Annotated in this window: 37 protein-coding genes and 1 pseudogene; 18 read left to right on the top strand and 20 right to left on the bottom strand. The window is 66.8% G+C overall.

The annotated features are described in order from the left end of the window. Positions 1 to 98 precede the first annotated feature (98 nt). The 4 genes from XcodCFBP4690_RS19740 (at position 99) to XcodCFBP4690_RS19725 (ending at position 5,465) form a co-directional block, all read left to right on the top strand. The gene (locus XcodCFBP4690_RS19740) at positions 99 to 755 is read left to right on the top strand and encodes a HamA C-terminal domain-containing protein (protein WP_488174560.1); all 657 of its coding nucleotides are present in this window, start codon (positions 99 to 101) and stop codon (positions 753 to 755) included. Continuing rightward, positions 752 to 2,842, top strand: a complete 2,091-nt coding sequence (locus tag XcodCFBP4690_RS19735) for a DEAD/DEAH box helicase (RefSeq protein ID WP_104543709.1) — start codon at positions 752 to 754, stop codon at positions 2,840 to 2,842. The genes XcodCFBP4690_RS19740 and XcodCFBP4690_RS19735 overlap by 4 nt, the downstream gene beginning before the upstream one ends. Positions 2,843 to 2,922: 80 nt before the next feature. Further along, positions 2,923 to 3,255, top strand: a complete 333-nt coding sequence (locus tag XcodCFBP4690_RS19730) for a hypothetical protein (RefSeq protein WP_104543707.1) — start codon at positions 2,923 to 2,925, stop codon at positions 3,253 to 3,255. A 296-nt stretch (positions 3,256 to 3,551) separates the two neighbouring features. After that, positions 3,552 to 5,465, top strand: a complete 1,914-nt coding sequence (locus XcodCFBP4690_RS19725) for a M61 family metallopeptidase (protein WP_104543705.1) — start codon at positions 3,552 to 3,554, stop codon at positions 5,463 to 5,465. A gap of 519 nt (positions 5,466 to 5,984) precedes the next feature. Here XcodCFBP4690_RS19725 and XcodCFBP4690_RS22560 read toward each other — a convergent pair. From XcodCFBP4690_RS22560 to XcodCFBP4690_RS19675, 10 genes and pseudogenes are all read right to left on the bottom strand, one after another. Further along, complete coding sequence (locus XcodCFBP4690_RS22560) at positions 5,985 to 6,182, bottom strand: hypothetical protein (protein WP_146091982.1); 198 nt, start codon at positions 6,180 to 6,182, stop codon at positions 5,985 to 5,987. 191 nt (positions 6,183 to 6,373) lie between these two features. Beyond that, positions 6,374 to 6,850, bottom strand: coding sequence for a hypothetical protein (locus XcodCFBP4690_RS19710; RefSeq protein ID WP_244183737.1), 477 nt, complete (start codon positions 6,848 to 6,850; stop codon positions 6,374 to 6,376). 101 nt (positions 6,851 to 6,951) lie between these two features. After that, the gene (locus XcodCFBP4690_RS19705) at positions 6,952 to 7,569 is read right to left on the bottom strand and encodes a hypothetical protein (protein WP_146091980.1); all 618 of its coding nucleotides are present in this window, start codon (positions 7,567 to 7,569) and stop codon (positions 6,952 to 6,954) included. A 208-nt stretch (positions 7,570 to 7,777) separates the two neighbouring features. Continuing rightward, positions 7,778 to 8,068, bottom strand: coding sequence for a HigA family addiction module antitoxin (locus tag XcodCFBP4690_RS19700; protein ID WP_104543699.1), 291 nt, complete (start codon positions 8,066 to 8,068; stop codon positions 7,778 to 7,780). 16 nt (positions 8,069 to 8,084) lie between these two features. Continuing rightward, the gene (locus tag XcodCFBP4690_RS19695; protein ID WP_104543697.1) at positions 8,085 to 8,366 is read right to left on the bottom strand and encodes a type II toxin-antitoxin system RelE/ParE family toxin; all 282 of its coding nucleotides are present in this window, start codon (positions 8,364 to 8,366) and stop codon (positions 8,085 to 8,087) included. Positions 8,367 to 8,504: 138 nt separating this feature from the next. Then, the gene (locus XcodCFBP4690_RS19690) at positions 8,505 to 10,712 is read right to left on the bottom strand and encodes an AAA family ATPase (protein WP_430523617.1); all 2,208 of its coding nucleotides are present in this window, start codon (positions 10,710 to 10,712) and stop codon (positions 8,505 to 8,507) included. Beyond that, positions 10,701 to 11,030 (bottom strand): annotated as a pseudogene (locus XcodCFBP4690_RS23480) (exodeoxyribonuclease V subunit alpha); the annotation flags it as partial. The pseudogene XcodCFBP4690_RS23480 and the gene XcodCFBP4690_RS19690, both read right to left, overlap by 12 nt. After that, complete coding sequence (gene recB / locus XcodCFBP4690_RS19685; protein ID WP_104543693.1) at positions 11,027 to 15,001, bottom strand: exodeoxyribonuclease V subunit beta; 3,975 nt, start codon at positions 14,999 to 15,001, stop codon at positions 11,027 to 11,029. The gene recB and the pseudogene XcodCFBP4690_RS23480, both read right to left, overlap by 4 nt. Further along, complete coding sequence (gene recC, locus XcodCFBP4690_RS19680; protein ID WP_104543691.1) at positions 14,998 to 18,399, bottom strand: exodeoxyribonuclease V subunit gamma; 3,402 nt, start codon at positions 18,397 to 18,399, stop codon at positions 14,998 to 15,000. The genes recB and recC overlap by 4 nt, the downstream gene beginning before the upstream one ends. A 288-nt stretch (positions 18,400 to 18,687) precedes the next feature. Further along, on the bottom strand, positions 18,688 to 23,430 hold the full coding sequence (locus XcodCFBP4690_RS19675) for a putative Ig domain-containing protein (protein WP_208622774.1): 4,743 nt from the start codon (positions 23,428 to 23,430) through the stop codon (positions 18,688 to 18,690). A 297-nt stretch (positions 23,431 to 23,727) separates the two neighbouring features. Here XcodCFBP4690_RS19675 and XcodCFBP4690_RS19670 point away from each other — a divergent pair, with 297 nt between their 5' ends. The 4 genes from XcodCFBP4690_RS19670 (at position 23,728) to XcodCFBP4690_RS19655 (ending at position 26,029) form a co-directional block, all read left to right on the top strand. Continuing rightward, positions 23,728 to 24,279 (top strand): phage tail protein, encoded by a 552-nt coding sequence (locus tag XcodCFBP4690_RS19670; protein ID WP_104543687.1) that lies wholly within the window; start codon positions 23,728 to 23,730, stop codon positions 24,277 to 24,279. A 67-nt stretch (positions 24,280 to 24,346) separates the two neighbouring features. Then, positions 24,347 to 24,874, top strand: a complete 528-nt coding sequence (locus tag XcodCFBP4690_RS19665; RefSeq protein WP_104543685.1) for a phage tail protein — start codon at positions 24,347 to 24,349, stop codon at positions 24,872 to 24,874. Between the two features lie 60 nt (positions 24,875 to 24,934). Further along, positions 24,935 to 25,471, top strand: coding sequence for a phage tail protein (locus XcodCFBP4690_RS19660; protein WP_104543683.1), 537 nt, complete (start codon positions 24,935 to 24,937; stop codon positions 25,469 to 25,471). A gap of 9 nt (positions 25,472 to 25,480) precedes the next feature. Then, on the top strand, positions 25,481 to 26,029 hold the full coding sequence (locus tag XcodCFBP4690_RS19655; protein ID WP_104543681.1) for a GNAT family N-acetyltransferase: 549 nt from the start codon (positions 25,481 to 25,483) through the stop codon (positions 26,027 to 26,029). Between the two features lie 170 nt (positions 26,030 to 26,199). On the opposite strand, the gene XcodCFBP4690_RS19650 is transcribed toward XcodCFBP4690_RS19655, so the two are convergent. Then, positions 26,200 to 26,487: a DUF6916 family protein gene (locus tag XcodCFBP4690_RS19650; protein WP_104543679.1), complete on the bottom strand. Its 288-nt coding sequence runs from the start codon at positions 26,485 to 26,487 to the stop codon at positions 26,200 to 26,202. A gap of 378 nt (positions 26,488 to 26,865) precedes the next feature. Between XcodCFBP4690_RS19650 and XcodCFBP4690_RS19645 the strand changes: the two genes are divergently transcribed. Genes XcodCFBP4690_RS19645 through XcodCFBP4690_RS19620 form a run of 6 tightly spaced genes read left to right on the top strand, consistent with a single transcriptional unit; the run spans position 26,866 to position 30,984 of the window. Further along, positions 26,866 to 27,660 carry an ABC transporter ATP-binding protein gene (locus XcodCFBP4690_RS19645; RefSeq protein WP_104543677.1) on the top strand — a complete coding sequence of 265 codons (795 nt, stop codon included), beginning with the start codon at positions 26,866 to 26,868 and terminating at the stop codon, positions 27,658 to 27,660. Next, the gene (locus XcodCFBP4690_RS19640; RefSeq protein WP_104543675.1) at positions 27,660 to 28,409 is read left to right on the top strand and encodes an MlaE family lipid ABC transporter permease subunit; all 750 of its coding nucleotides are present in this window, start codon (positions 27,660 to 27,662) and stop codon (positions 28,407 to 28,409) included. The genes XcodCFBP4690_RS19645 and XcodCFBP4690_RS19640 overlap by 1 nt, the downstream gene beginning before the upstream one ends. Before the next feature lie 8 nt (positions 28,410 to 28,417). Next, positions 28,418 to 28,951 carry an outer membrane lipid asymmetry maintenance protein MlaD gene (gene mlaD / locus XcodCFBP4690_RS19635; protein ID WP_064507882.1) on the top strand — a complete coding sequence of 178 codons (534 nt, stop codon included), beginning with the start codon at positions 28,418 to 28,420 and terminating at the stop codon, positions 28,949 to 28,951. Further along, positions 28,948 to 29,631 (top strand): MlaC/ttg2D family ABC transporter substrate-binding protein, encoded by a 684-nt coding sequence (locus XcodCFBP4690_RS19630; RefSeq protein ID WP_104543673.1) that lies wholly within the window; start codon positions 28,948 to 28,950, stop codon positions 29,629 to 29,631. The genes mlaD and XcodCFBP4690_RS19630 overlap by 4 nt, the downstream gene beginning before the upstream one ends. Further along, entirely contained in the window at positions 29,621 to 29,914 is a 294-nt protein-coding gene (locus XcodCFBP4690_RS19625) for an STAS domain-containing protein (protein ID WP_104543671.1), read from the top strand. Before XcodCFBP4690_RS19630 ends, XcodCFBP4690_RS19625 begins: the two co-directional genes overlap by 11 nt. Before the next feature lie 11 nt (positions 29,915 to 29,925). After that, positions 29,926 to 30,984: an MlaA family lipoprotein gene (locus XcodCFBP4690_RS19620; protein ID WP_104543669.1), complete on the top strand. Its 1,059-nt coding sequence runs from the start codon at positions 29,926 to 29,928 to the stop codon at positions 30,982 to 30,984. Positions 30,985 to 31,105: 121 nt separating this feature from the next. On the opposite strand, the gene XcodCFBP4690_RS19615 is transcribed toward XcodCFBP4690_RS19620, so the two are convergent. The 4 genes from XcodCFBP4690_RS19615 to XcodCFBP4690_RS19595 all read right to left on the bottom strand — a co-directional run bounded on the left by XcodCFBP4690_RS19615 (position 31,106) and on the right by XcodCFBP4690_RS19595 (position 34,501). Continuing rightward, a complete protein-coding gene (locus tag XcodCFBP4690_RS19615; protein WP_104543667.1) occupies positions 31,106 to 31,384 on the bottom strand; it encodes a hypothetical protein in 279 nt (92 codons plus the stop codon). 10 nt (positions 31,385 to 31,394) lie between these two features. After that, on the bottom strand, positions 31,395 to 31,946 hold the full coding sequence (locus XcodCFBP4690_RS19610) for a glutathione peroxidase (RefSeq protein WP_104543665.1): 552 nt from the start codon (positions 31,944 to 31,946) through the stop codon (positions 31,395 to 31,397). A 155-nt stretch (positions 31,947 to 32,101) separates the two neighbouring features. After that, on the bottom strand, positions 32,102 to 32,491 hold the full coding sequence (locus XcodCFBP4690_RS19605) for a hypothetical protein (RefSeq protein ID WP_167394718.1): 390 nt from the start codon (positions 32,489 to 32,491) through the stop codon (positions 32,102 to 32,104). A 477-nt stretch (positions 32,492 to 32,968) separates the two neighbouring features. Then, positions 32,969 to 34,501 (bottom strand): DNA recombination protein RmuC, encoded by a 1,533-nt coding sequence (locus tag XcodCFBP4690_RS19595; RefSeq protein WP_208622773.1) that lies wholly within the window; start codon positions 34,499 to 34,501, stop codon positions 32,969 to 32,971. A gap of 321 nt (positions 34,502 to 34,822) precedes the next feature. Between XcodCFBP4690_RS19595 and XcodCFBP4690_RS19590 the strand changes: the two genes are divergently transcribed. After that, on the top strand, positions 34,823 to 36,238 hold the full coding sequence (locus tag XcodCFBP4690_RS19590) for an amino acid permease (RefSeq protein WP_104543659.1): 1,416 nt from the start codon (positions 34,823 to 34,825) through the stop codon (positions 36,236 to 36,238). Between the two features lie 416 nt (positions 36,239 to 36,654). On the opposite strand, the gene XcodCFBP4690_RS19585 is transcribed toward XcodCFBP4690_RS19590, so the two are convergent. The 3 genes from XcodCFBP4690_RS19585 to XcodCFBP4690_RS19575 all read right to left on the bottom strand — a co-directional run bounded on the left by XcodCFBP4690_RS19585 (position 36,655) and on the right by XcodCFBP4690_RS19575 (position 42,734). Continuing rightward, the gene (locus tag XcodCFBP4690_RS19585) at positions 36,655 to 39,132 is read right to left on the bottom strand and encodes a GH92 family glycosyl hydrolase (protein WP_104543711.1); all 2,478 of its coding nucleotides are present in this window, start codon (positions 39,130 to 39,132) and stop codon (positions 36,655 to 36,657) included. Positions 39,133 to 39,602: 470 nt separating this feature from the next. Further along, positions 39,603 to 41,414: a sensor domain-containing diguanylate cyclase gene (locus tag XcodCFBP4690_RS19580; protein ID WP_244183742.1), complete on the bottom strand. Its 1,812-nt coding sequence runs from the start codon at positions 41,412 to 41,414 to the stop codon at positions 39,603 to 39,605. 153 nt (positions 41,415 to 41,567) lie between these two features. After that, on the bottom strand, positions 41,568 to 42,734 hold the full coding sequence (locus tag XcodCFBP4690_RS19575) for a glycerate kinase (protein WP_104543655.1): 1,167 nt from the start codon (positions 42,732 to 42,734) through the stop codon (positions 41,568 to 41,570). Between the two features lie 398 nt (positions 42,735 to 43,132). On the opposite strand from XcodCFBP4690_RS19575, the gene XcodCFBP4690_RS19570 reads away from it, so the two are divergent. Then, on the top strand, positions 43,133 to 44,986 hold the full coding sequence (locus tag XcodCFBP4690_RS19570; protein ID WP_104543653.1) for an Svx/AvrXca family virulence/avirulence protein: 1,854 nt from the start codon (positions 43,133 to 43,135) through the stop codon (positions 44,984 to 44,986). A gap of 112 nt (positions 44,987 to 45,098) precedes the next feature. Here the strand turns inward: XcodCFBP4690_RS19570 and XcodCFBP4690_RS19565 are convergent, their stop codons facing one another. Both XcodCFBP4690_RS19565 and XcodCFBP4690_RS19560 read right to left on the bottom strand, forming a co-directional pair. Next, positions 45,099 to 45,419, bottom strand: a complete 321-nt coding sequence (locus tag XcodCFBP4690_RS19565; RefSeq protein ID WP_104543651.1) for a hypothetical protein — start codon at positions 45,417 to 45,419, stop codon at positions 45,099 to 45,101. A 304-nt stretch (positions 45,420 to 45,723) separates the two neighbouring features. Continuing rightward, positions 45,724 to 46,890 (bottom strand): class I SAM-dependent rRNA methyltransferase, encoded by a 1,167-nt coding sequence (locus XcodCFBP4690_RS19560; protein WP_104543649.1) that lies wholly within the window; start codon positions 46,888 to 46,890, stop codon positions 45,724 to 45,726. Positions 46,891 to 47,152: 262 nt separating this feature from the next. Here XcodCFBP4690_RS19560 and XcodCFBP4690_RS19550 point away from each other — a divergent pair, with 262 nt between their 5' ends. Further along, on the top strand, positions 47,153 to 48,109 hold the full coding sequence (locus tag XcodCFBP4690_RS19550; protein ID WP_104543647.1) for a TerC family protein: 957 nt from the start codon (positions 47,153 to 47,155) through the stop codon (positions 48,107 to 48,109). Between the two features lie 338 nt (positions 48,110 to 48,447). Further along, positions 48,448 to 49,233: a rhomboid family intramembrane serine protease gene (locus XcodCFBP4690_RS19545; protein ID WP_104543645.1), complete on the top strand. Its 786-nt coding sequence runs from the start codon at positions 48,448 to 48,450 to the stop codon at positions 49,231 to 49,233. Positions 49,234 to 49,358: the final 125 nt, after the last annotated feature.

Below are 49,358 nucleotides of genomic sequence, written 5' to 3'. Positions count from 1 at the left end.
CTGCGTATGCCCAACAACTGGCAAACGCCGCTATCATCAACCCTGGATTCTAAACCCGGCCGCTACTCAGGACGGGGGGACGTCGTAATCACGCCAACATGTACGTGAGAATGCAGGAAGCTGCTGTCAGAATCTACACAAGCGACAAGTATGCAAAGCGAGGAGAAGTAGGCGAAATAGCTTTGCACGCAATATGTCGAGATTTCTTTGAAACATTTCCTATTGCACCTCGCGTCTTCTACTTGACCGCTTCTAACGACGTGGTCAAGTCTTTTGACATGGTCCATGTGCGATACCCTGATTCAGGTGAAATTGAACTTTGGTTGGGTGAAGCAAAACTCTATGAAGACTCTGACTCGGCTATTTCTGAAGCAATTGCTTCTGTTAAGGCGCACATTGATCAAGGGTTTTTGAACAGAGAAAAATTAATAATAGGCCCCCAACTGTCGAAGCATATTCCACGATATGAGGAAATTAGAAATATTTTTTCTGTCCAGACATCCCTGGACAACCTTTTTGCGACGGCAGTTTTTCCAATATGCATTATGGCTAGCAGTCAAAGCACCGCTACAGCTAAAAAACATGATTCAAAATATTCAAACGACATCCAGAAAGAGTTATCTGAAATTAATCTCAAGCTAAACAACTCGGGACTTCGTCAAAAAATTAAGATTGTTTTAATTTACTTTCCACTCGCGTCAAAGTCTCAGCTTGCTGACGCTTTCGACAGAAAACTTAAAGGGTTGAATGCATGACACCGACTATAGAATGGTCGAGTCTTGAATCAATGAAAGGCGATCGACTAAAGACGGTAGTATTCAACATTTTTCAGGAAGTTTCCCGTGCGATAAATCTTTACCCCACGGACAATCCACAAGTTCTAGAGTCTGTTCCAAGATTGGCAAATTTAATTGAGGCGAATGGCGAGCTTAGATCCTTCAAAGAGCCATTGAACGCATTAGCTCGCGCAACTGGACTATGGAATTACATAGACAAAGAATCGGCTGATGCTCAAGAAGCGCTTATTGCAGAGTCTGTGACACTAGGAGAACTAGATGGGCTAACACTTCACCGAGAACAAGTTGCCGCCCTTAATGCGCTTCTTGCCGGAAAAAATCTAATTCTTAGCGCGCCTACTAGTTTTGGGAAAAGCCTTCTAATTGATGCCCTTATTGCGTCCAAAAAGTATCGACGCATAGCTATTGTCCTTCCGACAATTGCACTTCTCGATGAGTTCAGAAGACGGCTTAGACGTAGGTTTCGAGACAGTTTCAAGATCGTCATGCATCCAACTGAGCATGCGGACACTGCCGGAACCATAGCTGATGGGGTTATATTTTTAGGTACGCAAGAGCGACTAATCACACGGGATGACCTTGGCAATTTGGATCTTACCGTTGTTGACGAGTTTTATAAACTTGACCCCACTCGGAAAGATGACCGCAGTGTTGCTCTAAATGCGGCCGTGTATAAGCTTCTTAGTCACTCTAAACAATTTTTCTTTCTTGGACCAAATATTGATGGGGTCCGCGTTGCAAGTGACGGAAGATGGAACTTTGAGTTTCTACGGACCAGATTTTCTACGGTCGCGGTCGACACTTTTGATCTAACTTCTGTTCAAAATAAGCAAGAAGCACTTTTTGATGAAATAGCTGACGATGCCAACTGGCCTGCTCTGGTTTTCGTTTCCTCGCCTGATAAAGCAAACAAACTAGCGGCCCTTGCCGCTGCAGATCTTGCGGTTTCAGATACAAGTGCAGATTTCGCGATGTGGATATCTGAAAATATCGGAAAGAAAAGCGGCCTGCATGAAACTGTACGTTTTGGGTTTGGCATTCATCATGGTCGACTGCCAAGGGCAATCGCTGCCCAAATGGTACGAATGTTTAACCAAAGAGACCTTCCAGTACTTTTCTGCACATCCACATTGATCGAAGGTGTAAACACAGCCGCAAAAACTGTGCTCATTTTCGACAAGGCGATAAGTCGCTCCAACTATGATTTTTTTACTTTTTCTAACATCCGCGGCAGAGCCGGCAGGCTTGGAGAACATCACGTCGGGAAGGTTTACCTTTTTAATTCCCCACCTTCTGAAGAGACGACAGAAGTTGCTCCAACATTATTTTCTGAGGAGGACGATGCTCCACTAGAGTATGTTGTTCAATTGAATGATCAAGACAGACGTTCAACAAGCGCTCGCGTGGATAATCTTATGAACAACATCGGGCTGAGTCGTGAAGATCTTAAGATTGCAGCATCTATAGGGGTTGAGAAAGCCTACAATCTTCGCCGCGCCGTGTACCAAGCAATGGATAATTCCCATGGTTTAGCTTGGTCCAATTATCCAGATTATCCACAAATCAAGACCACTATTGAGATGATCTGCAAGGTAAAATCTCCAAGCGAATTCGGAGCACGTAGCGCATCTCAACTTTCGTATTTTGTCAATCGTCTCAGACAGACCAAGACTATGAAAGAATTTCTTATCGAATACGACAAAAAGTTTGATGGAGATATTTCAGGGCACGACAATATCTTCAAGTTTCTGCGCGCCTGCGAGTATGGACTTAGTCAAGCCTTCGCGGTAGTTGAAGTTTTTGTCAAGCAAAGATCACCTAGTGTTGACTATAGTTTTTTTATTCAAGGATTAAGCCGCTGGTTTCGAGCCGAAGAACTCAAAAATCTAGATGAAGAAGGGGTTCCCATTCAAATATCTGAGAGATTCTGGCAGCAAGGTGATGACCGCCAACGGCTCGAGAACAAGTTGAGAACAGCTTTGAAATCCCCTACAAGCCTAAGTGAATTTGAGCGAGAATGGCTGAGGCAGGCATTGGATAATTAGCGTCTAATTCCTACAAATCTTGACCTCCCATACATCCCCCACCCGCCATCCTCGACGCAGCCTCAACCGGAGAACGCACGATGATGAAGTGGATGGGCACCGCGCTGGCCGCGGCATTGTTGGTGAGCGGTTGCGCCAAGGTGGAGGGCGAGAAGTTCATTGGCCACTGGGTCAATGTGCAGACGCAGGACGAGACGATGGACATCGAGCGCAATGGCGAGACCTTCATGGTCCGCAGCACCACGCCGAAGTTCTTCAGCCGCAAGCCCAAGACCGAGAGCTACCCGGCGGTCTACAAGGACGGGGCGCTGCAGGTCACCAATGACGGGGAGACGGTCAACTTCGTCATCGACGAGACCAACGGCCACCTCAACACCGGCGGCGAGCAGTACCAGCGCGTGCAGACCAAGTAAGCGCATCACGACAAGGCCCGCACTGCGGGCCTTGTCGTTTCTGACGAAGACAGGTCGTGGCTGCACCGGGTGGTGCGTGCGCGCGTAAGCGGTCATCCACCTGCTTTCGTCCTGGCGCGATGTGGATTTGAGACGGCAACGACTGCGCCAAGCTGCGCGCAACAACTGGCAACCGGACATTTCATAGCGGACTGGACCTGCGGCCTGCACCGAACAACGTCAGCACGCTGGTGCAGCCGGTATAGGATCACGCCCTTTCGTTGCCGGTGCGTGTTGCGCGCCATCCAAGAGACTCGATGACGATCCGCTTCCCGAGCGCCGTGCTGCTGCCGGTTGTGCTTGCCGTTGTTGCCACTGCGGCGTTTGCCCAATCCAGCACCGGCCCGGTGTATCTGGCCCCGTCGGTCGCTGTGGCGCCGCCGGTGGATCGGCCGTTTGCCGGGGTGATGGAGGTGCGCGTAGACGCCTCCGATGTGGCGCGGCGCATCTTCCACGTGCAGCAGCGGGTGCCGGTCGCGCCGGGTGCCGCGGTCACGCTGCTGTATCCGCGGTGGGAGGCTGCCAGCCATGGGCCGAGCCTGACCGTCACCGACCTGGCCGGCCTGCAGGTCAGTGCGGCGGGCCGCCGTGTGCGGTGGCGACGCGATGCCTACGAGCCGCATGCCTTCCATGTGGATGTGCCGGCAGGCACGCAGGCCATCGATGTGCAGTTCCAGATGGTGGCCGGCGGCGACCTGCTGACGCGCGACATCGTGTCCGTGCCGTGGCAGCGCCTGCTGCTCTACCCGGCTGGCTGGTATGCGCGAAACATTCCGGTGGCCGCCACACTCACCCTGCCCGAGGGATTGCGGCCGTTCAGTGCGCTGGACGTGGAGCATGCACAGGGCGCGCACTATCGCTTCCGGACGACATCGCTGGAAACGCTGCTGGACGCGCCGGTGCTGGCCGGCCGCCATACCGCGCAGTTGCCGCTATCCGGCGCCGGGTCCGGTGCCGTGTCGCTCGACGTGGTGGCGTTGCGGCCGGGCGACCTGCACGTACCGCCGGCGCGGGTGGCGGAACTGCGGGCGCTGGTCGCGCAACTGCGCGCGGTGTTCGGCCCGCCGCCGTTCGCCCGCTACGCGATCCTGGCGCGGCTGAGCGACGAGGGCTCGTCCGGCGGCACCGAGCATCGCGCGTCCAGCGAGAACGGGTTGGCGTCGTCGCACTTCCAGCAGTGGCCGGAGCAGCTTCTGTATCGCGACCTGATCGCACACGAGATCGTGCATGCCTGGAACGGGTTCTATCGGACCCCCGCCGACCTGTGGGCACCGACCCCGAACGTGCCGGTCTCCGGCAGCCTGTTGTGGATGTATGAAGGACAGACCGAGTTCTGGGGGCGGGTGCTGGCCACGCGCGCCGGCCAGTTCAGTGCCGATGAGGTGCGCGACCGCCTGGCCATCGATGCGGCGGAGGTCGCGCAGCGGCCAGGACGGGCGTGGCGGCCCCTGTCCGACGATGTCCACTACCCGGCCTTCATGCTGCGCCAGCCGGTGCCGTGGCGCGACTGGCAGCGCCGGCGCGATTACTACGCCGAAGGCGTGATGCTGTGGCTGGCGGTGGACGCCGAACTTCGCGCGCGCAGCGGCGGCGATCGCGGCCTCGATGATTTCGCGCATGGTTTCTTTGCCGGCGCCACGCCGGACGCGCCCACGCGCACCTATACGTTCGACGACATCTGCGCTGCGTTGAACGCGGTGGCGCCCGCCGACTGGGCGGGTTTCCTGCATGGATGGGTCGATGCGCACGACGAACTGGACACCACGCGCGGGCTGACCCGGCACGGCTGGGCACTGGTCTACACCGACACGCCGACAGCGGTATTCCGGGCCAGCGAGGAGGAGGCAGGGGTGTCCGATCTCAGCTATTCGATCGGATTGGCTGTGCGCGCCGATGGCATGGTTCGCACGGTGGCCTGGAATGGCCCCGCGTTCGCGGCCGGGCTGCGGCCAGGCACGCGCCTGCGCACCGTCAACGGCGCGCCGTTCGACCAGCAGGCCTTGCGCGATGCGGTGCGCGGCTCGACGCATCGCCCCATCGTGCTGGGCATTGCCCAGGACGACCACCACGCAGAGGTGGCGATCGCATATGCAGGGCCGCTGCGTTACCCCAGGCTGCAGCGGCTTGCCGACCGGCCCGATACGCTGGCCAGGCTGCTGGCCCCGCGCTGAGGCGGCAGCCGGCAGCACCGTCCGTCGCCCTTGTGGCCATTCCCTCTGCCCTTGCATGGCGCACAGGCCTTACAGTGCGCGGGCACGCCGGTTCATGGCGCTGCCAGCCCAATCAATCCAGCAACCACGAGGGTGTCATGAGCAAGGGGATGGACCAGAAGAAGAACCAGAAGAAAGAGCCGACCAAGACGCTGAAGGAAAAGCGCGCGGCCAAGCAGGAAAAGAAGGGCAAGTAAGCCGCCTGGCCGCCAGCAGGCGGACGAGGTCAGGTGGAGGCCTGACCTCGCGTTCTGGACAGGCCACCGGTTGGCCAGCCAGGACTGTCGTGTTGGCTAGCCGCATCGGCGGTATTGCACGCCTTGCCACGACGATGACCACTACGTGATTGCAGCTGCGCCATGGCGCCAGCGAGCAGACGATTGTTGCCTTGCCAAGCGGATGCGTTTGCCAAGGTCTTCCACGAGTTCGGTAGGTAACGTTTCCCTGGTTGGATCATGCCGCACGTCGGGTGCACAAGGCTCAATCACCCTGCAGGCGTAGCGGGTGGCTGGGATGCTCGCGAATGAAGCGGTCGACGTCCGATCGCCTGGCGGGCAGTGGGGCGCACTGCTGGCTGCGGTAACTGAAGAACCGAAACGCTGCGCGATACAGGCGTTCGACCTTGGTCCACTGCGCCTTGTCGCGTGCCGGAGGCGCCTTGAACGAACGCCCCATCATGCACAACGCGTCGCCGCAGCCTGGACAGGGCGCTGCCTGCTCGCGCGGGGCGAGCTTGAAACTTCTGCGACACCCGAAGCAGGCGTGCGCTACACGATAGGTGGCGCCGGTTGCAGCCACTTTGGCGGTACGCGGCTGGCGGAGGCCGGCTGCGTATCGCAACGCCATGCGATGGGATTTGTCGGTAGCGCTCACGCGCGAACCTCTTTACCGACCCTCTGGGGCCAGCGTTGAACGATATGCCGGGTACTCCCATCGCAGGACACGGCCCCTGCCCGATGCGTGGCTGGCAGGATCGCAACCATGTGTGCAGGAGGGGGTTGCTGCCAATCCGCTGCGGGAAAGTTGACAGGGAATGTCGAGCCGTTCGGGTTGGCCGAGTGCGCGTAGATGGCGGTATCCATGGTGTCCGGGCTCAGGTCTGCCCACACTTGCACCGCTGCATCATGCTGCGCCAGACGCGCCTCCAGGTAGCCCAGTACGCGCACTGCAACCGCGTTCACCATGTGCCGATCTTCCGCAGAGGCGCGGCCGCGACCGTTCCAGTCCACATGCGTATGCCACAGGTCGAACCAGCTGTGTGGATCCAGGCGATCGATCGCCGCGCACGCCTTGGCTTCTGCTCGCGCCCAATAACGCTGCATCCGTTTGCGGCGACGTCGATCCATGGGTGTGGTCCTGTTCCTGGGCCAGAATGGGGCAGATTCACGTCTTCATTGCGGCGGTGACATCTCCGGGCCTACTTTTTGGACAGCGATGCCATCCCCGCTCAGGTCACCCATAGCTCAAGACGGTTGGTGATCTTCCACCCATTTTCCGCGCGGGTCAGAAGATAAAGCATGCCCGTGCCACATCGTCCGTGGCAACGTTGTTCGGCATATACCAGGGAACGCGGTCCACTGTCGACGGGAACCGGCACGCTTATTCGCAGATATCCCGCTGTTCCCGGGAAGGCCTTGTAGAAATTGGACCAGTTGATATCGACCAGCAGGGCATCGACCTGAGCTGTCGACGCCGTTCGAATATAGATACTGTCGGGCAGCCGTACGTCCACCTGGGCCGTATTTGCCAGCAACAATGTCTGCCTTGCCTGCTTTGATACGAATGCATCGGCGGCAGCAGATGAGAGCAGCTTTTGATCCAGGTTCGAGTCACATACCTGCTGCGCTCTGCCGCCTGCGCAGGTCGGGGTAGATCGATCGAGCAACATCACCGGCTTGCGCCTCCCCTGTGCGGAGGGATTTTCAAAGTCCTGCGCCGAAAGGTAGACGGGATAGCGCTGATCAGCGATCGCCGTCCAGATCCGGATCACGTCATCTTTTGATAGTGCCGCAGGTGGCTGCTGCAATGCGGGCTGTTCTGCTATCTCCGCAACATAGGAAGTCACCGAAGTGGCTCCCAGTGCCACCCCTATAAAAGCTACGCCGAGCAGTGAAGTTCTCAGGATTGGTGTCAATTCATCGCCTTCGAATGCGGGCCAGTCCGTGCATCAGCAGGGCTGGGCTTGTCATCGCCCCAACTAGAAAACACGGGGTGAGAAGTTGATGGCATCGCGTCAGATACGTTGTTCAATAACTATGTCGAAAAAATCCGTATCACGCCGCCAGGCGCTTGATGCGAGCCGGCAGGTCGCCCAGCGCACGATGCGCTTGTTCCAGTTCGTAATCGGCTTGCAGGCCCAGCCAGAAGCGCTCGGTGGTTCCCAACGCTGCAGCCAGACGCACGGCGGTATCGGCGGTGATACCGCGCTTGCCCAGTACGATTTCATTGATGCGGCGCGGCGGCACGCCGGTTGCGCGCGCCAGCGCGTTCTGGCTGATGCCCAGTGGCTCGAGAAACTCTTCGAGCAGGATTTCGCCTGGATGAATGTTGGGTAGGACTGTCATGGGCAGATGCCTGTGCTCAGTGGTAATCGACAATTTCGACCTCGGCGACATCGCCCTGCATCCATCGGAAGCAGATGCGCCACTGATCGTTGATCCGGATGCTGTACTGCCCGCGCCGCTCGCCCTTCAACGCTTCCAGCCGGTTGGCGGGTGGAATGCGCAGATCGTCGAGGTGCGCGGCAGCGTTGAGCATGCGCAACTTGCGGCGCGCGACCGACTGGATGTCGGCCGGCAACCGGCGGGAGCGCTCACCCAGCCAGATCTTTTCGGCTTCCTTGTCGATAAAGCTCCTGATCATGCAGCAACCATAACGCGACCCGTCATATGACGCAAGCCGTTATGGCTGGATGGTCGTCAGCTTCCGTAGGCAGCAGTCATCCGAAAATTTCGGATAACTAGCTCTTGCTGTAACTCAACTTTCGTTCAACACCCTTCATCAGAACAACGACCCCTGCACGGGCATGACAGTGGGTGGTTCTGTTGCTGGCTTGGCGGGTACCGCCTGCTGCTGCGCACCCAATCGCCACGCCAGCCCAGAGATCCGAGCGGCGTGCCTTGCGAGTGCGGCGCGGATGACCGCTTCGCTGCCGGCCAGGTGCAGGGCGCGGCGGGCGCGGGTGATGCCGGTGTAGAGCAGTTCGCGGCTGAGCACGCGGGCGTCGCGGGTGGGCAGCTGCAGCCACACGGTGTCGAATTCGCTGCCCTGGGCCTTGTGCACGGTCATGGCGAAGGCGCTTTCGTGGGCCGGCAAGGCGGCGGGGTGGAAGCCGCGCACCTGGCCGTCGCCGTCGCCTGCGAACCAGGCGACCAACGGGCCTTGCGCACGGCGCTCGGCGCCGGCAGCGTGGCGGTGCGGGCTGCCGGAAGGTTGGCCTGGCCAGGACGAGGGCGCTTGGTCGCCGGACGGCGGCGCGGCGCCTGTGGCGCTTCGCGCAGCCGAGGGATCCGCTGCGCGTCGTTCCGACGATGGATGTGCTTCGCTGTGCCCTGCGAAGAAATTCGCGTCGTTTGGGCCCGGAGAGCGGTTCGCCTCGCTGTGCAAGCAGATGCCGACATCGCCGTTGAACAGGCCGTGGCGGTAGCTGTTTTCGGTGATCAGCAGCAGGCGGCCGTGGAACCAGGGCGCGCCGCTGCCCAGGCGGCGGGTGCCGGCGCCGGTGTCGGCCAGCAGTTGTTCGATGCGGGCGTTGAGGCCGCGCGCGCCCTGCGGGCCGGCGCGCACGGCGGTGAGCAGGCGCAGGCGCCCGGCTGCACGCAGGGCGGCGGCCGGGTCGGTGGCGTCGGCCAGCGCGCGCCAGTGGGCGAACAGCGCGTCGCGGCCGTCGCTGAGCGGGTCGTCGCCGTCTTCGTGGAAGTGCACGCCGGGCAGGTCGCCGCTGCGCAGCAGGGCGAGCGTGGTGTCGGCATCGCCGGCGCGGATGGCGTCGGCCAGTGGGGCCAGGGCGAAGTCGTCTGCCTGGCGGTAGCCGCGCAGCAGGTGCACGCGGTGGCCGGCGAGCCCACCGGTGTGGGCAGGCGTGGACGTGGCGACAGGCGTGCTGCCGAGCAGCGGTTGCAGGGCGTGGGCGTCGTCCGGCTGCAGTGCATCGCCGGGGCCGGCGGCCTGCAGGATGGCGGCGAGCACGTCGCCGGCTTCCACCGAGGGCAGCTGGTCGGCGTCGCCGAGCAGGATCAGCTGGGTGCCGTCGGCGACGGCTTCGACCAGCTTGCACATCAGTGGCAGGTCGACCATGGAGGCTTCGTCGACCACGATCAGGTCGAATGGCAAGGGGTTGTCGGCGGTGTGGCGGAACTGCGGGGCATCGGGGATGACGCCGAGCAGGCGATGCAGGGTGCTGGCGCCGGTGGGCAGGGCGGTGGTCCAGGAGGGGGCGGTGGGGGAGTTGCCCTCACCCGCCCTGCGGGCACCCTCTCCCGCAGGCGGGAGAGGGGAAGCGTCCGGGTGTGGTGCAGGCGGGAGAGGGGAAGCGTCCGGGTGTGGTGCAGGCGGGAGAGGGGAAGTGTTTGGGTGTGGTGCGGTAGGCGGGAGAGGGGAAGTGTTTGGGTGTGGTGCGGTAGACGGGAGAGGGGAAGTGTCCGGGTGCAGTCCGGCAGGCGGGAGAGGGGAAGCGTCTGGGTGCGGTGCGGTAGACGTGAGAGGCGACGTGTCCGGGGTCGGTGCGGCGGAGGGGGGTGGCTGGCCCTGCTCCATCGCGCGGGCCACGGCCAGGCGCAGGCTCTCGGCCATGCGCTCGGCGGCGCGGCCGGTGGGGGCGGCCAGGGCGATGCGGGGCAGTGGCTGGCCGGAGGCCTGCGCCTGGGCAATGCGCAGCAATAGCAGGCGGGCGATGGTGGTGGTCTTGCCGGTGCCGGGGCCGCCGGTGACCAGCAGCAGCGCGCGGCGCAGGGCCAGCGCGGCGGCCTGGGCCTGGCGGTCGATGGATGGCTCGGGCAGGCCCGTACCCTCACCCGCCCTTCGGGCACCCTCTCCCGGGGGGAGAGGGGATGAGGCGGCTGCGTTCGGGAACAACTGCGCGAACAGCGGTGCCAGCGCCGCGGCGTCGAACGCGGGCATGGGCTGGGCGGCGATGCGCTGCAGGCCCAGCGCCAGGCGGCGTTCGTATTCGCGATAGCGACGCAGGTAGAGCAGGCCATGCTCGAGCACCAGCGGGCGGTCTGCGGCGGCGGGCTGATCGGGCGCGGGTTGGTCGACCCAGCGCGAGGCGGCGAGCACGCGTTGCCAGTCGGCGGGGTCCGGCAAGGTGGGCGGGGGACCATCGCGTGGGTCCAGCAGCATGGCGGCGCGAGCCGGGTCCAGCCCGGCGTGGCCGCTGGTGACGGCCAGCGAGGCGAGCGCGGCGCCGGCCAGGACCTGTGGGTCGGTGTCTGGGGCAAGCCGTTGCAGGCTTTGCGCGAAGGCTACGTCCAGCGTGCGCAGGGCGCCGGCCTGGTGGAGGGCGGTGAGCAGGCTCGTGGGGGTCATGCGGTGGGGGTTCCCGGGGCGGACGCGCCCTCACCCCAACCCCTCTCCCCTTGAAGGGGACCGAGGTCCCGGGGGGAGAGGGGCTTTGAGGCGTCGCTCTGCTGGGAGGAAGGGGATTGTGGGGTGTTGCTAGGACCGGGATCTTTCGGCTTGCCGGCGAACAGGGCATCCAGCGCATGGACCAACGCCGGGTCGAAGCGCCAGGCGTAGACGCCGGGTGCGGACGCTCCGTCGCGTGGAGCGTCGGCCCCGGCAGCCGGTGCGGGCATGGCATTCGGCACGGCCTCGTCCGTGTCCTGGCGTGACGCATCCAGGCCGCGGCAGAACAGGTAGCGCACGCCGCCGAAGTCGCGGGCGTAGTCGTAGGCCTCGCCCAGGCGGAAGCGCAGCCAGCGGTGCAGCGCCACGGTGTAGATCAGTGCCTGCAGGGTGTATTCGCTGTGCGCCATGGCGCGAGCCAGGGCGTCGGGTTCGTAGCTGGGCAGGCGGTTGGATTTGTAGTCCAGCACGTACCAGCGGCCGTCGACGGTGTAGGTGAGATCGATCAGGCCGGTCATCAGGCCTTCCAGGCGCTGGCGTGCGCCGAAGGCCTGGCGGTCGCCGACCACCTCGAAACGATGCAGCAGGGCCAGCAGCGCGTCCACGCGGGTGGGCTGCATGGCGAAGTGGAATTCCATTTCGTTGCGGCGCTGCGGCTCGGGCACGGCGGCCAGGGTGGTGCCTTCGGGCAGGGTCACGGTGAGGGTGTTGCCGATCAGCGCGGTGAGCATGCGCAGGCCGTCATCGAGCTCGTCCTGCGCGTAGCCGCCGCGTTGCAGGGCGTCGATGATCGGGGCGACCTGGCCCTCAGGCGCGGGGTCGCCGGGGCGCCAGTGCTGCCAGGCGGCGAAGTCGCAACGCTCGAACACGTCGTGCATCACCACGCCGAAGCGGTTGCCGGCAAAGCGCGGATCGAACGGTTCGGCCTCGGTGACCGCGGCCGCGGCGTCGCTGGCGGGTTCGTCGGTGCCGCCACTGCCCACCACGGTGGCGCTGGCCATCGGGTCGGTGGCGGTGCCGGCGTCGGCGTTGGCCAGCTGGGTGAAGCTGTAGACCCACCAGTCCGGGGCGATCTGCCGCTGCGGGATGCGCGCAGGCGGCACCTGCGCCTCGGGCGGTGGTGGCAGGCGTGGCAACTCGGCCGGCGGGGTTGTCGTGTCGACCACCACCACGCCCTCGCCGACCGCACCCTGCAGTGCATCGAGCGCACGCAGCATGCCGGCCAACGGCGTGCGTTCGTGCTGGTGGAAACTGCCGCTGGCGATCCACAGCGCGTGCTCGGCGCGGGTCAGGCCGACATACAGCAGGCGCGCGTCTTCGGCGCGTTGTTCCTGCTTCCAGGCCGCTTCGGCCGCGCTCCAGGCCGGGTCGTCGTCGCGGCTCCACTTGGACACGTTCCAGTGCAGCTGGCGGCCGGTCTGCGGCGCATGCACCACGCAATGGCGGCCAGCGCCCTTGTCGCTACGGCCGATGCCGATGTAGGGCAGGAACACCAGCGGGTATTCCAGGCCCTTGCTCTTGTGCAGGGTGACGATCTGCACGCGGCGCGCATCCGATTCCAACCGCAGTTGCTGCGCTTCGTCGTTGTCGTCGGCATTGGCGATGCGGCGCGCCAGCCAGTCGACCAGGCCGTGCGGGCCGAGTGCGCGCGCGTCGGCTTCCTGCAGCAGTTCGGCCAGTTGCAGGTAATTGGTGAGGCGGCGTTCGCCATCGACCAGGGCCAGCAGGCGCTGTCCGTGCGCGGCGCCGAGTTCGCCGATCAGCGCCAGCGGGCCGCCGCGTTGCCAGCGTTCGCGCCAGTCCAGCGCCTGCTGCTGCCAGCGGCGATGCCGCTCGCCGTCGTGTTCCAGGGTGGCGATGGCGATGGCGTCCTGCCCGATCAGCACCGTGGCCAGTGCGGCGCGCAGGCGGCTGTCGTCGCCCGGGTCGAGCAGGGCCTGCAGCAGTGCCAGCACTTCAAGTGCTTCGTCGGTGGCGAACAGGCTCTGCTTGCCGGCGGCCACCGCGGGAATGCCCACCGCGCCCAGCGCCTGCTGGATGCGGGTGGCCTCGCCATGGCTGCGCACCAGCACCGCGATGTCACCGGCCTGCACCGGAAGTGCGTTGATGGTGGCGGTGCCGTCGCGGCCAGCGGCCAGCCAGCCGCGGATCGCGGCCACGCAGGCGGCGGTGGCCAGCTCGCGGGCGCGGCCGGCGCTCCAGGGCTTGGGTTTTCCTTTCGCAGGCGGTGGCGGCTCTGGCGCACGCCACAGCGTCAGCGCCGGGGCGGTGGCACCGTCGCGTTGCAGGTCGGTGTCCAGGCGCTTGGTGCCCGGCTGCACCGGATGGAAGGCGATGCCGTCGGTGAGGAAGGCGTCGGTGTAGCCGGCCTGCGCGTACAGCGCGTCGATCGCCGCCAGCACGCCGGGGCGCGAGCGGAAATTGTGGCTCAGCGGCGGGGCCGGTTCGGCGCTGATCGCCGCGGCCAGATAGGTGCGCACATCGCCGCCGCGAAAGCCATAGATGGCCTGCTTGGGGTCGCCGATCAGAAACAGCGACGGCGCGAATTCGGCCGCCTGCGCGAGCGCGCCGTTGCCGAACACGCTGGAGAAGATCGCCCACTGGCGGTCGTCGGTGTCCTGGAATTCGTCCACCAGCGCGATGGCGTATTGCGCGCGCAGGCGCCTGACCAGCGCGTCGGCCTGCGGGCCTTCCAGCGCCTGCGCCACGCCGTCGACCAGGTCGTCGTAGGTCTGCACGCGGCGCTGGCGCTTGAGCAGGGCCAGCCGGGCGATGGCGTCTTCGCGCAGGGCGTGCAGCAGGCGGATGCGGCGGCGTGTCCGCCATTGTTCGACACCGGCCAGCGCGGTGAGATAGCCATCGATGGCGTGGCTCAGCGGCGAGGCCGGGGTGCGATCGACGAATTTCTTGTTGGTGCCAGATGCTAGTTCGGCCGCGGTCAACTTGATCAGCTTGGGATGCGGTGCGCTGTCCTGCGACGGTGCCGCCGCGAAATCCTCGAACCAGTGCCACAGCGCAGTGAGCCAGTCGGGTTTGTAGCTGACCTTGCTCAGCACGCCGCCGTCGATGGCCGCCATCAATGCCTCGAAAAACGCCGTGCCCTGCGCCTGGAAGGCGGCCGCCAGGGCGTGGCTGGCAGCATTCACGGCCTGCAGCAAGGCGGCGGCATCGTCGCTGTCGGGAGAGACTGCCGGCAGCAGCGCGGTATGGCGCAGCAAGGCGCGCAGATCCGTGGCCAGTGCTGGCGGGCCGCCCGACCACAGGGCGATCAGGTCTTCGGCCATCGCCGGATCGGCGGCACGCTGGCGCCACAGGTCGGCGGCCACTTCGCCCAGCAGTTCGCGGTCGTTGGCGAGCAGCTGCGGGGCGGCGAAGGCCTGGCCGCTTTCCAGTGCGTGTTCGCGCAGCACGCGCGCGCAGAAACCGTGGATGGTGAATACCGCGGCCAGGTCGATTTCTTCCACGGCCTGCTGCAGGCGGCGGTGCAGCGCGGCGGGGGTCTCGGTGCCGGCGGCCAGGTGCGTGGCGAGGATGGCGCGGGTGAGCAGGACGTCGGGGGCGTCCTGTAGGAGCGGCCCTGGCCGCGACGGGTTGTCGGCGAGGTCGGTCGCGGCATGGGCCGCTCCTACAGGAGCCGCGGGCGCCGGGTCGGTCGCGCCCGGGTGCGCTCCTACGAAAGGCGATGGCGCATCGGGGACCAGCGTGGCGGCCAGCGCCAGGCGCTCGCGGATGCGCCGGCGCAATTCCTGGGTGGCGGCCTCGGTAAAGGTCACCGCCAGGATCTGGCCGATGCGCAGGCCGCGCTCGACCACCAGGCGGGTGAACAACGTGGCCAGGGTGAAGGTCTTGCCGGTGCCGGCGCTGGCTTCGATCAGGCGCACGCCGTCCAGCGGCAGCTGCAGATACGGGTCGGTCACGGTGGGCGCGCTCATTCGCCCTCGTCCTGTGCGCCATGCCAGTGCCGCCAGCTTTCGATCACGCGCTGCGGATCCAGCGTTGCGTCGGTGTTGGCGCGTTCCAGCAGGTCGTAGAGCCGATGGCTGGTGCTGGCGAACGCGCTGAACCGCTGCGCATCGGCGAACGGGTCGCGGCCGCGGTTGACCAGGCGCAGCTCCGGGCTGTGCGATTCGCTCCAGCCGAAGCTGGCCTGCCATTGTCCGGCCGCGTCCTTGATGGCCTTGTCCAGATCGTCGCCGCGCGCGGCCTGGTGGTATTTCCAGCTGCTATAGGGCGCGAACGGCAGCGGTGCCTGCAGGCCGCGCCGATACAGCTGCAGCAGCTCGCCCAGCGCGGCGCGCGCCTGCGCCTGCGCCAGCGGCTGTGCATCGATGGGATGCGGGCCCAGGCCGTCGTCGTGCTCGAAGAAGCGCACGTACGGCACCTGCTCGCCGGCGGCGCGCAGCAGCAGCCATTCCAGTCCATGACGAATCGCGTTGCGGCCGGTGAGCGCGCCCACCTGCACGCGCCCCACGCCGTGCGCATACCAGCCAGGCACGCGGCCATGCAGCGCGACATCGCCGATCTGCACCTGCAGCCGCTGCGACTGCGCGTCGGCCTCGCCACGCCACTGCCGGAAGGCCTGCGCATACGGGCGCAGTTGCGCCAGCCGTTCGTCGAGCTGGCGCCGCCCCAGCGGGCCGGACGGCAGCAGCGCGCGTGCGCGCAGACGTTCGTACAGCCCGTCCACTTCATCGGCCAACGCGGCCTCGAACACCTGTTGCTGCAAGCCGTATTGATCCAGCCCGCGCGTGGGTGCGAGCAGCGGTTCCAGATCGCTGTCTTCGCTGGCCGGATCGGGCAGGCGCATCCCCAAGCGATGGCGCAGGAACTGCCCGGCCGGGTCGCCGAACAGCCGGCGCAACTCGTCGATGGATACGCTGTCCGGCAAGCCGCTGTCATCGGCCGGCAGCGCGCCGGCCACCCACGGCGCCAGCGGCTGGCGCTGGCCGGTGAGGCTGTCCACGGCCGGGCGCCATTGCCGGCGATAGCTGAAACGGCGCGGGTCCGCACCTGCGTCGCTCTGCGCACCGAAGGCGGCCGCGGCGAACGGCTGCAGCGGGTGCTGCACCACCAGGGTACCGGCGGCATCGGCGGCGGCGTGGTAATGCGCCGCGGTGGCCAGCAATTCGCTGACCAGCACCGAGGGCTCGCGCGGGCTGCCATCGCGCGCATCGGCGCCGAGATAACTCAGGTAGAACACGTCCTGTGCGGAGGCGAACAATTGCAGGAACAAAAAGCGGTCGTCCTCGCGGGTGGAACGGTCGCCGTGGCGGCGGCGCGCAGTGCCCAGTTCGGCGGTGAGGCGGTTGAGCCCGGCGGCCGGGTCGCGGCGCGGAAAGTCGCCATCGTTCATGCCCAGCAGGCAGATCACCCGGAACGGCAGCAAGCGCATCGGCACCATGCGCCCGAAGCTGATGCCGCCGGTGAGCAGCGGTGCGCGCGTGTCCGATTCGCCCAGCACGGCGGCAAAGTGCGCGCGCACCACCTCGGCGGGGACGGTGCCGGGGTATTGGGCGCGTTGCGCATCGCGGGCGAACTGGTCGATGAGGCTGCGCAGGCGGTCCAGCGCGCGCTGCGCGCGCGGGGCCGAAGGCGCGGTGGGAATCAGCGCATCCAACAGCTCCAGCAGGCGCTCGCGCCAGGTGGCCGGCGGCAGCGCCTCGGCCAGTGCGGCCTGATGCCGCTCCAGCACGCGCAACAGGCGCAGCAGCGTGTCCAGCGCGGCCAGCGCGCTGCCTTCCAGCTGCGGCCACGGCGCCACGCCGTCGATATCGTCGTCGGCACCACTGGCGTGGCCGAGCAGCAGCCGGTCCAGCGCGAAGCGCCAGGTGTAGGCGTCGTCGCCCGGGGCCTGGTGCTGGCGCCGATGCATGGCGTCCAGGCCCCAGCGCGCGCCGGCGGCATGCAGCCAGCCGCGCAGGCGTTCCAGCCCGGCCTCGTCCAGGCCGGCGGCTTCGGCGATCGGCGCGCTGGCGATCAGGTCCAGGATCTCGTGCAGGCCGAAACGTGCGATCGGCAGCTTCAGCAGGGTGACAAACACCTCGGCCAGCGGTTCGCTCGCCAGCGGGCTGGCGTCGGCCAAGGCATACGGCAATGCGTCGTCGTTGCCGTGGCTGCCGAACACCGCGTCCAGATACGGCACGTACGGGTCGATATCCGGCGACAGCACCGCGATCTCGCGCGGCTGCAGCGGCGGTTCGAAGCGCGCATCGTCCAGCAGCGCGCGCAGCTGGTCGTGCAGCACCTGCAGCTCGCGCAGGCGGGTGTGGCAGGCGTGCACCTGCAGGCTGGGGTCGTGGAGATCGACCGCCGGCAACGCGGCCGGCACCGCCGGAGCGCGGCGATGGAACAGGTCGCTCTGCATGCGCCGCAACAGGCTGTCGCCCAGGCCGCCGTCGGCGAGCGGGCGGCGGCCGGACTCCAGCGGATCGGCATAGGCGGCGATTTCGGCCAGCGGGTGCACCACTTCGTAATCGCCGATCAAGGCCATGAAGTCGCGACCGGCCGCGCCCCAGGCCTGCAGCAGCGGGTTTTCCTGCACCTGGTCGGCGAACAACGCCGCCCCACCCTCGCGGCGGCGTTGCCACAGGGTCTGCAGATCGCCCCAATACCCTCGCGTGGGTGTGGGCAGATAGAAATGCAGCGTGCCCACGCGCGCCTGCGTGGCCAGCACGCGCAGCACGTCGGGCGAGATATTGAGGATGGCGAAGGCGAACAGCCGCGCCGGCAGGCCCTGCGGCAACGGACCATCGTCACGGGCGTAGCGGTCCAGGTACTGGCCGATGCGGCGCGCGCGGTACTGCCGGCCGGTGGCGATGCTGCGCCACAGCCGCGCCTGCGGATCGTCCGCATCGGCGCCACTCTCCCAGCGCAGCAACCAGTCGCGGCGCCAGGCCTGGTACTTCTCGAACACGCTGCCCAGCTCGCCGGCCAGCGCCCAGGGCTTGAGCGCATCGCCATCGGCCAGATAGCCGGCCAGCGGCGCCAGTGCCGCATCGCCGCCCAGATCGGCCTGCAGCGCGGCGTACAGCCGCCACTGCGTGGTAGCCATGTCCAGATCGTCGTCGGCCGGGCCGAGGTTACGCTCCAGCGCGCGCGCGACGAATTCGCCGGGGGTGAGGAACTCCAGATTCGCCGCCACGCCGTGCTCGGCCGCCAGCGTGGACTGCAACCAGCGCCGCATCGCCACCTGCGGAATCAGCACCACCTCCGGCTGCAACAACGGCTGCCCGGGCACCGGCCGGCGCAGCTCCTGCGCGAGCAGGGCCGCCAGGGTATCCAGCGCATTGGATGGATAAAGACGGAAATCGGGCGCGGACGTGGCGTGCATGCGTGCATGCATTGTGCCGGATGCCGCACAGGCGCGCGCTCGCGGACGTAACGCCGGCCATTAGCCAGCAGGAACCGCCACCGGTGCTTGACCGGATACCGATCCCGCAGCATCTGCCTGGGATGCGCGATTGGCAGCCAGGCGAACGCACTGCAGATCGGGGGCTTCCTCCGACGACCGCCCACCTTCGCGCCAGGCCATGGCACCGCTGCGCACCGGCCCAAACGCACTGGACCGAACATCACGTCCGGCCCAGTGGGTTGGCTTATGGCGTGGCGCGCAGCGCGATCAGTATTTCTTTTCCAGATTGATCATCCAAGTCTGATCGTTACCGCTGTCGCCGTCGGTGATGCCGCGGTATTCCAGCCGCGTGGACAGGCCCTGCTCGGTCAACAACGCCGCGCCGATACCCACCATCAGGCGATTGCGATCGAACGCGGCCTGCCCGGTGCGATAGAACGGACCGCCGCTGAGATCGGCATAGCTCAAGGTGGCATCGCCGCGCCCCTGGAAGTCGCGTTGATACTCCACGCGCAACTGCGGGGTCAGCCGGCCCCAGGCCACTTCGCGGCGCCACTCCAGGCGCAGGCCCAGGTTGCCGGTACTGGTGGCCACATCCATGTCGGCATAGCGCAGTGCGAACGGCGCCACGCCGTCTTCCACATAGCCATCCAGCGTGGCGCGTGCCACATCCACGCGCGCATATGGGGTGATCTGCAGATCGCCGCGTTGCAGATCGGCGCCGGTGGACAGCGAGGCGATCCACTGCTTGCCGTCGCGGTTGCCCTCGGCCAGCGAGCTGTCGTCGGTGACGAAGCGGCGCAGGTCGTAGGACAACAGTTGGTATCCCACCAGGGTGTCGAAGAAGAACGCCTTGCCCGGGTGGAAGCTGGCATACAGCGCCATGGTGTAGGCGGTGCCCCTGATGCGGCTGCCGCGCGTGCCCACATCGCTGTCGTCGCGACCCCAGCCCAGGCCCGCGCCGATCGCCAGCGACGATGCCAGCCGGTAATCGGCACCCACGCTCAAGCCATCGGTCTGGAAATCCACGCCGTTGCTGTTGGCCTGCCGGTTGAGGCTACCCGAGCGGATCGCACCGCCGATCCACAGACCCAGATCACCCTGGCCCTGCGCACCGGTGCTGCTGCCTGCCGCTACCGCTGGCGCGTCGCGGAAGTCGTTGTCGGCGTCCTGCGTGTCCGGGCTGCAGGGCTGCGCACTGATGCCGCGGTCGGCCTCACGGCAATGCGAGGTGGGCTGGAAGCTCACCGCGTTGCTGACGCCGCCGCCACCGCGGTGAGTCGCTTCCAGACGGCGCTGGAAGTTATCGATCTGCGCCCGTGCAAACCGCCGGGTGGACTCGGATTGCGCATCGATCAGACCACGCACTTCCGCATCCTGGCTCGGGTCGCGGCGCGGTGCGATGTTGAACACCACGTTGGCCGGGACCGAGGTGGCAAACGCATTGGACAGGGTGAACTGCACCGTGGCCTGGCCGACGAACGCCGGGTTGGGGGTAAAGGTCAGCACGAAGCTGGGCGGCTCGGCCAGGGTGGTCGCCGCCGTCGTTGGTCCCGACGCACCCGCCGCCGAGGCGATGGCCGCACCGCCGACACGGGTGATGCTGGCCGTACCCGCCGAGGCCGGCAGCACCGCGACCACCGCAGCGGCCACGAACGGCCCACCGGTCGCGTTGCGGGTGATATCCACCTGCTGCGCTTCACCAGGCACCGCCTCTGCAGTGACCGACACCGCCACCGGCCGCGCGTTGACCGTGATGGTCAGCGTGGTCGCCGCCGAGGTACCGCCTGTACCGGTTGCGGTATAGCTGAGCACGTCGGTGCCGATGAAGCCGGCGTTCGGCGTGTAGATCACCTGCAGGCCATCGACCAACGCGGTGCCGTTGGCAGGAGCGGCGGCAATGGCGATCGTGCTGATCGTGCCGGTGTCGTTGGCAGTCACCACCACGCTCACTGCGGTGGCGTCCATGGTCACGGCAGTGTCTGCCACCGCCACCGGTGCGGCGCTGCCCACGGTGAAGGTGTAGGCCTGCGAGGCGCTGGCGGCACTGGCGTCGGTCACGGTGATGGTGAACGTGCTGCTGCCTTCGGCGCTCGGCGTGCCCGACAGCGTGCCGTTCGGGGCCAGGGTCAACCCGGCCGGCAGGGTGCCGCTGCTCACGGTGAAGGTGTAGGGCGCCACGCCGCCGCTGACGGTCAGCGTCTGCGTGTAGGCGGTGCCGCTGACGGCCGGCGGCAGCGTGCCCTGTGCGATCACCAGCGTGGCCGTATTGACGGTGAGCACATAGCTGCGCGATGCCTGCGCCGCCGGGCTGGGCGTGCTGTCGGACACGGTGAGCGTGAAGTTGAAGCTGCCTGCGACGGTCGGCGTGCCGCTCAGTCCGCCGCTGGCCGGATCCAGCGTGATGCCCGCAGGCAGCGCGCCCGCGCTCAACGCATAGCTGTACGGCGCAGTGCCGCCGGTGGCGGGCGTGATCGTCGCCGTGTACGCCTGCCCGGCGGTGCCTGCCGGCAGGGTGGAGGCCGGCAGCACCAGGTTCGGCCCGGCCACCGTCAACGCGTAGGCTTGCGTACCGGTGAAGCTGTTCGCATCGGTGGCTTCCACGGTGACATTGAACGTGCCTTCCACCGTGGCCGTGCCCGACAGCGTGCCATTGCTGGCCAGCGTCAGACCGGCCGGCAGCGCGCCCGCGCTGATCGAATAGGTGTACGGCGCAGTGCCGCCACTGGCGCTCAGTGCCTGGCTATAGGCCGTGCCGCGCGTGGCGCCCGGCAAGGTCGTCGGCGCCACCGTGATCTGCGGGGCGGCGATGCTCAGGGTGTACCCCCGCGTGGCCTGCGACGGAGTGCCGCTGGTGCTGTCGGTGGCAGTCACGCTGAAGTTGAAGGTACCAACGCTGGTGGTGGTGCCGCTCAGCGCACCCGTGCTCGCGGCGAACGTGATCCCTGCAGGCAGGGCACCGGCGGTCACCGCGTAGGTGTACGGGGCAATGCCGCCGGTAGCCGGATTGATCGCGCTCGCGTAGGCCTGGCCCGCAGTGCCGGCCGGCAGGGCGGTCGCAGGCAGGGTCACGGTCGGCCCGGCAACCGTCAAGGTGTAGGCACGGTTACCGGAGGTCGGCGCGCCACTGTCGGTGGCAGTCACGGTGAAGTTGAAGGCGCCACTGGCCGTTGGCGTCCCCGACAGCACGCCGCTGCTGCTCAGGGTCAGTCCCGCCGGCAACGCGCCGGCGGTGATCGCATAGGTATACGGCGCGGTGCCGCCGCTGGCGCTCAGGTTCTGGCTATAGGCCGTACCCGCCGTCGCCGCCGGCAACGAGGCCGGTGCCACCGTCACCACGGCATCGTCGTTGTTGATGGTGCCGGTGCCGGTGGCGCGGGCGATGGTCGCATTGCTGGCGCCCGACAGACCGACGCTGAAGGTCTCGTTGGGTTCAACCGCGGTATCGCCGTTGACGGAAACCGCCACGCCCTGCGCGGTGGTGCCTGGCGCAAACGTCAGCGTGCCGGAGCGCGCGACATAGTCGCTGCCGGCAGTGGCAGTCCCGTCGGAGGTCGCGTAATTGACCGTCACGGTCTGGCCGCTGGCCTGGCTCAGGCTCACCGTGAAGGTGGCCGTGGTGGTGCCGCTGTTGCCTTCGTTCACGCTGATGTCGTCGATCGACAGCGACGGCAACGCATCGTCGTTGACGATGGTGCCCAGTCCCTGCGCATCGGTCACGCTGGCGCCGGTGACATTGCTGATGTTGACGAAGAAGGTCTCGTTGGGTTCGTTGAGCGTGTCGCCATTGACCAGCACGGTGAAGGTCGCGCTGCTGCTGCCGGCAGGAATGGTCTGCCCGGTCAGGCTGGAGGCCACGTAATCCACGCCCGCGGTGGCGGTGCCGTCGGCGGTGGCGATATCGAAGCTGACGCCACCGGTCGGCGCTGGCTGGCTCAGCGAAACGGTGAAGGTCGCGTTGGTGGTGCCGGCGTTGCCCTCGTTCACCGAGACGTCGTTGATGCTCAACCCAGGCTGGTCGTCGTTGAGGATGGTGCCGGTGGCGCTGGACGGCGAGCCGACGGTATAGCCGGTGCCAGCGACGAGGACGATCAACACCGTCTCGTCGGACTCGACCGTGCTGTCGGCAGTGGGATTGATCGTGATCGTGCCGGTGGTCTGCCCGGCCGCAATCACCAGCGGGGAGCTGACGGCCGCGTAGTCGGTGCCCGAGGTCGCGGTGCCGCCTACGTTGAAGCCGACCGAGACAGCCGACACGGGCGCCTGGCTCAGGGTAACGGTGTAGACCAGGTTGGCGGCACCATCTTCGCTGACGCTGGCCGGCGACACGCCGATGCTGGCGACCGGGAAGTCGTCGTTGACGATGGTGGCGGTGGCGCTGGACGGGCTGCCCGGTGAGTAGCCGGTGCCGGCAGCGACGGTAAAGGTCACCGTCTCGTCCGCCTCCACCGTCGCATCGGCGATCGGGGTGACACTGAAACTGGCGGAGGTAGCATTGGCCGGCACCACGACGCTGCTCACCGCACCGGAGTAGTCGGTGCCGCTGGTGGCGGACCCGCTGCGGGTCAGGTTCACCGTCGTGGGCGAGCTGTTGGTCTGGCTCAGCGTCACCGTATAGACGAACGGGGTGCCGCTGTTCTCGTTGGCGCTGGCGGGAGAGACCGCAATGCTGGCTTGACGCGTGGGGTTGATGGTGATGTTGAAGACGACCTGATTGCCGTCCTCATCGCCCAGGGTGAACGTGTCTGAAGTCGCACCATCCCCGTTGTTGGTGTAGGTCACCTGCTCGGTGCTGTCGGGATTCTGGCCAGGGAGGCTATAGCTGCCATGCGACGGAGATACGTTACCGGTCTGCATGCCGAAGTTGGATGGCCCGTCGCAGTCGCCGACCTCGAAGGTCCACGAGCCGCCCGAGTTGATGGTCGCGCTTTTGGGAGACGGGCAGTAGACGGCGAGCGCGACCTGAGAGGTCGCCAACAACACCAGCGCCGTCAGCCACTGCAAGGCCAGGCGCACGCCGCGTGCCGCGGTGCAATTCATAGACATTCGATGATCCCCTGGAAACACGCCACCCCGCTGGCGCTGGCAACAGTCCTGGTGCCTCAGATCAGTGCGTCATTCATGCCTTTGAAGGCATATCCGCGCTGCGGCGCCATTGAAACAGGAACTGACTGCCAGTTAAAGAACAAAAAATTAATACTTCATTCCAGTTTTGATGCATCGCGGCTTGCTGTGTGTGGGTCCGGCCGGTATGTGTAGGGCTGCTCCTGGCATGAGGCCGGGGGTTTATCTACTCGGGAGAGCTGGATGAGCGAGTTCTTCATCGGTCAGATCATGCTGACCGGCTTCACCTATGCGCCGAAGTATTTTGCGCAGTGCAACGGGCAGTTGCTGCCGATCAATCAGAACCAGGCCCTGTTCAGCCTGCTGAGCACCCGTTACGGCGGCGATGGCAAGACCACCTTCGGCCTGCCCGACATGCGCGGCCGCACGCCCATCGGCTACGGGCCGTCGGTGGATCCGGCATGGCAACCGCCCGCCGCGCCGATCGGCCAGAGCGCCGGCGCGGAGAACGTGACGCTGGTGGGCGACAACCTGCCCCCGCACCTGCACATACTCGATTGCAGCAGCGGTAACGGCGACAACCGCGCTCCGACCGGGCGCCTGTTTGCCAACAATGTCGTCAGCCCGGGGCCGGGCACGCCGCACGCACTGTATGCCGCACCCGGCACGATGGTGCCGCTGGCCCAGTCCACGATCGCCAGCAGCGGCGGCAATCAGGCGCACCCGAACCTGCAGCCGTACACCACGCTGAATTTTTGCATCGCGCTGTCCGGCATCTTCCCCTCGCGCAACTAGGCGTCTCCGCATTCGGGCGCAGGGCGCGTTGTCGGCGCGCGGCGCTTCATCGACCAGGAAGGACCACATGGGCACTCCATTCATCGGCGAAATCCGCATGTTCGGCTTCGGCCGTACGCCTCAGGGCTGGCAGGCATGCGACGGCACCCTGCTGCAGATCTCCGACTACGAGCCGTTGTACCTGCTGCTCGGCACCACCTACGGCGGCAATGGCACAAGCACCTTCGGCGTACCGGACCTGCGCGGTCGTCTGCCGATCCACCAGGGCCAGGGGACTGGATTGAGCAACTATGTGCTGGGCCAGCGCGCCGGCACCGAGACGGTGACCTTGATCGACCTGCAGATGCCGGCGCATACGCATACCGCCCAGGCCACCACGGCGGCAGCCACCGCGACAGCGCCTGCCGGGCTGGTGCCGGGAGCAGTCGATGGCGGTCTGTTCTACGCCACTAATCTGACCGGCGCCACCCAGGTGACGATGTCCGCGCAGAGCACTTCGTTCGCCGGCGGCAGCCAACCGCACAGCAACGTCATGCCGACGCTGACGGTGCAGTACTGCATTGCCACCACCGGCATCTTTCCGCAGCAGGCCTGATCCCATGCGCCGCGCCGACCCGGCTGCGGTATGCATCCCCACCATCGGAGAAACCCGCTCATGACCGAACCCTATATCGGCGAAATCCAGCTGTTCGGCTTCGACTACACCCCCTATGGCTGGGCATTTTGCAACGGCGCCGTGCTGCCGGTCGCGCAGAACACCACGCTGTATTCGCTACTGGGTGTGGCCTACGGCGGCAACGGCAGCAGCACCTTCCAGTTGCCGAACTTCTGCGCACGCGCCGGTTGTGAGCAGGGCCAGGGGCCTGGCCTGAGCCCGCATCCGCTGGGCAGCAACTTCGGCTCCGCCTCGGTGAGCCTGCAGCAATCGCAGATCCCGATGCATCAGCACGGAGTGAACGCGTTCTCGCAAGCCGACGCGACCAAGCGGACCGGCACACCCGCCAGCGGCGCGGCCCTGTCGTCGCTGAACATCAACAACGAGCGGCCGTTCCTGGCGGTCGCGCCCGACAAGCAGTTTTCCCCGACCATGCTGTTGCCCACCGGCAATGGCCTGCCGCACGAGAACCGGCAGCCCTATCTGGCGGTGAATTTCTGCATCGCGCTGCAGGGCGACTACCCGGTGTTCAATTAGGCGATGCCAATGCCTGGGCGCGTTACGCAGGCCAGCGCGCCATTGCGTCTGTGCGCAAACGCACCCGCCGCAGCGGGGCTTGAACTGCGGCCGGAGCAGCCCACCGATATCGCGTGGCTGGAAGATCTCTACGCCAGCACCCGCAGCGACGAGCTGGCACCGGTGCCGTGGCCGGAAGCGACCAAGCGCGCCTTCCTGCAGCAGCAGTTCGCCCTGCAGCGCGCGCATTACCGACAGCATTTTGCCGGTGCCGAGTTTTCAATCGTGCAGGCGGAAGATCTACGGATCGGCCGCCTGTACCTGCACCGCGCTGCCACGCACCTGACAGTGGTGGATATCAGCCTGCTGCCCGAGTGGCGTGGCCGGGGCATCGGCTCGCAGCTGATTGTCCACGCGCAGGCGCTGGCACGCGAAGCCGGAGGCACGGTGTCATTGCACGTGCTGCACGCCAATCCCGCCGCCCAACGTCTGTATGGACGCCTGGGATTCGTTGCGGGCGACAGCACCCAGACGCACCTGCAGATGCATTGGCACCCCAGCGATCACCCGCCTGCTTGAGAGCGCCAGGTTGGGCCTACCCAATCCGGAAGAAGCCCGCAAAACGTCGTGAGCAGTGGGCGGGTGGGCGTGGACGGCGCGCCCAGCACCGGAAGCGTGGACTGGTCCGAGCACCGAGCGCATCCGCCTGGCGGCTGCGTAGTCGCTGTGTCAGCCGTTCCAGGGCGCGCTCAGTTGAAGACGGCCTGATACAGAAACCCGTCGCGCTCGCGTGCCACCGGCACCAGAAAGATACCGATCTCGCCCAGCCGCGCGTGACGCATCTGATAGGTCTGCTGCGGAAACAGGAACGCCGAACCATTGCGGAACAACAGCGAGAACGGCGCGCGTTGCGAACGACGTGCGTTCTGCAAGGGCCGCGCTTCCACCAGGACGAACGGAACCTCGCCATCATTCAATGCAGCGGCGAAGGTCTCGTTGACGCTGCCGGCGAAATGTTCAAGCGTCAACAACTCCATGGAGGACTCCTGGGCGACGAGGTAGCGTAGATCCTCGCGTCTTGTCGCTTGTCCCACAAGATGTCGGAACCGGCAACGCGCCACACTCGACAGATCACAGCGACCAACGCTCAGGCGGCACAGGACGATCGCGGGCGCATGAAGTCGATATGCACCATCGCGGGGGGCTTCGATCGCGTCCCCACTGCTCCCTACTACGGCGTACGTTGCGCGCGTGGATCAGAGCGGATGCGCTACGGGACACGCTGTTACGCAGATCGCGCCATCTGCGACCACATCGCAGGCCCGGCGAATGCGACAATACTGCACGCCACGGTTCGGTTATGTTCAGCCGTGTGACGGCTACTCTATCGCGTTGGAATTCTGTTAAAGGCTTCGATGACGGCGTCCGCTTCCCCTGTCGTGCAATTGTCCGGCGTCCGCATCGATCGCGGCGGGCGCGCGATTCTGCGTGATGTCTCGCTGCAGGTGCCGCACGGCAGCATCACCGCCGTGCTGGGTCCGTCGGGAAGCGGCAAGTCCACGCTGCTGGCTGCCTTGACCGGCGAACTGCGCCCGGTGGCTGGCAGCGTGACCTTGTTCGGCAATCCCATCCCGCACGGCAGCCGCGCGCTGCTGGAGATGCGCCGCAATGTCGGCGTGCTGCTGCAGGGCAATGGGCTGTTGACCGACCTGAGCGTGGCCGACAACGTGGCATTGCCGCTGCGCACGCACACGCGCCTGCCGGCGCCGGTGCTGCAGCGCCTGGTCCAGATGAAGCTGCACGCGGTGGGCCTGCTCGCCGCCGCCGATGCCTGGCCGCGCGAGTTGTCCGGCGGCATGGCGCGGCGTGTGGCCTTGGCGCGCGCGCTGGCGCTGGACCCGCCCTTGATGATCTACGACGAGCCGCTGACCGGGCTGGACCCGATCGCCTCGGGCGTGATCATGAGCCTGATCCAGCGCCTCAACGACAGCCTGGGCCTGACCAGCATCATCGTCAGCCACCACGTGCACGAGACGCTGCCGATCTGCGATCAGGCGGTGGTGATCGCCAACGGCGGCATCGTGTTCGCCGGCACGCCCGAACAGCTGCAGGACAGCACCGACCCGTTGGTGCAGCAGTTCCTGCACGGGCAGCCGGATGGCCCGATCGCCTTCGATGCCGCGCCGCGGCGCGACCGGAGTGCTGCCTGATGGCCTTCGTCGACTCGATTCGCGCCTTCGGTCGCGCCGGGCTGTTTTCGTTGACCGTGCTGCGCGGCTCGTTGCCCACGCGCGATTTCATCGCCGAGCTGGTGCGCGAGATCTACAAGGTGGGCGCGCGTTCGCTGCCGATCATTGCGGTGGGCGGCGCCTTCGTCGGCCTGGTGCTGACACTGCAGGGCTACCGCACGCTCACCACCTACGGTGCATCGGACGCGCTGTCCACGCTGCTGGGGCTGTCGCTATACCGCGAACTGGCGCCGGTGCTGACCGCACTGTTGTTCATCGGCCGTGCCGGCAGCTCGATCGCCGCCGAGCTCGGCCTGATGCGCGCCACCGACCAGATCAAGGCGCTGGAGCTGATGGCCATCGACCCGGTGGCCAAGGCGGTGGCCCCGCGCTTCTGGGCGGCGGTGCTGACGGTGCCGCTGCTGACCGGCGTGTTCTGCTCGCTGGCCATCACCGGCGGCTATTTCGAAGCGGTGCACGTGCTGGGCATCGACAACGGCACGTTCTGGTCCGGGCTGAGCAATAGCGTGGACTTCTGGGACGACTTCGGCGTGGCGATGCTCAAATCGGCGATCTTCGGCGGCACCGCCGCGCTGGTGGCCGCCTATGTGGGCTTCCATGCCGAGCCGACCATCGAAGGCACCTCGATCGCCACCACCCGCGCGGTGGTGAACGCCTCGCTGCTGGTGCTGATGTTTAACTTCGTCCTTTCTGCAATGTTGTTCAGGTGAGATAGCCCATGGCCATGCGTGGACCACGACTCGAATTCGCCGTCGGCGCCTTTTTGCTGCTGACCCTGGCCTCGCTGCTGGTACTGGCGGTGGCCTCGACCAACCAGCGCTGGGGCTTCGGCTCCAGCCAGTACACCCTGATCGCGCGCTTCAGCCAGATCGGCCAGCTGCGCGCGCAGGCGCCGGTGAAGATCGGTGGCGTGACCATCGGCAAGGTGTCTGACATCAGCCTGGATCCGACCAAGTTCGATTCGGTGGTCACGCTGTCGCTGGACACCAAGTACAAGGACCTGCCCGCCGACACCTCGGCCGGCATCTTCACCAGCGGCTTGCTGGGCGAGAGTTATATCGGGTTGCAGCCGGGCGGCGACCCGGAAACGCTCAAGCCGGGCGAAGAGATCGGTTTCACCCAGCCGGCGGTGGATCTGCTGCAGCTGGTCGGCAAGTACATGTTCAGTGGCGGCGGTGATAAATCCGCTGCAGACGGTCAGGCCGCCCCGCCTGCCCAGCCCGCTTCTCCCTCTACGGAACCGCACCAATGAAGACCACCCTGCTCTCCGCCGTCCTGGCCTCGACCCTGCTGGTGTGCGCACCGGCCACCGTGCTGGCGCAGCCGGCCACCGTGCTGGCGCAGCCGGCCGCCGCCAGCGCGCCTGCGCAAGGCGCGGCCACCAAGACCGTCATCGACAGCAGCACCCGCATCCTGAGCACGCTGGAACAGCGCCGCGCCGAATTCCGCAGCAACCCGGCCGCGCTGCGTCAGTATATCGACGGCGAATTGAACAAGGCCTTCGATCGCGACTACGCCGCACGCCTGGTGCTGGGCGTGCACGGTCGTGGCGCCTCCGACGCCGACATCAAGCTGTTTGCCGACGCCATGGCCGACAACCTGATGCAGCGCTACGGCACCGCGCTGCTCAACTTCGAAGGCAAGCCGACCTTCCGCGGCAAGTCCGAAACCGCGCTGCCGGGCAACCGCGGCGTCAAGGTGTCCACCGATCTGCTGCGTGCCGGCAACGACCCGACCCCGGTCGACTACCTGATGCGCAATGTCGGCGGCCAGTGGAAGATCTTCGACGTGATGATCGAAGGCATTTCCTACGTGCAGACCTTCAAGACCCAGTTCGATGGTCCGCTGCGCGAAAAGGGCATCGCCAAGGTTGCCGCGGACCTGCGCAGCGGCAGCATGCAGGTCGGCGCGGCGCCGACCAATGGCAAGTAACAGCCCGGTGCAGCGCAACGGCGACACGCTGGTGGTGACCGGCGTGCTCGACCGTGCAGCGGTCACTGCGGCCTGGCCGCAGGCGATCGCGCACCTGGATGGCGTGCGCACGCTGGACCTGTCGGGTGTACAACGTCTGGACAGTGCCGGCCTTGCGATGCTGGCCGAACTGGCCGCGCGCCTGCGCGGCGCAGGCCCTGCAGCGGTGGTGGGCGAGGCGTCCGGCCTGGACGACCTGCGTGCCGCCTATCGCCTCTCCCCCACTCTCGATTTCCAGGCCTGAGCGCCACACACATGAACAAGTTCCGTCCCTTCCCCCTGCTGGCCTGCCTGTTGCTCGGCGCCTGCGCCAGCCAGGCGCCGAAGTCCGCGCCGCCCTCCTCGGCCAGTAGCGACACCGCACCGAGCGCGCAGGCGCCGGTCCGCGACGATTCCGCAGTGACCGCGCAACCTGCCGCGGCCGGGTTCGCCGCAGCCGACGCGCCACCGGCCGCAGTGGCACCAGCCGATCAGGCTGTCGCCAGTGCCGATGCCGATGCGGCGCCCGCCGGCGCCCCCACCGCCGCCGAGGACGACTTCGACGCGCTGTATGGCCCCACCATCCCGCAGGCCGGCACCAACGGCGCTGCCGCGCAGCCGGGCGCCGCACCGGCCTACGACCCGTGGGAGCGCTACAACCGCGGCATGCACAGCTTCAACCTGGCGGTGGACCGCGGCGTGGCACGTCCGCTGGCGACCGCCTACACCAAGGTGGTACCGGGTCCGGCGCGGCTGGGCGTGACCAATTTCTTCGACAACCTCGGCACGCCGCTGACCATGGTCAACCAGCTGCTGCAGGGCCACCCGATCTTCGCGGCGCAGTCGCTGGGCCGCTTCGTGATGAACTCCACGCTGGGCATCGCCGGGCTGTTCGACCCGGCCAGCGCGGCGGGCATCCCGCGCCGCAGCGAGGACTTCGGCCAGACCCTGGGCGCGTGGGGCTGGCGTAATTCGCGTTACTTCGAGCTGCCGCTGTTCGGGCCGCGAACCGTGCGCGATACCTTCGGCCTGGGCGGCGACATTCCGCTGTCGTGGGTGCGCCAGGTCGACGACGGCGGCGCGCGCTTCGCTCTGCAGGGCCTGCAGCTGGTGGATACGCGCTCGCAGCTGATGTCGCTGGACTCGCTGCGCGACCAGGCACCGGACGAATACGCGCTGACCCGCGATGCCTGGATGCAGCGCCGCAATTACCAGATCGTGCGCGACCTGCGCAGCCATCGCGAGCAGAACAACGAACTGCCCGACTATCTGCGCGAAGACAAGGACAGCACGGTGCCGGTGGATGCGATGCCGATTCCGAGCTGGGTGCGTTGACCTGCGCCTGAGGTGCGAATCGAAAAAACCCGGGAGCAATCCCGGGTTTTCTTTTGGCGTCTTGGTTTTTCGTAATCGCCGTGCTGGCGATACGAAGCCATCGACCAAGGTCCCAAGGGTTTCAGTCTGCCTTTCCGGTCTTTCTGAGGTGGAACGACACCCAAGAAGCCAGAAGACAAAACGATGCGCCAGCGGCAAACACGACGGCGGCCGTTGGCCAGTCGGGCATCCATTCGACACGGTAAAAGCAGGTGACAGGATCGCCGTTGAGGACGGTGACGGTCCGACAGGAGCCAACCAGCCGGCTGTGGGACCACAGCGCCAGAGCGGTGACGCAGGCAGCAAGGCTGCTCAGGGCCAGCATCGCCAGGCCGGCACGAAGCAGGACCTTGCGCAACATTGCAACTGACCTATACGGCTTGCGCCAGCGCCGCATCCACCGCCGCACGCAGGCGTGCATCGTCTGCCGGCACGTCCGGAGCGAAGCGGTCGATGACGGTGCCGTCGCGGCCGATCAGGAATTTCTCGAAGTTCCACAGCACGCCGGGGGCGGGGTTGGGTGCGATGCCGTAGCCGGCGAGCTTCTCGCGCATCGGGCCGTCGCCGGTGGCCTGCGGGCGTGCGCTGGTCAGTGCCTGGTACAGCGGATGGGTGTCGGCGCCGGTGACGGCGATCTTGGAGAACATCGGGAAGGTGACGTCATAGGTGAGCTGGCAGAACTGGGCGATCTTCGCTTCGCTGCCGGGCTCCTGGCCGTTGAAGTCGTTGGCCGGAAACGCCAGCACTTCCAGGCCCTGCGCCTGTTTATCGCGATACAGCGCTTCCAGACCTTCGTACTGCGGCGTCAGTCCGCACTTGGAGGCCACGTTGACCACCAGCAGCACCTTGCCGCGATAGTCGGCCAGGGTGGCGGGTTCGCCGTCGATGCGGGTCACGGGAATATCGTGGATGCTCTGGCTCATCGAAGTGGCCTGCCTGGATGGAGCGCCAGAGCATAAACCGCGCACGCCAGCGATGCAGCCCGCCAGGTCGGTCGATCAGCGCGGCGGCAAAATGCAGGGGCAGGACAGCGACGGCCTGGCGACGATGGTCCCATGGCGTCTACGACTCGAGGTTTTCAATCGATGCACAGCGCCGCCTGGCCCTTGCCGCCGACCACCTCCTGGCGGCAGCCGAAGCGATCGCTGTCGCGCTGGCAGGTGCCGGTGGTGGCGGTGCCGGTCGGCACGATGCTGGTGGCCAGGCAGTCGCCATCGCAGTCGGCGTTATCGCTGCAGGTCTTGCCGGCGTCGGCATACGGCACGATGCAGCGCGGACTCTGCATACGTCCCACCGGGCGCACCTGGCCGCCCCTGGCAGCGCAGTCGGCAGCGTCGGTGGATGCCGATGTCGCGTGCGCGGATGCAGGCGTTGCGCCCGCCGCCAGGGACGGTTGCGTGGTGGGCGCATTGCTGCAGGCGGCCAGCAGCAGTGCGGACACTGCCACGTACATCCATCGGCTCGACATTTGGATCTTCTCTTTGAACAGGAGTGCGCCAAGCATCGCGACCGCTGCGTCAGCGTGGCGTGCTCGGGGTGGGTGGGTTCGTCTTCCAGCGTACAGGACCGTGCCTGGACGCGATGATGGGTGGTCGGGATGGCCTCCTCGCGCCCCGGGGCGCTGCTACGCGACGTCGGTAGGATGCAGGGCCTTGCCGATCACACGTCCTGCGGCCGGCCATCACGACGGCGATCACCTGCAGTGATGCGGCAGCACAATGCCCTGCGTCGCGCAGATGCCGTCTTGTCGCTCATCGTGCACGGGCTCTTTGCGGGTCGAATGCGGTGCCGGATTTGAGCACGCCGTAGACCGGATGCAGCAGCTTGCGCATGGCGGCGCAGACGACCTGCTTGCCGTGTTTGCCGCGTGCCTGCAGGCACGGGTTCGAGGTTGTCGGGGGCATCCGATGCGGGCACGCTCCACATCGGCGCGCTACCAGCGCCCTCATTCCTGCTCGTCGCCGGCCTCGTCATCGCTGCTGCCGGTGTCGTCGTTGCCGGCGACATCGAGCAGGGCTTGCGATTGTTCGCTGGCCAAGGTCTCCACCCCGCGCAGGCGGCGCTCGATGGTGCGGGTCTTGCGGCCCGCATCGCCCAGAGTCTTGCCGACGGTAGTGATCTGTCGTTCGGCCTTTTCCAGAATATTGGCGAACTTGCCGAACTCGCTCTTCACCGCGCCCAGCACCTGCCAGACCTCGCTGGAACGCTTCTCGATCGCCAAGGTGCGAAAGCCCATCTGCAGGCTGTTGAGCAGGGCGGTGACCGTGGTCGGGCCGGCCAGCACCACGCGGTACTCGCGCTGCAGCAGGTCGACCAGGCCGGCGCGGCGAATCACTTCGGCGTACAGGCCCTCGGTGGGCAGGAACATCACCGCAAAATCGGTCGTCTGCGGCGGACAGACATACTTGTCGCTGATGGACTTGGCCTGCACGCGGATGGCGCGTTCCAGCTGCGCGGTCGACTGCTTGATCGCGTCCAGGTCGCCCTTCTCCTGCGCGTCGATCAGGCGTTCGTAGTCCTCGCGCGGAAACTTGGCGTCGACCGGCAGCCATACCACGGTGTCCTCGCCACGCCCGGGCAGGCGGATGGCGAAGTCCACCGCTTCGGCGCTATCGGGCTTGAGCCGTACGCCACGCGCGTACTGCTCCATCGTCAGCGTCTGCTCGAGGATGTTCTCCAGCTGCACTTCGCCCCAGCCGCCGCGGTCCTTGACGTTGGTCAGCACGCGCTTGAGATCGCCCACGCCGGTGGCCAGCTGCTGCATTTCGCCCAGGCCGCGCTGCACCTGCTCCAGCCGCTCGGACACCAGCTTGAAGGAGGCATCCAGGCGGGTGTTGAGCGTGGTCTGCAGTTTTTCGTCGACCGTGGCGCGCATCAGTTCCAGCTTGCTGGCGTTGTCGCTCTGCAGCGCAGCCAGCTGCTGCTCCAGGGTGGCGCGCATTTCGCCGATGCGCAGCTCGTTGCGCTGGGTGAGTTCGCTCAGGCGCTGGCCCAGCGCGTCGGTGAAGCGCTGCTGCGACTGCCCGGCTTCGTCGCGACCCTTGCGCGCGTCCTCGGCCAGCGCCTGGCGCAAGGCGGCCATGTGGGTGTCGGTGCGCGCGATCAGTTCGGTCAGCTGCTGGCCGAACACGTGGATGCGGGTTTCCTGCTGCTGGCCGAAGCCATCGAGCTGGGTGCGCAGTTCGGTCAGCCGCGCGGTCAGCAGTTCGCCGGTGCGTTGCTGGGCCTGGCTGCTTTCTTCGCGCGCCTTGCGGGCATCTTCGCCCAGCGCTTCACGCAATTGGTCCAGGCGTTGATCGGTGCGGGTGGACAGTTCGGTGAGATTGCGCGCGAAGGTTTCCAGGCGGCTGTCCTGCTGCCGGGACAGGCCTTCGAGTTGCTCGCGCAATTCGCCGCGGCCGTCGCGCTGTTCGGCGCGCAGCGCCTGCTCCAGCCCGCTGGTGGAAGGACGCCGCAGCAGCAGGGCCAGCTGCAGCACCAGGACTGCGCATAGCAGCCCGACAAGGATCAGGGATTCGGATGACATGCGGGCAGTGTAGCGGCGCTGGTCGCAAGGGCTGCGTCAGCGCGGTCCTGATCGCAAGGTGGGTTTACACCGCTGGGGCAGCTATCGCAGCTGCGCGCGGCAGGCACCCGCCCATCGATGGCCTGTCCGGCGCGGGACGGAGCGGTCTCGGATCGGCATGCCCGGCAGCGCCGCCAGCGTCGTGGACACCGTGGCGCGTGACCTTGGACAGATAGCTTTGCTGCAGCGCGTTGGGCGACACTCGGGAATTCTTTTTGGTTCTTCGAGGTTCGCATGTCGTCTTGGCTACGGCGCAAATCCATCGACCAGGTCACCGTGCACGAGGCCGGGCGGCAACTGGTGCGCAGCCTGAGCTGGCCGCATCTGATCGCACTGGGCATCGGCGCCATCGTCGGCACCGGCATCTACACCTTGATCGGCGTGGGTGCCGACAAGGCCGGCCCGGCGGTGCTGCTGTCCTTCGTTGCCGCCGGCATCGTCTGCGCCTGCGCGGCGCTGGCGTATGCGGAGATGGCCACGATGATGCCGGCCGCCGGCAGCGCCTATACCTACAGCTACACCGCACTCGGCGAGAGCATCGCCTGGGTGGTGGGCTGGAGCCTGGTGCTGGAATATTCGCTGGTGGTCAGCACGGTGGCGGTGGGCTGGTCCGGCTACTTCGTCGGCTTCCTGCAATGGCTGGGAGTGGAACTGCCGCAGACACTGATTGCCGGGCCGCATGCCGGCGGCATCGTGAACCTCCCGGCAGTGGTGATCACCTTCCTGGTGGCCGGCCTGCTGATGGCCGGCACCAAGGAAAGCGCCACGCTCAACGCGGTGCTGGTGGTGCTGAAGATCATCGCGCTGAGCGTGTTCGTGGCCATCGCCTTGCCGGCGTTCAACAGCGCCAATCTGCAGCCATTCATGCCGTACGGTTTCTCCAAGGCGATGGGACCCGATGGCGTGGAGCGCGGGGTGATGGCGGCTGCGGCGATCATCTTCTTCGCGTTCTACGGCTTCGATGCGATTTCCACCGCGGCCGAGGAAACCAAGAACCCGGGGCGCGATCTGTCGATCGGCATCGTCGGCTCGATGATCGGCTGCACGCTGATCTACGTGCTGGTGGCGCTGGCGGCGGTGGGTGCGATGAGCTTCACCGTGTTCGGCAAGAGCCCGGAGCCGCTGGCGCTGATCCTGCGCGAGCTGGGCCACGGCGAGGCGGCGCTGGTGATCGGTGCGGTGGCGATCATCGCGCTGCCGACCGTGCTGCTGGCGTTCCTGTACGGGCAGAGCCGCATCTTCTTCGTGATGTCGCGCGACGGGTTGTTGCCGCGCGGCTTGTCCAAGGTCAATGCGCGCACCGGCACGCCGGTGGCGATCACGCTGTTCACCGCGGTGCTGGTGGCGGCATTGGCGGGCGTGGCGCGGCTGGACGAGATCGCCGCGCTGGCCAATGCAGGCACGTTGGCAGCGTTCACGGCGGTAGCCGCCTGCCTGTTGGTGTTGCGCGTGCGCGAGCCTGGCCGCGCGCGCGCGTTCCGCACGCCGCTGGCCTGGGTGGTGGGGCCGGTGGCGATCGGCGGCTGCCTGTATCTGTTCTGGAGCCTGCCCGCCAAGACGCAGGGGTGGTTCCTGCTGTGGAATGCGCTGGGCGTGGTGGTGTATCTGGCGTACGGGCGGCGCAATAGCCGGTTGAACCAGGCGGGGTGAGACGCGACGTCCCCCTCGCCCGCGGGAGAGAGGCTTTCAGAACACCGCAGCAATGCCAGCACTCCCTTCTCCCGCTGGGACATTGTCCCCCCTCATGGGGGAGAAGGTGGCGCGTAGCGCCGGATGAGGGACGCCTCGGACATCCAGCACGTGCCTGCGATGACGAACGCTTCGCGACGCGCCTTCAAGAATGAAGCGATGTAGGCGAGCTGTACCCTTTCCCCCCGGGAGAACGGACCAAGCCTGGTGTCATCCGGCTTGGCCAGTGGCTTCGCCCCGTGCCCTCATCCGCCCCTTCGGGGCACCTTCTCCCAACGGGAGAAGGGACAACGAGCCCCTCTCTCCCGATGGGGGAGGGGCTTTCATCCGCCGGTCTGACGGATCAGGGCATCCGGCGGATCAGGAGCACGTGCTGCTCACTGCGCTGCTGCAGGCGTGGCGCAGAACGAGGTAGGCAATGCGTCCGCGTGGGTGCCCCAGCCTTGGGTCGGGGCGCGGTTGGTGAGCGCAAACGACAACGTGCCGCCCTGCTGCAACTGCGCCCAATCCAGGAATACCTGCGGCTGCGGTTTGCCGTTCAGGCGCACGCCTTCCACGTACTGCAGCGCGCGGCCGTCGGCGCCGGGGGCATCGATGCGCAGGCGCTTGCCATTGCCCAGGTCCAGCGTGGCGCGTTTGAAACGTGGGGTGTGCAGCAGGAATTGCCCGCTGCCCGGCACCGCTGGATACAGCCCGAGCGCACTGAACAGATACCAGGCCGACATCGTGCCGAGGTCGTCGTTGCCGGTGACGCCATTGGGCGCGTTGGTGAACAGCTGCTGCGCGGCGCGCACCACGGTGGCGGTCTTCCACGGCTGGCCGATCAACGTGTACATCCACGGCGCATGCAGGTCCGGTTCGTTGTTGGGGTTGTAGCGGTACTGGTTGTAATAGCTGTACGGGCCGACCACCCAGTGCGAGCGCGCGCCGTTGAGCGGGTCCTTGAGCAGGTCGTCGTAGGCGAAGAAGGTGTCCAGGCGTTTGCCTGCCTGTTCGCTGCCGTGCATGGCCTGCAGCATGCCGGGGATGTCCTGCTGCACCAGCCACTGGTATTGCCAGGCGGTGCCTTCGTGGAAGCCGTGTTGCGAGCGTGGGCTGTACTGGTCGTTGGACGGTGCGTACCAGCTGCCGTCGTCCAGCCGCGGACGCGGGAAGCCGGTAAAGCCGGTGTCGGCATCACGCACGCTGGCGTCCCAGACGCGGTGCCAGTTGCCGCCGCGTTGGCGCAGCTGTGCGCTGTCCTGCGCATGGCCCAGCGCAGCGGCCATCTGCGCCAGCGCGCAATCGGCCAGCGCGTATTCCAGCGTGGCCGAGCCGCCGTGGTGCGGGTCCACGTCCATGCCCTTGGACGGAAACGCGCGGTCGTATTGCACGAAGCCATTGGCGAGATAACTCGCATTGCCCGAGCGCCCGGCGTGGCGCGAGTTGATCGGCGGTTGCCCGAAGGCGTTCTGGCGTAGCGCCGCATACGCGTCGGCTTCATTGCCCTGCAGCGCGCCGAAGCGCCACAGGTCGACCAGGAAGGGCGTCACCGGATCGCCGGTCATGATGTTGGTGTCGTAGTTGGCGTAACCCCAGCGCGGCAACCAGCCGCCCTGCTGATGGATGGCCAGCAACGAGCGGCCGATATCGCGCGCACGTTGCGGGCGCAGCAGCGCCAGCAACTGGTTCTGCGAGCGATAGGTGTCCCACAGCGAGAAGTATTCGTAGTAGGTCCAGCCATCGGCGCGGTGGATGGCGTCGTCATAGCCGCGATAGCGGCCATCGGCATCGCTGCCGGTGAGCGGTTGCAGCAGCGCGTGGTACAGCGCGGTATAGGCCACGCTGCGGTCATCGGTGCTGGCGCCCTCCAGCTGCAGGCTGGCCAGTTCCCGGCGCCAGGCCTGCTGCGCGCGTTGGCGCATCTGCTCCAGGCTCAGCGGTTTGCCGCCCTGCATGCCGTCGGCGCGCAGGTTGGTGCGGGCACCTTCGGCATCCACATGCGAGATGGCGCTGATCACCGTCACCGCGCGCGCGTGTTTGCCGGTGCCCAGCGGAAAGCTGAGCCAGGCGCCATTGGGTTTGAGTTCGCCGCCCATGCCGTGGCGCGCGCCGGGCACGCCGCCGTCCTCGCCCCAGATGCCGTGCGCGGTGAACGGGCGATCGAATTCCAGCCGGAACCAGGTGGTGTACTCGTGGCCGCCGCAAAAGCTCTGCGTGACCAGCTTGCCTTCGACCACGCGGTCGCCGACCAGCTGCACCTGACTGCCGATCACCACATGGCGGTCGTTGGCCTGGGCCACGTTGACCAGCACATGGCCGGTGTCGGCGCCGGGTGCGAAGGTATAGCGCTCGGCCGCGGCGCGGGTGAGCGCGCTGGCTTCGGCGTCGATGCCGCCGTAATCGGTGAGCCGCACCTTGTAGTAGCCGGCCTGCCCCACTTCGCCGTCGTGCGTGTAGCGCGCGGCATAGCGCTTGTGGTCGAAGGCCTTGGCATCGTTTGTGTCGAATTCGCCGCCGGGGCCGATGCGGCCGGTCACCGGCAGGATCGACACCTGCCCGCCCTGCTCCCAGCAACCGGCACCGGACAGGAACGAATGCCCGAAGCCGCGGATGCTGGGGTCGTCGTAGCGCCAGCCGGCGTAGTGCGCGCCGATCGGGCTGACCTGGATCAGGCCGAATGGTGCCGACGCACCGGGGAAGGTATTGCCGTCGTCCTTGCTGCCGATGAAGGTGTTGACCTGCGCCGGTTCCTGCGCAGCCAGCGGTGGCGCGATCAGCATGCCAAGCAGACACATGCTGGCGGCAGCGCGGCGCCACAGCGGCGTTGACGGAAGAGGCGACCAGGCGCGATGGGAAGCAACGACAGGGAGCATGCAGGACACCTCGGGGAGAGGGCGACCGAGGCCGCAGGTGGAATGACGCATGCCGGCCGCTGCAAGGTGCGTGGACCGGCACGCCAAGGGTGCGCGAACAACCACCAACCCCACAACACCCTCAGCTACAGATGGGCGCGAGGGCCGCTTGGGATCGGCGGGCACCGGCGTGGGCGCCCACTGCGGGCGCACCGCGCGCAGCCGGCGCTGCGCCGCAGCGTGGAGTTGGTCGTCTTCGTGCAACCGATCGAACGATTGCGCGCGCTGCCGGCACACGGTGCGGCAACCACCGCGTGGATGACGCGGTTTCAGGCGCTGTCGGTACCGGCCCGAGCATCGCGCGCGACGTCCGCTTGGCCGCACTCAAACACTCGAACACGTATTCCGCCGCGATCTCGGACCCGATCGGGCTGAACAGGCGGCTGTGGTAGAACTCGTCATCGAGCGTGTAGGGATCGGACCGGCCGAGGCTAGCGCTGGTCGTTGACGCCCGTGCCGCGCCGTGCGCGCCGGGTCGCGTACAGCGAATGGTCGGCGCGGTCGACCACGGCAGTCAGTGCCTCGCCCGGCCGGCGCAAGGCGGTGCCAAGCGTGAACAGGATCGGCGCCTCGTCGCTGGCCGCGCTGTAGGTGCGCACCAGCTCTTCCAGCTGCGGCTCGCTGGCCTCGTGCAGCAGCACCAGAAATTCATCGCCGCCCAGCCGCACCAGGTGGTCCTGGCGACGCAGCGGGTGATTGAGGAACCAGGCCATCTGCACCAGCACTTCATCGCCGCGCTGGTGACCGTAGGTGTCGTTGACCAGTTTGAACTTGTCCAGATCCACCACCACGCAGCCCCAGCGCACGCTGGCGTCGCGCTTGTCCAGGTCGTCCAGGAAGCGGCGGTTGAAGCAATTGGTCAGCGGGTCGGTGAACGACCACTCCATCAGCTGCCTTTCCTGCTGGCGCTGGCTGGTGATGTCCTGGGCATGGGCCAGCACCAGGGTGGCATCGGCCTCCACGTCGAGCACGTTGTGGTACTGCCAGTGGCGCAGGCTGCCATCGCCGGCGACCAGCTCGATCACCCCCGAGTCCTGGCCGTCGAGCACCATGCGCGAGAGATAACCGCGCAGGCCGCCGTGCCGCTCCAGGCGGATCAGCTCGAACAGCGAGCAGCCCTCCATCTCCTCCACGCGGCGGTCCAGCGAGCGTGCCGCCGCCGGGTTCACGCTGATCAGCCGGCCCTCCATGTCGTGGGTGCAGATCAGGCCCAGGCTGTACTGGAACATCTTGCGGAACTTGCGCTCGCTGGCGGCCAGCGCGTCCACCGCACGGTGGCGGTCGGTGACGTCCTGGATCGCGCCGATCAGGCGCATGCGGCCATCCACGTGTTCGACCGCACCGGTGCTGTGCACCCACAGGTGGCGACCGGTGCTGCTGATCAACGGCAGTTCCAGGTCCCAGGGAATGCCCTCGTTGACGCAGGTGTCCACCGCCTCGGTGATCACCGCGCGCGCCTCCAGCGGGTAGAAGGCGATGGCTTCGCCGAGGGTGGGCTGGTAGCCCGGCGGCAGGTCGTGCATCCGGCAGGTCTCGTCCGACCAGGTCAGCGTGCCGGTGCCCACATCCACTTCCCAGCCGCCCACGCCGGCTACCCGCCCGGTGCGCTCCAGGAATGCCTCGCTCTCGCGCAGCCGCTGCTGAAGGCGGGCATTGGTGTCGGCGCGCTCGAGCATCAAGCGGCGCTGCTCCAGCCCTTCGGCGGCCACCCGGGCCAGTTGCTGCAGGGCCTCCAGCTGGGCCGGCTGCAGCTGACGCGGGCGCTGGTCGATCACGCACACCGTGCCCATGCGCAGGCCGTCGGACAACACGATCGGGGCGCCGGCGTAATAGCGGATGCCGGGCGCGTCGGTGACCAGGGCGTTCTGGCTGAAGCGCGGGTCGGCCGGTGCATCGGGCACCTCCATCACCGCATCGCCCTGGATGGCGTGGGCGCAGAAGGCCAGCTCGCGTGGGGTTTCGGACGCGCCCGGCAAGCCGATATTGGCCTTCCACCATTGCCGGTGTTCGTCCACCAGCGACACCAGCGCGATCGGCGTGCCGGCGATGGCCTGCGCGGCGGCGGCCAGGGCATCGAAGAACGGTTCGGACCCGGTATCGAGCACCTGCAACAACGCCAGGCGGGCCAGGCGCTCGGCTTCGCCGGGGGAAACAGGCGATGCGGCATCGCGCGGGTTCAAGGGAAAGCTGGCTCGGCGAAAGTCATCGGCGCAGTCTAGCCGAGCCGGCCGGGGACTCCGCAGGCGCATTGCGTGCGCCAGCGCGCAGCTTGCCTGGTGCGGTGGTGGCCGCGCGCGCCGGTGCCCCAGGTGCGCGCACTCACCGCGCAGCTGCAGCGCCAGGTGCAGCCGTCTTCAGGGCAACGCCGGCAGGCACAGCGCTGGCGTGTGGCTCGGCTAACGCGCCGCAGCAGGGGCCGGCGCCGCCAGCGCCATGCCCACCTGCAGCGCGGCCGCCACGTTGCGCGCGGCACTACGCACATTGTCGGCCGCCTCGGCCAGCGCCTGCTCCTGGGTGCAGGCGCGGTGCACCGCCGCGAACATCGCATCGATGCCATGGCCATGCAGCAGCCCGGCGCCAGTGCCCAGGCAGCCGGCGATGGCGATCACCGGCGTGGCATGCCGCTGCGCCAGCTGCGCCACGCCCAGCGGGGTCTTGCCGTGCAGGCTCTGGCTGTCCAGCCGGCCTTCGCCGGTGATCACCAGATCGGCCTGGGCGATGAGTGTCTCCAGGCCCAGCGCCTGCGCCACGATCTCCACCCCGGGCCGCAGCTGGGCGCCCAGGAACGCCACCAGCCCGGCGCCCAACCCGCCGGCCGCGCCGCCGCCGGGCAGGCCCTGCAGGCGCAGGCCGAGGTCGCGCTCCAGCAGGTCGGCGTAGTGCTGCAGGTTGGCATCGAGCTGGCGCACCATGCCCGGGGTGGCGCCCTTCTGCGGCCCGAACACCGCCGAGGCGCCGTTCGGACCGATCAGCGGGTTGTCCACATCGCAAGCCACGTCGATATGGCAGCCCTGCAGCCGCGGGTCCAGGCCGTCGATGTCGATCCGCGCCAACGCGGCCAGCGCCGCGCCGCCGGCGTCGATCGGCCCGCCGTGCGCATCCAGCAAGCGCACACCCAGCGCCTGCGCCATGCCGGCGCCGCCGTCGTTGGTGGCGCTACCGCCAATGCCGATGATGAAGTGCCGCGCACCGGCATCCAGCGCGGCCAGGATCAGCTCGCCCACGCCGGCGGTGCTGGTGCGCAGCGGGTCGCGCGCGGCCGCCGGCACCAGCGCCAGGCCGCTGGCGGCGGCCATTTCGATCACCGCGGTATGGCCATCGCCGGTCAGCCCGAAGAACGCCGGCACCGGCGTGCCCAGCGGGCCGCTGACGGTGCACTCCACCACCCGGCCGCCGGTGGCCGCCACCAGGGCGTCCACCGTGCCTTCGCCGCCATCGGCCATCGGCACCTTGGTGTAGCGCCAATCGGGAAACACCTCGCGGAAGCCGGCTTCGATCTGGGTGGCCACCTCCAGCGCGGACAGGCTTTCCTTGTAGGAATCGGGTGCGATCACGATCTTCATGTGGTCACTCGTTTCAGGACGGGGCCGCTGGCGCAGCACGGGGTCGGCACCGTGGCGGGGAGGCTGCGGCGCCCTTCAGTGTGAGGTTGACCCGGGGATGCTGGTCAACGCACTGCCGCGCTGGGTCGGTGCCCACCCACGCAGCGCAAGCCGCATGGACTGCCGGCCACAACGCAGGTCGGCAGCGCGCGCAAGTCCAACCCGCGCCACATCGCGAGCGCTTAGGTCGTTGCAGTTATGAAAAATACACGTCTGGATCAATTGCGCCGCGTTCGCCGCTGCGCACACTTGCGCGGCCGGCGCATCCAGCGGCCGGCATTCCCCCTCCCGAGCTCAACAGCGCCGCACATTTTGCAGGCGTTGCGGGCGTGTGCACCCCACCTTTCCACGAGAACCCCATGTCCATCGCATCGCGCGTGCTGCCCCGGCGCCTGTTGAGTCTTGCCCTGATCGCCGCCGGCCTGGGTGCGGCGTCCACCGCCAGCGCAGCCTGCACCGCGGGCAGCTGGATCGCCCGCAGCAACGAAGCCGGCATGCCGCCGGTGCGCTACGAAACCACGCATTTTGCCTTCCGCTGGAACGGTAATGGCGTGTCCGATGCGGATGTGCGCGCCGCCGGCGAGCATCTGGAAATGGTCTGGGACACCTTCATCAACCGCCTGCAATTCCCCGAACCGTCGTGCAACAGCACGACCAAGTACAAGGCCAGCCTGCATCTGGATCCCAGCTTCGGCCTGAGCGGCGGCGTGACCGGAAGTGGCGGCATGGGCATGTGGATGGCACCGGGCGGCCTGCGCGACCACTGGGGCCTGGCGCACGAACTCACCCATGCCCTGCAAGGCCAGACCCTGGGCATGCGCGACTCCGACTACAGCGGCTGGATCTGGGAATCGCACGCCAACTGGATGACCCACCAGCTGCCGGAATTCCATTCCAGCGACGTGCATTGCTCGAGCATGCTGGTGAACTACCCGCACGTGTATCTGGGCTCCACCCGCGATCGCTACTGCAACTGGCAGTTCATGGAGTACCTGAAGAACCGGTTCGGCTACGCCATCATCAACGACCTGTGGGCCAAGGCGCCCAAGCCGGGCGAGGCCGGGCAGCGCACCGCCGACCCATTCTCGGTGATCAGGGCCAACATGGGCTGGAGCCAGTCGCAGATGAACGATGTGTTTGGCGACTGGGCCATGCGCAACGTCAACTGGGACTACACCAACCCCGATGGCAGCGACCAGGGCGCGTTGTACCGCGCCCGCTACGGCAGCAACCTGTCCTTCGACCCGCAACGCACGCAGGACTGGGACAACCGCGACCGCGCGCTGCGCATGACCGTGCTCGATCCGGTGGCAGGCCAGGCCAATCGCTACCGGGTGCCGTTCGAGTGGGCACCGCAGCGCTGGGGTTACAACCTGGTGCAGCTGATTCCGGCCAGCGGCGCCAGCAGCATCCAGGTCGCGTTCGACGGCCAGGTACAGAGCGCGCCAGCGGTCACCGCCCTGCCCGGCCTGGCCACCGACCCGCCCAGCATTCCGCTGCCGGATTCGGACTGGCGCTGGGGCGTGGTGACCATCGACAGCGCCGGCAAGGCGCGCTACAGCGCGCTGCAGCGTGGCGCCAAGGCCAGCCTCGGGGTTGCCCTGCGCAGTGGCGACCGCGCGGTGTACCTGATGGTGATGGGCGCGCCCGGCACCATGCAGAAGATCAAGTGGGACCAGTCGTACTACGCGATCTACCGCTACCCGTGGAGCGTGACGCTGACCAACGCGGCCCCGGCCGGCAGCCAGCCCAATGCGCCCACGCCCACCCCGGTGGGGCGCCGCCACGCCAACGGCGGCGGCTGGGTCGCCAATACCGCCAATGTCGCCTCCACCGCCTATGTGGGGCCGTTCGCACGCGTGCTGGCCGGCAACGTGCTGGGCAATGCGCGCATCGAGGGCCATGCCACCGTGATGGGCGGCACCGTGCAGGGCAATGCCGTGCTCGGCGGGCTGACCGTGTGGCACCCCGGTGCCAGCATCGGCGCCAATGCGCAGGCCAATACCGTGTTCATGGGCCCGGGCGCCTTCGGGACCGTCAGCATCGCCGGTACCACCCAGGTGCGCGGCGATCTGGAATTGCGCCAAGGCACCACGCCCGGCCAGGGCGTGTTCTACGGCTATGCCGACGAAGCCACCATGCGCAATCCCGAGTTCGGCGCCGACCTGCGCCAGGCGGTGCCGGAAATCACCGCGCGGCCGGCCGGCTGGTGATACCCCCGTGCAGGGGCGAGCGGCCGCTCGTCCCTGCGCAGGCGAAACCCGCATCGGGTGCGCCAGGACATGGCGCCCCGCCGCGCAGCGGTGAGCGGGGATCCGGGCGCTGTCAGTCGTCCAGTTCGGCCAGGCGTGCGCGCACGCTGGCCACATCGATATGCTCGCGCACATGCGGCCACTGCCGTGCCCACACCGCGCGGAACACGACCCATGCACCGAACACCCCCAGGCAGGTCGAGCCCAGTGCCAGCAGCAGCGGATGCAGCGGCGAGCTGGTGCCGGTCTGGAACAGATACATGAAGGCTCCGGAGAACAGCAACCACACGCCGAACACCGGCCAGTTGCTGGCCAGCAGGCTGGCACCGGGCCGCTCGATCTCGCGCAGCAGCCGGCGCAGGGCCTTGCGTTCGTCTTTGTCGCTGGACCTCATCGGCTGCCGCTCCCTAGTGACTGTCTGCGTTGAACTCCCGGCTGCCGCGCGCTGCGATCGACCAGTGCCAGCGGGCGCACAGGCGTTGCCTGGTTGCGGCATTCCCGATGACAGAAACGCCTGCGCTGCCTGCAACATCGCACCTCACGCGATGCGGCTCGCTCGTACGAGACCGCCCCGCACTACCGCCTGAGCGCCGCCACGGCGTGGTGGCGTCCTTTGGCACTCACTCCTGCACTGCCACCGACCTGCACAAGCAGGCAGCGGGCCTTGCGCATCGCCCGCTGCCTCGCAGCTGCCGCCATCACACTACCCGGCAGAACACGGCCTTGAGATACCGCGACTCCTGCACGTGCGCCATGAATGGATGATCGGGGCCGGCGCCGGCCACCTTGAGGATCTGGATGGTGCGCCCGGAGAAGTAGGAAGCACGCCGCAGCATGTCCAGGAACTCCTGCTCGGCCACCAGCCCGGTGCACGAGAAGGTGGCGAACAGGCCGCCTGGCTTGACCACACCCAGCGCCAGCTTGTTCATGTCCAGGTACTTCTTCAGCGCCGGAATCACCTGATCGCGGTCGCGGGTCATCTTGGCCGGGTCCAGGATCACCACGTCGAACTGTTCGCCGCGGTTGGCCGCATCGCGCAGCCACGGGAAGATGTCGGCCTGCACGAACTTCGGCCGCACGTTGTTGAGCTTGGCGTTGCCCTTGGCGATGGCGATGACGTCTTCGTCGATATCCACTCCCAGCACCTCGGCCGCACCGCGGGCAGCGGCATACACCGCAAACCCGCCGGTGTTGCAGCACAGGTCCAGCACGCTCTTGCCTTCGACCTGCTCGCTCAGCCATTGGCGGTTGTCGCGCTGGTCGGCGAAGAAGCCAGTCTTGTGTGCGCCGGCCGGGTCGGCGCGGAACCTGATGCCGTGCTCGGTGATCACCGCCGCTTCGGTGGTGGTATTGCCGTGGAAATCGAAGCTCTCCTGCTTCTGCACGTGTTCGTCGGCGAAGCTGTGGAAGCGACAGCCCGGGAACTGTTCGCGCAGCGCCTCGTAGATCCATTCGCGGTGGCGGAACATGCCGGCGGCGAAGAACTCCACCACCACCAGGTCGCCGTAGCGGTCCACCACCAGGCCGGACAGGCCGTCGCCTTCGCTGTGCACCACGCGCCAGGCGTCGGAGACGCCGTCGAGCTTGAGCCAGTCGCGGCGCAGGCTCACCGCCGCGGCGATCTTGCGCGAGAACCAGCCCGCATCCACCGGCACTGCCTGGTCGGTTTCCAGGATGCGCACGGCAATGCGCGAATGGCCGTTGTAGAAACCGCGGCCGACCCACTCGCCGTCCACGCCGACCACATCGACGATGGTGCCGGGCTTGGGCTTGGCGGCGGGCTTTTCCACCAGCTTCTGGAAGATCCACGGGTGGCTGGAGCGCCACGCATTCTTGAGTCGGACGACGGGGACAGGAGTATTCATCGGCCCATTGTATCCGGCTGGATTGACGTGCCTGCCCCGGGCACGCAGAATCGGGCGCAGAAGGGGAGTAGCTCCCAGCGTTGTCGCCGTCATTACGAGCCCTGTCGTCAGGCGCTCCGGTGCAACGGCAACCGGCCAGGCCGGTTGTGAGCGAGACCTTCGCCGCGCAGGCGAAGGTCCGTCACCCGGAATCCACGATTTCCGTGTCACAAGGCCTCAGCCCCAGCGGCTGTCCAGGTCGTTTCACTTTTCGGGATGTCTTATGCAAACCATTGGCAATGTGTGGTTATGGGGTGGCTTCGCGGTCGTGGTGATCGTGGCGCTGATGGTCGATCTGGTGCTGATGCGGCACGGCGGCGCGCACAAGGTGACCTTCAAGGAAGCCACCTGGTGGAGTATCGGCTGGGTGCTGCTGGCACTGGCCTTCAACGCCGGGCTGTGGTGGTACCTGCAGGGCAGCCTGGGCGATGCGGCAGCGGACCGGATCGGGCTGGAGTTCCTCACCGGCTACCTGGTGGAGAAATCGCTGGCGGTCGACAACATCTTCGTTTTCCTGATGGTGATGACCTACTTCGGCGTGCCCGAGGAACAGCGCCAGCGCGTGCTGATCATCGGCGTGCTGGGTGCGATCGTGCTGCGCGCGATCATGATCTTCGCCGGCTCGCTGTTGCTGGCCAAGTTCCACTGGCTGCTCTATGTGTTCGGTGCGTTCCTGCTGCTGACCGGCATCAAGATGTGGTTTTCCGCTGGCAAGGAGCCGGATCTGGAAAGCAACCCGGTGCTGCGCTGGATGCGCGGCCACCTGCGCCTGAGCCCGCAGTACCACGGCAACCTGCTCAGCGTGATCAAGGACGGCAAGCGCTGGTTCACGCCGCTGTTCGTGGTGCTGATCCTGATCGCGGTGATCGACGTGATCTTTGCGGTGGACAGCATCCCGGCGATCTTCGCCATCACCACCGACCCGTTCATCGTGCTCACCTCCAACGTGTTCGCGGTGCTGGGCCTGCGCGCGATGTTCTTCCTGCTGGCCGGCATGGCCGATCGCTTCCACCTGCTGCCGTACGGGCTGGCGGTGATCCTGGTGTTCATCGGCACCAAGATGATGATCATCGACCTGTACAAGATCCCGGTGCTGGTGTCGCTGGGCGTGGTGGTGGCGATCCTGATCGCGACCATCGTGCTGAGCGTGCTGCGCCCGCCCAAGCCGGCCGGGCACTGACGGGCTGGGATTGGGCAGTCGGGATTCGGGATTGGTGGCGCAGCCTGCGCTGCTGGCAACCATGCACACCGACCATCTCGACTGGTCCTTGCCCGCCCACCGTCGCGGGACCTTACGCGGCATGGATGCCGCGTAAGAGCTTACAAGGACGTACTTGCAGCGTGTCCCGCGATGGTGGGCGGGCAAGGGCCCTGCAGCCAAACCGCAGATCGTCCGTGATAACGCGCAGGCCGAGCCGCCACAGATCCGCGCCGGGGCTGGATTATCCCGTCGCCGGGTCTGCTTATCCCACGTTCGTTGGGCTTGTAAAAAACCTGCGCGCCGCCATCCGTGAATGCATGACAACGCCCTCTCTCGCCCCCGACCTCGCCACCCAGAGCCGCCTGGACCGCTCGCGGGTGCTGCGCGCCTTCAACCTCAGCCTTGCGGCGGTGGTGGTCCTGGTGGCGGTGTTCACCGCGCAGGATGCTTTCGGCTGGCGCGCCTGGGCGGTGGCGCCGCTGCAGGCCGACGGCCTGATCGGCATCCTCACCGCCCCGCTGCTGCACGGCTCGCTCGCGCATCTGGCCGCCAACGCCGCCGCGCTGTTGATCCTGGGTACCCTGGCCGGCAGCGTGTACCCGCGCGCCACCGCCCTGTCGCTGCCGTTGCTGTGGCTGGGCTCGGGGCTGGGCGCCTGGCTGCTGGGCGAGCCCGGCAGCCGCCATCTCGGCGCAAGCGGCATCACCCACGGCCTGATGTTCCTGGTGTTCGTGCTGGGCTTGCTGCGGCGCGACCGCCCGGCGATCGCCACCAGCCTGATCGCCTTCCTGTTCTATGGCGGCATGCTGATGACCATCCTGCCGCACGAAGCTGGGGTGTCCTGGCAATCGCATCTGGGCGGCGCGGTGGCCGGCCTGGTCGCCGCGTTGCTGCTGCGCCTGCGCGACCCGCAGCAGGCCAGGCCGCGCTATAGCTGGGACGACGAGGACGAAGACGCTGCCTGGGAGGTGAGCAACCCCGAGCACGCCATGCTGGAACCGCCGCCACCGCGTCAGGTGCCGGTGCTGTGGCAACGCCAGGACGACGGTTCGGAAAACGTGGTGCTGCACTTCCCACCGCGCGAGCGGCCGCCGGGGAGTTAGTGCCCGCGTGGAACGCTGACCGAGACGACCCTGGGTTCCCCGTAGATACCGTCTTGCCCCTCACCTGGCAAGGGCTTTCTGTGGGTCAAATGCGGTGCCCGATTTGAGGACGCCATAGACCAGAT

This window comes from Xanthomonas codiaei (assembly GCF_002939785.1).
Lineage (GTDB): Bacteria > Pseudomonadota > Gammaproteobacteria > Xanthomonadales > Xanthomonadaceae > Xanthomonas > Xanthomonas codiaei.
Note: the sequence above shows the minus strand (reverse complement) of the source record. Positions and strands in the feature narration are given on the sequence as shown.

What these genes read in the sequence shown, in the direction of transcription:
- XcodCFBP4690_RS19740 (WP_488174560.1), top strand. Translation starts at nt 99, where the DNA reads ATGTACGTGAGAATGCAGGAAGCTGCTGTCAGAATCTACACAAGCGAC.
- XcodCFBP4690_RS19735 (WP_104543709.1), top strand. Translation starts at nt 752, where the DNA reads ATGACACCGACTATAGAATGGTCGAGTCTTGAATCAATGAAAGGCGAT.
- XcodCFBP4690_RS19730 (WP_104543707.1), top strand. Translation starts at nt 2,923, where the DNA reads ATGATGAAGTGGATGGGCACCGCGCTGGCCGCGGCATTGTTGGTGAGC.
- XcodCFBP4690_RS19725 (WP_104543705.1), top strand. Translation starts at nt 3,552, where the DNA reads ATGACGATCCGCTTCCCGAGCGCCGTGCTGCTGCCGGTTGTGCTTGCC.
- XcodCFBP4690_RS22560 (WP_146091982.1), bottom strand. Translation starts at nt 6,182, where the DNA reads ATGATGGGGCGTTCGTTCAAGGCGCCTCCGGCACGCGACAAGGCGCAG.
- XcodCFBP4690_RS19710 (WP_244183737.1), bottom strand. Translation starts at nt 6,850, where the DNA reads ATGGATCGACGTCGCCGCAAACGGATGCAGCGTTATTGGGCGCGAGCA.
- XcodCFBP4690_RS19700 (WP_104543699.1), bottom strand. Translation starts at nt 8,068, where the DNA reads ATGACAGTCCTACCCAACATTCATCCAGGCGAAATCCTGCTCGAAGAG.
- XcodCFBP4690_RS19695 (WP_104543697.1), bottom strand. Translation starts at nt 8,366, where the DNA reads ATGATCAGGAGCTTTATCGACAAGGAAGCCGAAAAGATCTGGCTGGGT.
- recB (WP_104543693.1), bottom strand. Translation starts at nt 15,001, where the DNA reads ATGAGCGCGCCCACCGTGACCGACCCGTATCTGCAGCTGCCGCTGGAC.
- recC (WP_104543691.1), bottom strand. Translation starts at nt 18,399, where the DNA reads ATGCACGCCACGTCCGCGCCCGATTTCCGTCTTTATCCATCCAATGCG.
- XcodCFBP4690_RS19670 (WP_104543687.1), top strand. Translation starts at nt 23,728, where the DNA reads ATGAGCGAGTTCTTCATCGGTCAGATCATGCTGACCGGCTTCACCTAT.
- XcodCFBP4690_RS19665 (WP_104543685.1), top strand. Translation starts at nt 24,347, where the DNA reads ATGGGCACTCCATTCATCGGCGAAATCCGCATGTTCGGCTTCGGCCGT.
- XcodCFBP4690_RS19660 (WP_104543683.1), top strand. Translation starts at nt 24,935, where the DNA reads ATGACCGAACCCTATATCGGCGAAATCCAGCTGTTCGGCTTCGACTAC.
- XcodCFBP4690_RS19655 (WP_104543681.1), top strand. Translation starts at nt 25,481, where the DNA reads ATGCCTGGGCGCGTTACGCAGGCCAGCGCGCCATTGCGTCTGTGCGCA.
- XcodCFBP4690_RS19650 (WP_104543679.1), bottom strand. Translation starts at nt 26,487, where the DNA reads ATGGAGTTGTTGACGCTTGAACATTTCGCCGGCAGCGTCAACGAGACC.
- XcodCFBP4690_RS19645 (WP_104543677.1), top strand. Translation starts at nt 26,866, where the DNA reads ATGACGGCGTCCGCTTCCCCTGTCGTGCAATTGTCCGGCGTCCGCATC.
- XcodCFBP4690_RS19640 (WP_104543675.1), top strand. Translation starts at nt 27,660, where the DNA reads ATGGCCTTCGTCGACTCGATTCGCGCCTTCGGTCGCGCCGGGCTGTTT.
- mlaD (WP_064507882.1), top strand. Translation starts at nt 28,418, where the DNA reads ATGGCCATGCGTGGACCACGACTCGAATTCGCCGTCGGCGCCTTTTTG.
- XcodCFBP4690_RS19630 (WP_104543673.1), top strand. Translation starts at nt 28,948, where the DNA reads ATGAAGACCACCCTGCTCTCCGCCGTCCTGGCCTCGACCCTGCTGGTG.
- XcodCFBP4690_RS19625 (WP_104543671.1), top strand. Translation starts at nt 29,621, where the DNA reads ATGGCAAGTAACAGCCCGGTGCAGCGCAACGGCGACACGCTGGTGGTG.
- XcodCFBP4690_RS19620 (WP_104543669.1), top strand. Translation starts at nt 29,926, where the DNA reads ATGAACAAGTTCCGTCCCTTCCCCCTGCTGGCCTGCCTGTTGCTCGGC.
- XcodCFBP4690_RS19615 (WP_104543667.1), bottom strand. Translation starts at nt 31,384, where the DNA reads ATGTTGCGCAAGGTCCTGCTTCGTGCCGGCCTGGCGATGCTGGCCCTG.
- XcodCFBP4690_RS19610 (WP_104543665.1), bottom strand. Translation starts at nt 31,946, where the DNA reads ATGAGCCAGAGCATCCACGATATTCCCGTGACCCGCATCGACGGCGAA.
- XcodCFBP4690_RS19605 (WP_167394718.1), bottom strand. Translation starts at nt 32,491, where the DNA reads ATGTCGAGCCGATGGATGTACGTGGCAGTGTCCGCACTGCTGCTGGCC.
- XcodCFBP4690_RS19590 (WP_104543659.1), top strand. Translation starts at nt 34,823, where the DNA reads ATGTCGTCTTGGCTACGGCGCAAATCCATCGACCAGGTCACCGTGCAC.
- XcodCFBP4690_RS19585 (WP_104543711.1), bottom strand. Translation starts at nt 39,132, where the DNA reads ATGCTCCCTGTCGTTGCTTCCCATCGCGCCTGGTCGCCTCTTCCGTCA.
- XcodCFBP4690_RS19575 (WP_104543655.1), bottom strand. Translation starts at nt 42,734, where the DNA reads ATGAAGATCGTGATCGCACCCGATTCCTACAAGGAAAGCCTGTCCGCG.
- XcodCFBP4690_RS19570 (WP_104543653.1), top strand. Translation starts at nt 43,133, where the DNA reads ATGTCCATCGCATCGCGCGTGCTGCCCCGGCGCCTGTTGAGTCTTGCC.
- XcodCFBP4690_RS19565 (WP_104543651.1), bottom strand. Translation starts at nt 45,419, where the DNA reads ATGAGGTCCAGCGACAAAGACGAACGCAAGGCCCTGCGCCGGCTGCTG.
- XcodCFBP4690_RS19560 (WP_104543649.1), bottom strand. Translation starts at nt 46,890, where the DNA reads ATGAATACTCCTGTCCCCGTCGTCCGACTCAAGAATGCGTGGCGCTCC.
- XcodCFBP4690_RS19550 (WP_104543647.1), top strand. Translation starts at nt 47,153, where the DNA reads ATGCAAACCATTGGCAATGTGTGGTTATGGGGTGGCTTCGCGGTCGTG.
- XcodCFBP4690_RS19545 (WP_104543645.1), top strand. Translation starts at nt 48,448, where the DNA reads ATGACAACGCCCTCTCTCGCCCCCGACCTCGCCACCCAGAGCCGCCTG.